General features: G+C 63.4%; 57 protein-coding genes and 2 pseudogenes (1 of these 59 only partly in view). 26 read left to right on the top strand and 33 right to left on the bottom strand.

Translation table 11 applies throughout. From position 1 onward, the window contains the following. Positions 1-248: 248 nt before the first annotated feature. Entirely contained in the window at positions 249-917 is a 669-nt protein-coding gene (locus CXY73_RS23490) for a helix-turn-helix domain-containing protein (protein WP_104133932.1), read from the bottom strand. 101 nt (positions 918-1,018) lie between these two features. Here CXY73_RS23490 and CXY73_RS06005 point away from each other — a divergent pair, with 101 nt between their 5' ends. From CXY73_RS06005 to CXY73_RS22625, 7 genes and pseudogenes are all read left to right on the top strand, one after another. After that, positions 1,019-2,248, top strand: a complete 1,230-nt coding sequence (locus CXY73_RS06005; RefSeq protein ID WP_104177144.1) for an NAD(P)/FAD-dependent oxidoreductase — start codon at positions 1,019-1,021, stop codon at positions 2,246-2,248. 101 nt (positions 2,249-2,349) lie between these two features. Next, positions 2,350-2,940: pseudogene (gene ribA / locus CXY73_RS06010) on the top strand (GTP cyclohydrolase II); the annotation flags it as partial. Positions 2,941-3,388: 448 nt separating this feature from the next. After that, complete coding sequence (locus CXY73_RS06015; protein WP_369831216.1) at positions 3,389-4,657, top strand: MalY/PatB family protein; 1,269 nt, start codon at positions 3,389-3,391, stop codon at positions 4,655-4,657. Next, positions 4,657-6,099: an O-acetylhomoserine aminocarboxypropyltransferase/cysteine synthase family protein gene (locus tag CXY73_RS06020; protein ID WP_233198168.1), complete on the top strand. Its 1,443-nt coding sequence runs from the start codon at positions 4,657-4,659 to the stop codon at positions 6,097-6,099. Before CXY73_RS06015 ends, CXY73_RS06020 begins: the two co-directional genes overlap by 1 nt. A gap of 20 nt (positions 6,100-6,119) precedes the next feature. Then, on the top strand, positions 6,120-6,710 hold the full coding sequence (locus CXY73_RS06025) for a hypothetical protein (protein ID WP_104133928.1): 591 nt from the start codon (positions 6,120-6,122) through the stop codon (positions 6,708-6,710). Beyond that, entirely contained in the window at positions 6,711-8,675 is a 1,965-nt protein-coding gene (locus CXY73_RS22620; RefSeq protein ID WP_104177146.1) for an ATP-binding cassette domain-containing protein, read from the top strand. It abuts the gene before it with no gap. After that, entirely contained in the window at positions 8,672-9,562 is an 891-nt protein-coding gene (locus CXY73_RS22625; RefSeq protein WP_233198169.1) for an ECF transporter S component, read from the top strand. The genes CXY73_RS22620 and CXY73_RS22625 overlap by 4 nt, the downstream gene beginning before the upstream one ends. Before the next feature lie 359 nt (positions 9,563-9,921). Here CXY73_RS22625 and CXY73_RS06040 read toward each other — a convergent pair whose 3' ends face one another. Continuing rightward, positions 9,922-10,923 carry a hypothetical protein gene (locus CXY73_RS06040; protein ID WP_104177148.1) on the bottom strand — a complete coding sequence of 334 codons (1,002 nt, stop codon included), beginning with the start codon at positions 10,921-10,923 and terminating at the stop codon, positions 9,922-9,924. Continuing rightward, positions 10,920-11,276 carry a GntR family transcriptional regulator gene (locus tag CXY73_RS06045; protein WP_104134625.1) on the bottom strand — a complete coding sequence of 119 codons (357 nt, stop codon included), beginning with the start codon at positions 11,274-11,276 and terminating at the stop codon, positions 10,920-10,922. The genes CXY73_RS06040 and CXY73_RS06045 overlap by 4 nt, the downstream gene beginning before the upstream one ends. Positions 11,277-11,430: 154 nt before the next feature. Between CXY73_RS06045 and CXY73_RS22630 the strand changes: the two are divergent. The 3 genes and pseudogenes from CXY73_RS22630 (at position 11,431) to CXY73_RS06060 (ending at position 12,654) form a co-directional block, all read left to right on the top strand. Further along, positions 11,431-11,655: pseudogene (locus CXY73_RS22630) on the top strand (hypothetical protein). Positions 11,656-11,704: 49 nt separating this feature from the next. Beyond that, positions 11,705-12,205: a permease prefix domain 1-containing protein gene (locus CXY73_RS06055; protein ID WP_104177149.1), complete on the top strand. Its 501-nt coding sequence runs from the start codon at positions 11,705-11,707 to the stop codon at positions 12,203-12,205. Beyond that, a complete protein-coding gene (locus tag CXY73_RS06060) occupies positions 12,202-12,654 on the top strand; it encodes a hypothetical protein (protein WP_104177150.1) in 453 nt (150 codons plus the stop codon). The genes CXY73_RS06055 and CXY73_RS06060 overlap by 4 nt, the downstream gene beginning before the upstream one ends. 136 nt (positions 12,655-12,790) lie before the next feature. Here CXY73_RS06060 and metH read toward each other — a convergent pair whose 3' ends face one another. Continuing rightward, positions 12,791-16,408: a methionine synthase gene (gene metH / locus CXY73_RS06065; RefSeq protein WP_104134628.1), complete on the bottom strand. Its 3,618-nt coding sequence runs from the start codon at positions 16,406-16,408 to the stop codon at positions 12,791-12,793. A gap of 330 nt (positions 16,409-16,738) precedes the next feature. Here metH and CXY73_RS06070 point away from each other — a divergent pair, with 330 nt between their 5' ends. The 4 genes from CXY73_RS06070 to CXY73_RS06085 are packed head-to-tail and all read left to right on the top strand — an operon-like array spanning position 16,739 to position 19,029. Then, positions 16,739-17,233, top strand: a complete 495-nt coding sequence (locus CXY73_RS06070) for a hypothetical protein (protein WP_146071652.1) — start codon at positions 16,739-16,741, stop codon at positions 17,231-17,233. After that, complete coding sequence (locus tag CXY73_RS06075) at positions 17,233-18,252, top strand: DUF6545 domain-containing protein (protein ID WP_104177151.1); 1,020 nt, start codon at positions 17,233-17,235, stop codon at positions 18,250-18,252. The genes CXY73_RS06070 and CXY73_RS06075 overlap by 1 nt, the downstream gene beginning before the upstream one ends. Continuing rightward, positions 18,249-18,704 carry a hypothetical protein gene (locus CXY73_RS06080; protein ID WP_104177152.1) on the top strand — a complete coding sequence of 152 codons (456 nt, stop codon included), beginning with the start codon at positions 18,249-18,251 and terminating at the stop codon, positions 18,702-18,704. The genes CXY73_RS06075 and CXY73_RS06080 overlap by 4 nt, the downstream gene beginning before the upstream one ends. A gap of 31 nt (positions 18,705-18,735) precedes the next feature. Beyond that, positions 18,736-19,029 (top strand): putative quinol monooxygenase, encoded by a 294-nt coding sequence (locus tag CXY73_RS06085; RefSeq protein WP_233198170.1) that lies wholly within the window; start codon positions 18,736-18,738, stop codon positions 19,027-19,029. 23 nt (positions 19,030-19,052) lie between these two features. Here CXY73_RS06085 and CXY73_RS06090 read toward each other — a convergent pair whose 3' ends face one another. After that, positions 19,053-19,379, bottom strand: a complete 327-nt coding sequence (locus tag CXY73_RS06090; RefSeq protein WP_104177154.1) for an antibiotic biosynthesis monooxygenase — start codon at positions 19,377-19,379, stop codon at positions 19,053-19,055. 122 nt (positions 19,380-19,501) lie between these two features. Between CXY73_RS06090 and CXY73_RS06095 the strand changes: the two genes are divergently transcribed. Next, positions 19,502-20,161, top strand: a complete 660-nt coding sequence (locus CXY73_RS06095) for a histidine phosphatase family protein (protein WP_104134634.1) — start codon at positions 19,502-19,504, stop codon at positions 20,159-20,161. A gap of 165 nt (positions 20,162-20,326) precedes the next feature. Here CXY73_RS06095 and CXY73_RS06100 read toward each other — a convergent pair whose 3' ends face one another. From CXY73_RS06100 to CXY73_RS21875, 3 genes are all read right to left on the bottom strand, one after another. Further along, the gene (locus tag CXY73_RS06100; protein ID WP_104134635.1) at positions 20,327-21,325 is read right to left on the bottom strand and encodes an LLM class flavin-dependent oxidoreductase; all 999 of its coding nucleotides are present in this window, start codon (positions 21,323-21,325) and stop codon (positions 20,327-20,329) included. Positions 21,326-21,403: 78 nt separating this feature from the next. Next, positions 21,404-21,874, bottom strand: a complete 471-nt coding sequence (locus CXY73_RS06105; protein ID WP_104134636.1) for an isoprenylcysteine carboxylmethyltransferase family protein — start codon at positions 21,872-21,874, stop codon at positions 21,404-21,406. Between the two features lie 106 nt (positions 21,875-21,980). Then, the gene (locus CXY73_RS21875; RefSeq protein ID WP_158254044.1) at positions 21,981-22,142 is read right to left on the bottom strand and encodes a hypothetical protein; all 162 of its coding nucleotides are present in this window, start codon (positions 22,140-22,142) and stop codon (positions 21,981-21,983) included. A gap of 106 nt (positions 22,143-22,248) precedes the next feature. Here CXY73_RS21875 and CXY73_RS06110 point away from each other — a divergent pair, with 106 nt between their 5' ends. Next, complete coding sequence (locus tag CXY73_RS06110; protein WP_104177155.1) at positions 22,249-23,109, top strand: 3-methyladenine DNA glycosylase; 861 nt, start codon at positions 22,249-22,251, stop codon at positions 23,107-23,109. A 185-nt stretch (positions 23,110-23,294) separates the two neighbouring features. Here the strand turns inward: CXY73_RS06110 and CXY73_RS06115 are convergent, their stop codons facing one another. After that, on the bottom strand, positions 23,295-23,696 hold the full coding sequence (locus tag CXY73_RS06115; RefSeq protein ID WP_104177156.1) for an ankyrin repeat domain-containing protein: 402 nt from the start codon (positions 23,694-23,696) through the stop codon (positions 23,295-23,297). A gap of 57 nt (positions 23,697-23,753) precedes the next feature. Here CXY73_RS06115 and CXY73_RS06120 point away from each other — a divergent pair, with 57 nt between their 5' ends. Both CXY73_RS06120 and CXY73_RS06125 read left to right on the top strand, forming a co-directional pair. After that, a complete protein-coding gene (locus tag CXY73_RS06120) occupies positions 23,754-23,966 on the top strand; it encodes a hypothetical protein (RefSeq protein ID WP_233198171.1) in 213 nt (70 codons plus the stop codon). Positions 23,967-24,157: 191 nt separating this feature from the next. Then, a complete protein-coding gene (locus CXY73_RS06125; RefSeq protein WP_104177158.1) occupies positions 24,158-24,934 on the top strand; it encodes an alpha/beta fold hydrolase in 777 nt (258 codons plus the stop codon). Here CXY73_RS06125 and CXY73_RS06130 read toward each other — a convergent pair. Both CXY73_RS06130 and CXY73_RS06135 read right to left on the bottom strand, forming a co-directional pair. Continuing rightward, positions 24,931-25,362, bottom strand: a complete 432-nt coding sequence (locus CXY73_RS06130) for a VOC family protein (RefSeq protein WP_104177159.1) — start codon at positions 25,360-25,362, stop codon at positions 24,931-24,933. The genes CXY73_RS06125 and CXY73_RS06130 overlap by 4 nt on opposite strands. Positions 25,363-26,020: 658 nt before the next feature. Further along, positions 26,021-26,347 (bottom strand): hypothetical protein, encoded by a 327-nt coding sequence (locus tag CXY73_RS06135; protein ID WP_104177160.1) that lies wholly within the window; start codon positions 26,345-26,347, stop codon positions 26,021-26,023. Between the two features lie 216 nt (positions 26,348-26,563). On the opposite strand from CXY73_RS06135, the gene CXY73_RS06140 reads away from it, so the two are divergent. Further along, positions 26,564-28,417: a DEAD/DEAH box helicase gene (locus CXY73_RS06140; RefSeq protein ID WP_104177161.1), complete on the top strand. Its 1,854-nt coding sequence runs from the start codon at positions 26,564-26,566 to the stop codon at positions 28,415-28,417. A gap of 40 nt (positions 28,418-28,457) precedes the next feature. Here CXY73_RS06140 and CXY73_RS06145 read toward each other — a convergent pair whose 3' ends face one another. Beyond that, entirely contained in the window at positions 28,458-28,784 is a 327-nt protein-coding gene (locus CXY73_RS06145; protein WP_104177162.1) for a hypothetical protein, read from the bottom strand. 284 nt (positions 28,785-29,068) lie between these two features. Between CXY73_RS06145 and CXY73_RS06150 the strand changes: the two genes are divergently transcribed. Beyond that, on the top strand, positions 29,069-29,611 hold the full coding sequence (locus tag CXY73_RS06150; protein WP_104177163.1) for a GNAT family N-acetyltransferase: 543 nt from the start codon (positions 29,069-29,071) through the stop codon (positions 29,609-29,611). Between the two features lie 460 nt (positions 29,612-30,071). On the opposite strand, the gene CXY73_RS06160 is transcribed toward CXY73_RS06150, so the two are convergent. Both CXY73_RS06160 and CXY73_RS06165 read right to left on the bottom strand, forming a co-directional pair. Beyond that, positions 30,072-30,725 carry a YigZ family protein gene (locus CXY73_RS06160; protein ID WP_104177165.1) on the bottom strand — a complete coding sequence of 218 codons (654 nt, stop codon included), beginning with the start codon at positions 30,723-30,725 and terminating at the stop codon, positions 30,072-30,074. Between the two features lie 80 nt (positions 30,726-30,805). Continuing rightward, positions 30,806-31,822 (bottom strand): DMT family transporter, encoded by a 1,017-nt coding sequence (locus CXY73_RS06165; protein WP_233198172.1) that lies wholly within the window; start codon positions 31,820-31,822, stop codon positions 30,806-30,808. Between the two features lie 54 nt (positions 31,823-31,876). Between CXY73_RS06165 and CXY73_RS06170 the strand changes: the two genes are divergently transcribed. Then, complete coding sequence (locus CXY73_RS06170; protein ID WP_104177167.1) at positions 31,877-32,455, top strand: CGNR zinc finger domain-containing protein; 579 nt, start codon at positions 31,877-31,879, stop codon at positions 32,453-32,455. Here the strand turns inward: CXY73_RS06170 and CXY73_RS06175 are convergent. Genes CXY73_RS06175 through CXY73_RS06185 form a run of 3 tightly spaced genes read right to left on the bottom strand, consistent with a single transcriptional unit; the run spans position 32,427 to position 34,269 of the window. After that, positions 32,427-33,401, bottom strand: a complete 975-nt coding sequence (locus CXY73_RS06175; RefSeq protein ID WP_104177168.1) for an NAD(P)-dependent alcohol dehydrogenase — start codon at positions 33,399-33,401, stop codon at positions 32,427-32,429. The two genes, CXY73_RS06170 and CXY73_RS06175, sit on opposite strands and share 29 nt — an antisense overlap. Before the next feature lie 11 nt (positions 33,402-33,412). Further along, positions 33,413-33,910, bottom strand: coding sequence for an SRPBCC domain-containing protein (locus tag CXY73_RS06180; protein ID WP_104134649.1), 498 nt, complete (start codon positions 33,908-33,910; stop codon positions 33,413-33,415). Beyond that, positions 33,907-34,269: a helix-turn-helix domain-containing protein gene (locus tag CXY73_RS06185; RefSeq protein ID WP_104177169.1), complete on the bottom strand. Its 363-nt coding sequence runs from the start codon at positions 34,267-34,269 to the stop codon at positions 33,907-33,909. The genes CXY73_RS06180 and CXY73_RS06185 overlap by 4 nt, the downstream gene beginning before the upstream one ends. A gap of 707 nt (positions 34,270-34,976) precedes the next feature. On the opposite strand from CXY73_RS06185, the gene CXY73_RS06195 reads away from it, so the two are divergent. The 3 genes from CXY73_RS06195 to CXY73_RS22275 all read left to right on the top strand — a co-directional run bounded on the left by CXY73_RS06195 (position 34,977) and on the right by CXY73_RS22275 (position 37,830). Next, positions 34,977-36,944: an HNH endonuclease signature motif containing protein gene (locus CXY73_RS06195; RefSeq protein ID WP_104177170.1), complete on the top strand. Its 1,968-nt coding sequence runs from the start codon at positions 34,977-34,979 to the stop codon at positions 36,942-36,944. A 389-nt stretch (positions 36,945-37,333) separates the two neighbouring features. After that, the gene (locus CXY73_RS23185; RefSeq protein ID WP_255411365.1) at positions 37,334-37,462 is read left to right on the top strand and encodes a hypothetical protein; all 129 of its coding nucleotides are present in this window, start codon (positions 37,334-37,336) and stop codon (positions 37,460-37,462) included. A gap of 5 nt (positions 37,463-37,467) precedes the next feature. Continuing rightward, positions 37,468-37,830, top strand: coding sequence for an FBP domain-containing protein (locus tag CXY73_RS22275; protein WP_233198173.1), 363 nt, complete (start codon positions 37,468-37,470; stop codon positions 37,828-37,830). A gap of 26 nt (positions 37,831-37,856) precedes the next feature. Here the strand turns inward: CXY73_RS22275 and CXY73_RS06205 are convergent, their stop codons facing one another. After that, positions 37,857-39,095: an MFS transporter gene (locus CXY73_RS06205; RefSeq protein ID WP_104177178.1), complete on the bottom strand. Its 1,239-nt coding sequence runs from the start codon at positions 39,093-39,095 to the stop codon at positions 37,857-37,859. A 491-nt stretch (positions 39,096-39,586) separates the two neighbouring features. Next, the gene (locus CXY73_RS06210) at positions 39,587-40,030 is read right to left on the bottom strand and encodes a VOC family protein (protein WP_104177179.1); all 444 of its coding nucleotides are present in this window, start codon (positions 40,028-40,030) and stop codon (positions 39,587-39,589) included. Positions 40,031-40,317: 287 nt separating this feature from the next. On the opposite strand from CXY73_RS06210, the gene CXY73_RS06215 reads away from it, so the two are divergent. After that, positions 40,318-42,189: an FAD-binding monooxygenase gene (locus CXY73_RS06215; protein WP_104177171.1), complete on the top strand. Its 1,872-nt coding sequence runs from the start codon at positions 40,318-40,320 to the stop codon at positions 42,187-42,189. A 70-nt stretch (positions 42,190-42,259) separates the two neighbouring features. On the opposite strand, the gene arfB is transcribed toward CXY73_RS06215, so the two are convergent. From arfB to CXY73_RS06240, 5 genes are all read right to left on the bottom strand, one after another. Then, positions 42,260-42,682: an alternative ribosome rescue aminoacyl-tRNA hydrolase ArfB gene (gene arfB / locus CXY73_RS06220; RefSeq protein WP_104177172.1), complete on the bottom strand. Its 423-nt coding sequence runs from the start codon at positions 42,680-42,682 to the stop codon at positions 42,260-42,262. Positions 42,683-42,705: 23 nt separating this feature from the next. Next, the gene (locus tag CXY73_RS06225) at positions 42,706-43,473 is read right to left on the bottom strand and encodes an SCO1664 family protein (RefSeq protein ID WP_104134656.1); all 768 of its coding nucleotides are present in this window, start codon (positions 43,471-43,473) and stop codon (positions 42,706-42,708) included. Then, positions 43,473-44,012, bottom strand: coding sequence for a DUF3090 domain-containing protein (locus CXY73_RS06230; RefSeq protein WP_104134657.1), 540 nt, complete (start codon positions 44,010-44,012; stop codon positions 43,473-43,475). The genes CXY73_RS06225 and CXY73_RS06230 overlap by 1 nt, the downstream gene beginning before the upstream one ends. A gap of 9 nt (positions 44,013-44,021) precedes the next feature. Further along, the gene (locus CXY73_RS06235; protein WP_104134658.1) at positions 44,022-44,729 is read right to left on the bottom strand and encodes a histidine phosphatase family protein; all 708 of its coding nucleotides are present in this window, start codon (positions 44,727-44,729) and stop codon (positions 44,022-44,024) included. Between the two features lie 148 nt (positions 44,730-44,877). Further along, positions 44,878-45,432 (bottom strand): hypothetical protein, encoded by a 555-nt coding sequence (locus CXY73_RS06240; RefSeq protein ID WP_104177173.1) that lies wholly within the window; start codon positions 45,430-45,432, stop codon positions 44,878-44,880. A gap of 322 nt (positions 45,433-45,754) precedes the next feature. Here CXY73_RS06240 and CXY73_RS06245 point away from each other — a divergent pair, with 322 nt between their 5' ends. Next, a complete protein-coding gene (locus tag CXY73_RS06245) occupies positions 45,755-46,843 on the top strand; it encodes an ATP-binding protein (protein WP_104177174.1) in 1,089 nt (362 codons plus the stop codon). Positions 46,844-46,987: 144 nt separating this feature from the next. Here the strand turns inward: CXY73_RS06245 and CXY73_RS21880 are convergent, their stop codons facing one another. From CXY73_RS21880 to CXY73_RS06290, 9 genes are all read right to left on the bottom strand, one after another. Continuing rightward, a complete protein-coding gene (locus tag CXY73_RS21880) occupies positions 46,988-47,326 on the bottom strand; it encodes a hypothetical protein (RefSeq protein ID WP_158254045.1) in 339 nt (112 codons plus the stop codon). Positions 47,327-47,433: 107 nt separating this feature from the next. Next, positions 47,434-47,817, bottom strand: a complete 384-nt coding sequence (gene rbsD / locus CXY73_RS06255; protein WP_104134660.1) for a D-ribose pyranase — start codon at positions 47,815-47,817, stop codon at positions 47,434-47,436. Next, positions 47,814-48,782, bottom strand: a complete 969-nt coding sequence (locus CXY73_RS06260) for a ribokinase (RefSeq protein ID WP_369831217.1) — start codon at positions 48,780-48,782, stop codon at positions 47,814-47,816. Before CXY73_RS06260 ends, rbsD begins: the two co-directional genes overlap by 4 nt. Continuing rightward, the gene (locus tag CXY73_RS06265) at positions 48,779-49,723 is read right to left on the bottom strand and encodes a substrate-binding domain-containing protein (protein WP_104134661.1); all 945 of its coding nucleotides are present in this window, start codon (positions 49,721-49,723) and stop codon (positions 48,779-48,781) included. Before CXY73_RS06265 ends, CXY73_RS06260 begins: the two co-directional genes overlap by 4 nt. 59 nt (positions 49,724-49,782) lie before the next feature. Beyond that, on the bottom strand, positions 49,783-50,754 hold the full coding sequence (locus tag CXY73_RS06270; protein WP_104177175.1) for an ABC transporter permease: 972 nt from the start codon (positions 50,752-50,754) through the stop codon (positions 49,783-49,785). Between the two features lie 11 nt (positions 50,755-50,765). Then, positions 50,766-52,280, bottom strand: a complete 1,515-nt coding sequence (locus CXY73_RS06275) for a sugar ABC transporter ATP-binding protein (RefSeq protein WP_104134663.1) — start codon at positions 52,278-52,280, stop codon at positions 50,766-50,768. A 1-nt stretch (position 52,281) separates the two neighbouring features. After that, positions 52,282-53,310 (bottom strand): LacI family DNA-binding transcriptional regulator, encoded by a 1,029-nt coding sequence (locus CXY73_RS06280; protein WP_104134673.1) that lies wholly within the window; start codon positions 53,308-53,310, stop codon positions 52,282-52,284. 361 nt (positions 53,311-53,671) lie between these two features. After that, a complete protein-coding gene (locus CXY73_RS06285) occupies positions 53,672-54,337 on the bottom strand; it encodes an SDR family oxidoreductase (protein WP_104134664.1) in 666 nt (221 codons plus the stop codon). 80 nt (positions 54,338-54,417) lie between these two features. Then, positions 54,418-55,935, bottom strand: the 3' portion of a protein-coding gene (locus CXY73_RS06290) for a long-chain-fatty-acid--CoA ligase (protein ID WP_104177176.1). 171 nt of this gene lie beyond the right edge of the window; the window shows 1,518 of its 1,689 coding nt (coding positions 172-1,689); its start codon lies beyond the right edge, outside the window — the gene reads right to left on this strand; it ends in the stop codon at positions 54,418-54,420.

The raw sequence follows: 55,935 nt of genomic DNA on the forward strand, positions 1-55,935 counted from the left end.
CAGGCAGGGCGACTGACCCCGTTGAAAGGACAGCACGCAAAAGAAAATGTTTACCAAAGCAAAATCACGTCCAGACTTCACCTCCGAATACAAGAACGGGGCCGTGACATTAGTCGTCTTTACAACTAGGAGGTCACGACCGCTCTTCGAGGGCGAGGTGGTGACAAGACAACTCGGAGTCGTTGGGTGCTGACACTCACGACCCACGGTGAGACCGGATAGACCGAGGGAAGGACAAAGCGTTCCGCCTACTCGGCATTCCGGGCGATACGTACGCAACAGTATCCGTCTCTCGGCGCAAATTGGACCTTGCGTGCGCGCTCACCAGCACCTTCCGCGACCCCAACCAGTAGGGCTAGGTTGGCCGCGCAGATGGTCTCGGTGTGACTCTTTGTAAGCTGGTGGAACGGGCAGTTGTGAAGAAGCAGTCCGCCGTCACCATCGTCCTGAGGTTCATATCCGGTTGACTGCAGCACCACGTCCAATGAGCCGGCACTCATGCCCAACGTTCGACCGTGTTCCACACACACCCGAGTGAGCGACTCCTGGGCGGGCTTCCCTGTGCGATTGGATTGCTCAATGGCAGAGACCAACAGCTCTGCGGCCAGAGCGTAGTGTCGGCCCGGAACGGACACGACGATTTCGTTGGTCGCACGCCGGTACAGCTTGGCCGGCCGTCCAGCGCCAGGACCAGTTCGGCCCGTGCGGCGCTGAAATTCGGTGTCCAACAGCCCGCATCGAGCAAGTCTCTCCAAGTGAAACGCCACCGTCCCGCGCGGAATACCGAGCGCCTCGGCCGCCTCATCACGGCCCATCGGCGTGGCACTTTGAGAGACGAGATCGAACAAAGTTCGGCGTAACGGGTCGCTGAGCGACGCGATAGCGGAGATGTCATCCGGCCGTGATTGTTCGTTCATAGTGATAATCGTAACTCTAAAACAAAGTATCTTGACAAAAGAAACGAATGGCTCCTAAAGTTGGGCTACGAAGCTCGCCAGGACACTAGTAAAGAGGAACCATGCCGGATTCTGAGAGTTATGTCATCGTCGGAGCGGGGCTCGCTGGTGCGTCCGCTGCCAGGGCGCTGCGAGAAGAGGGCTTCACCGGGCCGATCCAACTGATCGGCGCCGAGGCGCACCGGCCCTATATCCGACCGCCCCTTTCGAAGGATTACCTCAGCGGATCCAGCGACCGCGACTCTGTATACGTTGATCCCAAGGATTGGTACGCGGAGCATAAGGTTGAGTTGTTCCTCAGCACTTCTGTCGCCAGCGTTGATGCTGCTCACCAGCTCATTCATACTGACGCCGGTGAGGCCTTTGCATACGGAAAGTTGCTACTCACCACTGGCTCGTCTCCTCGCCGCCTGTCGATTCCTGGGGCAGACCTCGAAGGAGTGCACTACCTGCGTACCCTGGAAGACTCCGACATCCTGCGTCCTCTACTTGCAGGCGGAAGTTTGCGTCTCGTCCTAATCGGCTCGGGCTGGATTGGCATGGAGGTGGCTGCGACGGCACGCACCCTAGGAAATGACGTGACGATTCTCGAACGCGACCCAATCCCGCTGGCGAATGCGCTCGGCGACGAGCTCGGCCAGATGTTCGCCGATCTCCACGAACAAAACGGCGTCATCCTGCGGCGCTCGGTGTCCGTTGAAAGCGTTCTCGGACAGGACGGGCGCGCTAGCGCTGTGCAACTCGAAAGCGGAGAGGTCATTCCCGCGGACCTCGTCTTGGTCGGCATTGGTGCCACGCCCAATGTTGCGCTGGCCGATTCAGCGGGGCTCACGATCGATAATGGCATCTCAGTTGATGCGTCGCTTCGCACGAGCGACCCAGCAATCTACGCGGCGGGTGACGTTGCCAATGCCTACCATCCTCTGGCGAAGTTGCGACTGCGCAGCGAACACTGGGCCAATGCTTTGAATGGCGGGAAGGCTGCGGCGCGGTCGATGCTCGGCCAAAAGGTGTCCTTCGACGACGTCCCGTACTTCTACACCGACCAGTTCGACGTCGGAATGGAGTACTCCGGATTCGGCCCCCTGACCCGGGGAGCTGAGGTGGTGTATCGAGGCGACCGGGCTGGTCGCGAATTCATCGCCTTCTGGGTGGCGGATGGGAAAGTTGTTGCTGGCATGAACGTGAATGTCTGGGATGTCAACGAAGCCGTGCAAGGCATCATTCGACGTGGCAACCAAGTCGATCGCGCCAAGCTTGCGGATGCCGATGTACCCCTGGAATCGCTGTAATCATGGCTGAAACATGTTTCAGTACCAGCCCCTCCGGGGCACCCATCGCCGCACTCTCGAAGGGAGGAGACAGTACTAGCACTGTCCGTACGATCGCGATATCCGGCGTCACATTTGAAGTTGAAACGACCGTTCCGACCAAGCACGGCACTTTCCAGTTCCGCGCCTACCGCGACCTTGTCACGGGAAGCGAACATCTCGCCGTCGTGTCTGGCACACCAACCGACGGCTGCCTCGTTCGCGTGCACTCAGAATGTCTGACCGGTGAGGTATTCGAATCTCAGAAATGTGAATGCGGCCCACAACTTGACTCCGCCCTCAACACAATCAATCAATACGGCGGCGTCGTGATCTACATGCGCGGCCACGAGGGCCGCGGCATCGGACTTATCAACAAACTCAGGGCCTACCGACTGCAAGAAGCCGGCTTAGACACGCTCGATGCGAACCTCGCGCTCGGCCTCCCCGCGGACGGCCGTGACTACTCTGCCGCGGCTGCTATCCTTCACAACCTCCGACTTCACGCCGTGCGTCTCCTCACCAACAATCCCGACAAGGTCGACCAGCTCACCGGGCACGGGATCACCGTCCTCGAGCGCGTACCACTTACAGCGGGTGCACATCCGGCCAACTCCGCGTATCTGCGCACCAAACGTGATCGCATGGGACACCTCTTTCAACACGCCCTCTGATCTTGAGATCCGAAACCCCGCCGAGCCCATCCTGACCTGACCTGACCTGACCTGACCTGACCATACAATCTTCGTTCACCCACCCCCGGATGCTAAGGAATTTTCAAGTAATTCCATTTGGATTCTCAAATGGTTGTGACCGACCCCACTGTCCGAGATATCCGCGCCAGCTCAGTTCGACCTCCGAGAGGTCCCCTTTGTGAGTTGCTTTAGTCAGTATTCACTGACCGTCGTACCGTCGCTCCTCACGTTCACGAAGCAACACTCAAGCTCGGGAACAACATCACTCAATGGGACGTGACCATAATTGGATCCAACATGAGCATTAGCGTCCTCGTCTATACCGGCACATCGAAGTTGGACTTGCGGGCGCTTCTCGTGAGCGTCGTGCTGCCGTAGCAGGAGTTCGGAGGTCTACAAAGCGTTCCTCAGGAGGGTGATAACACCCTTGACCGCTGCGACCGGCTACCGCCGGCATCCGCTCATGTGTCGAATGTTTACGTACCTGTTCGCTTATTCGGGGCGGCAGGAACATGCTGTGGTCATGTCAGTCATCGAGGTAGCACCGCTGGAGCATATCCGGCGCGAGCGCAGTAGCATCAAGTGGACTCGGTTTCCTGCCGACGTACTTCCCTTGTTTGTTGCCGAGATGGATTACCCCCTGGCACCGGAGATTGTCGCGACTCTGGTGGAGCGCGTGCAGGCCTCCGACACCGGCTACCTCGACGGCCCGGGACCGCTTGCTCCGGCCTTCGCCGCGTTCGCCCTGAATCGCTGGGGTTGGAACGTCGACGCGAGCCATGTACACCTTGCCACCGATGTCAGCGTCGGCATCGTCGAGGCCCTGCGCTTGGTCGTGCCGGTTGGCGGCCACGTCTCGATCACCCCGCCGGTCTACCCGCCGTTCTATGAACTTGTGGAGGAGGCCCTCGGCAATGTCGTCGAGACCCCCCTGATCGAGCACGGTGGCACCTGGTTGTTCGACTTCGCGGCGCTGGAGCACAGTTTTGCTTCCGGCATCGATGCCTTCCTCCTGTGCAACCCACACAACCCGCACGGCATCGTCTGGGCGCGGGCCGCACTCGAGAAGCTCGCCCAGCTCGCGGCCCGCTATGACGTCTTCGTGATTTCCGACGAGATCCACGCCCCGCTCACCTACCCCGGCGCCACCTTCACCCCGTTCGCCCCGCTGGCCGTGACCGCCGGTGCGCGCGCCGTGACCGTGACCTCGGCGAGCAAAGGCTGGAACATCGCCGGGCTCAAGTGCGCCATCATGGTCGCGGCCGATGACGCGACCAACGAGCTGCTCAACCGCCTGCCAGAGGAAGTCGCCTGTCGCACCAGCATTCTCGGGCTGCACGCCAATATCAGCGCGTTCGGTTGTACCGACTGGCTCGACAATGCCATCGACCAAATTGTCAGCAACGATGCTCTCCTGAATTCCCTGCTCTGCGAACATCTGCCCGCCGTGATCTATCACCGGCCGCGCGCCAGCTATCTTGCCTGGATGGATCTTCGCCACGTGGGTCTCGGGGACAATCCGTACCAGCGCATTCTCGTCGATGCCCGCGTCGCTCTCAACAGCGGTGAGTCCTTCGGGCTCGGCGGCGAGGGCTTCGCCCGCCTCAACCTGGCCTGCTCCCCCGATACCCTGCGCGAGGCCGTTGCCCGCATCGCGGCGCTCGTCGCCCGGGTGTCGGCCGAGGCGGCTGCCTGATGACCACCCCTGGTCAAACGGATGCCCCGCTCCCGACCCACACCGACGCAACAGGAAGTTCCATGGCCACGCCAGCACCAGCACCCGCTAGATTCAAATCTTCGCCGCTGAACTCTGACGCTGCCGCAGTCGTCGCGCCGATCACCGACTGGGACGGCTTCAGCTTCGACACCCGCCAGGTGCACGTCGGCGAATACGCCGACGAAAACCGCGGCGCGCGCATTCCGCCGCTCACCCTGAGCGCCGGCTACGTCTTCGACTCCTTCGACGACGGGGCTGCACGCTTCAATGGCGGGTCGCGGGAGCCCATCTATTCGCGACAGGGCAACCCCACCAACGCGGTCGCCGAACAGCGACTGGCCTCGCTGGAGGGCGGCTCCGCCTGCGTCGCCGTGTCGAGTGGGCAGGCCGCGATCAGCGCCGCCCTGTTCGCCCTGGCCGAATCGGGTGAGCACATCGTCTCGACCGCGAGCATCTACGGCGGCACTCGAATTCTGCTCGGCCGAAGCTTTCGCCGCATGGGCATTGAAGTCGACTACGTCTGGGACACCGACTCCGACGAAGCCTGGGACGCCGTGATTCGGCCGGAAACCAAGGCGATCTTTACTGAAACCATTCCTAACCCGCGCAACGACGTCGTCGACATTGCCCGCGTTGCCGCCGTCGCCCGCCGCCACGGTATTCCGCTCGTCGTCGACAACACCGTCGCCACGCCGTACCTCATTCGCCCGTTCGAGCACGGCGCCGATATCGTCGTGCACTCGACCACCAAGTTTCTCAGCGGCCACGGCGCCGGGGTGTCGGGCGCGATCGTTGACGGCGGCACCTTCGACTGGGCGGCGAGTTCCCGCCGCTACCCGCTGCTGACCGACTCGCTGCGTCCAGGCTTGCCCTCGCTGCTCGAACAGTTCGGCCCGGCCGCCTACGCCCAGTACGTGCGCGAGGCCGTCGTCAACGACGTCGGTCCGTCGCTCTCACCGTTCAACGGATTTCTGCTGCACCAGGGCATCGAGACCCTGTCGCTGCGTATGGAACGTCACGTTGACAACTCCATCGCCATCGCGCACTGGCTCGAAGAACAGCCCGAGGTCGAGGTCGTCGACTACGCCGGCCTGCCGAGCAGCCCGCTGCACCAGATCGCACAGAAGTACTACAACGGCCGTACCGGCTCGGTGTTCGCCGTCACCGTCAAGGGCGGCACGGAGGGTGCCCGCGCTTTCACCAACGGCCTGCGCGTGTTCAGCCGCATGACCGGAATCGGCGACACCCGCTCGATGGTGCTGCACCCGCTCACCACCACCCACGCCTCGTTTGCCCCCGATCTCAACGCCCGCCTCGGCATCACCGCCGGAATGCTGCGCCTGTCGGTCGGCATCGAAGCGCTCGATGACCTTCTGCTCGACCTCCGCGGGGGGCTCGACCGAGTCGCCGGCATCCTCTAAACGCTAGGTACTCTGAATTCATGAACCTCACTGCGCCAATTTTCACTGCGCCCATTTTCTCCCGCACCCCGGCAGCACGCACCTCGGCCATACTGGGCGCGCTCGTTCTGCTCGCCGCGTTGAGCGGATGCGCCACCACCGATTCCGGGACCGGCTCGCCGGCATCCGCTGGCGCCACCGCCACCGCTGGAGCGGATGCTGCGGCCGTCGATTGCACCGGCGTCAACGTCGTCGTCGACTTCGGCACCCTCGTCGCCGACTCGGTCACCGAGTGCGTCGACGCGACCCAGGCGATTGCCGCGAGCGAGACCCTTGCGATTTCCGGTGTCACAACCGAGGGAAGCGTGGAATACGGCGACCAGATCGTCTGCCGCGTCAACGAGCGCCCGGCCGCCGACGAAACCGTTGTGGTCGATGGCCAGAAATCGTTCACCGAAACCTGCGCTTCGATGCCACCCGCGTACGCGTACTGGGCGCTCTGGGTGAAAGCCACCCCCGACGCCGACTGGGAGTACGCGCAGGAGGGCCTCGGCACGCTCGAGGTCGAGCCCGGCCAGTCAGTGGGCCTCGTCTACACGACCGGCACCGAAACACCCACGCCCGGCAGCTAAGTGTTTCGCCTGCGCCTGGCTCCGCTGCGCGCGGCAGTCGTACTCGCTGTGGGCTTCGTGCTGCTGCGGGTCGTCTACCGCGTGGTGTTTGGCGGATCCGGCACCGGTCCGCTGCTGTTGCTGGATCTTCCAAGACTCCGGCTCGACGGGCCGTTCAGCCACATCACCCTGTTCGGCCCGGTCACCCTACTCGGGCTCGGAAACGCGGCGCAAAGCGCACTGCCGGTCGCCGCCGTCATCGTGTTCTTCGGCCTGCTCAACGCGGTCATCAACGTGCAGGCCCTGTTCGCACGCGGTGCCGGTCGCGGGCCGCTGCGCGCCATCTCCCGTTCGCTCGTGATCGCCTGGGCGACCTTTCCGGCACTGCTGGAGTCGGTGCGCCGGGTGCGGGTCGCCCGCTCCCTGCGCGGAGAACGGTCGATCGCGTCGCTGCTCGTGCCCATTTTCGAGCAGACGATCGAGCGTGCGCTCGCGCTGGCCGCGTCGATGGAAACCCGCGGTTTCGCGGCCACCCGCGTCGTGACCGGCGTGTGCGAGGCACCGGTGGTGCTCCGGGATGCCGGTTTGAACTTTGGCGCTGCGCCTGACAAGACGCGCTGGCATCTGGACGAGCTCAACGTCACCCTCAAGCCAGCTACCCTCACCGTGATCGTCGGCGCGACCGGGTCGGGTAAAAGCAGCCTGCTGCACAGCATGAGCGGTCTGTTCCAGCACTTTTACGACGGTACCCAGCAGGGACGCATCGACATTGTCGGCGCCGACCGGGCCTCGACTCCGCCGCGCGCCACCGCCGGATTCGTCGGGCTCGTCGCGCAGAACGTGCGCCTCAGCTTCGCTGCCGAAACAGTACACGACGAGATCGGCTTCGCCCTGGCCGTGCGCAATGTCGCCGCGCCGATCGTGCACGCTCGCGTTCTCGAGGTGGCCGCCCGCCTGAAAATCGAGTGCCTGGTCGACCGTCCGATCGAGCAGCTCTCGGCCGGTGAGGCCAGCCTCGTCGCGATCGCCGCCGCCCTTGTAAACCATCCCCTTCTGTTGCTCGTCGACGAGCCGCTCGCCGACCTCGACACGGCCGCCCGGGATCGGGTCTGCACCGTGCTCGGCCAGCTGGCCCACGAGGCCGGCGTCTGCGTCGTCATCGCCGAACACAACACGCGTGAGTTCGTAACGGTAGCGGATGCCTGGCTCCAGATTCGAAGCAGCCGACTGCACCAGCTTTCCGCCGCCGAGCTCCCGGGCACCGACTTAGCGAACAGTTTTCGTGTCCCGGCACCGGTCTCAACCGCCCTGCGCCCTGCGGTGCCGCTCGCGAGCATCCGTCGGTTGAGTGTTCTGCATCGAACCAATCTGGTCGTGGACGACGTGTCGTTCGAGGTGCAGCCCGGCGAGCTGATCGCGCTGCGCGGCAGCAACGGCGCCGGCAAGAGCAGCCTGCTGCGGACGATCGCGCTGCCGACGACGGCCGATACTGTCATCGTCTCCGGGAGCGACGTCCATTCGCTCAAGCGGCGCACCCGACGGCAGGCAGTGGCGCTCGTGCCCGAGAACTTCGACGACCTCTTATTTGCCATCACCGTCGGGGAGGAGTGTCGCCGGGCCGATCGCGGCTTGACGGGGGTCAGCACCGCGCAAACCTTCGCGCATTTGCTGGGTTTCGACGTCACAGCGGATGCCGCACCCCTGCTGCAGAGTCACCCGCGCGACCTGTCCGCCGGCGAACGCCTTTGCCTCGTGATGGCTATCCAGCTTGGCGCCCGACCGGCTCTGCTGCTCGTCGACGAACCGACCCGTGGTCTCGACCTTCAGGCGCGCACCCTCGTGGGTGCGGCGCTGCTGACGGCCGCCAGCCACAGTGCCGCGGTCATCTTCGCCACCCACGACGACGACTTCGCGCTCGGCCTCGCCACGCGAACGCTTTGCATGGAGGCCGGCCGGCTGTCTGCCCCGATCACGGTGCGCCTGTGACCGAGCAGAGCAGGCCCCGCGATGACGTCATTGGCACCCCAGATACAAAAGACTCGAGCGTGCTCGCTCTTAGCGATCGTCTGCGCGAACGTGCGGATCGTGCGCAACCGCGCCGCGGCATCCGCTGGACGTCGTGGATTCTCGGTGGCGGCAGCGTGCTCGCCGCGGCCGCCTTCGCGTGGCCGTTCTTCGTCGGGGCGGTGCCGGCCGACGCGCAGGTCGCCGTTCCAATCATCGCCTTCGCGCTCATTCCGGCCCTTATCGTGGCCCTCGCGCTCACCCTGGACCGCGAAATGTACATGGCCAAGACCGTCGCCCTGCTCGGCGTACTCTCTGCCGTCGGCGCCGCCGTGCGCATTGCTGGTGCCGGAGTCGGCGGGGTCGAGGCCGTCTTCGTGCTGCTCATCCTGGCCGGGCGTGTCTTCGGTGCACGCTTTGGTTTTTTGCTCGGCTTGCTCACCATTGCAGTGTCGTCGGTGCTCTGGGGTGGCTTCGGCCCGTGGACCCCGTTCCAGATGTTCGCTTGCGGGTGGGTCGGTGCCGGTGCCGGGCTGCTTCCCCGCTGGCACGCTTCCGGCTCTCAGCGGTGCCGCATCCGCTCGGAAATCGCCCTCCTGGCCGCCTACGGCGTGGTTGCGTCTTATCTGTTTGGGCTCCTGATGAACCTCTGGTTTTGGCCATTCGCGGTGGGCAGTGGCACCGACATCTCCTATGAAGCCGCCGCCGACCCCGGCCAGAACCTGGCCTCGTTCGCGCTCTACTCACTTATCACCTCAACCCTCACCTGGGACACCGTGCGTGCCGTTACGACAGTCGTCGGCGTCGCTTTGGTCGGCCCGGCCGTGCTCGCGGCTCTGCGGCGAACGAAGATTTCTCCACGTCGTTGACCGGGCGGCCGCTGTCCCTTCCGGGAGGAGAAACGAACGAACGTCCGCAAGATGGATACCCTTGCCGAACCCTCTAAACGTGTAACGGTCCGATACCGAGGTCTCGAATACGCAACCGTTGTGGATACTCGTCGCGATGAACCTCGACGATGCCACACCGACCGGCCCGGCCTTCCTCGGCTCGCTGGCGCTTGCGCCGGTGTACGCCGTGATCCAGTGCAGTGAGGTTTACCTGCACCACGCGACCCCGCCGCTGTGCAAGAGAAGTACCGGCGAACCGGCGACAGAGCCGAACCTATTCACGTGCCTGAACTCGAGCCTCGCACGTCTGACGGATGCTTCAAGGCCGTGCAATCTCATCATGGCTTGCTTCCCCTCTCCATCTTCGGCGCTCCAGCATTTCCGTCTCGAAGTGTTGCCAGCAGGGCTGCCGGCGTTTCGGGATCGTCGAGACTGATCGCGAACTGCTTCTCGTTTCGCGTCGTCACAATCAGCCCGGGCCCCTTCCTCAGAATGACAGCGGATCGACCGGGCATAATTCGATACCCCCACCCGCCCCACTCGGTGGGTCGAAGTTCGGCGGCCTCGACAGCATCAATGGCATCTAAACGGATGCGTTTCAACGGAATCCGAAATATCGCCGAAACCACCCGCAGACCGCGCCAATCTGCGGTCACGCGCAGCCGAACGAACGACGCAACTAAGACAATGGCGACAGTCATCACGGCTATGCCAAAGATTTGGTCCGAAGCCCGCCCGGCAACGACCGCTGGTCCATAGATCACGGACCCGAGAACGATCAGTCCAATCGCCACCCAAAGGAACATGTTTCCCCTGATTGTTTGGGACCAGGCACCAATGGCACTGGGCGCGAATTCGATTCGCCTCTCGACGTCCGTCGCCTCCAGCCGGGACCTTGGTGCGATAAGGAACGGGATGATTCCGTAGCCAGCGGCGACGAATGACACGATAACCCATGCTCCGAGAACAACTTCATACGGGTCGCCGACCTGCATCGTCAGGCCAGCGGAGATCAACCACGTGGCGGCACCCATCCCGCCGAACACTCCCAGAAAGAAATAGGCACCTCGCCTGGCCCGCGCGCTGATCCCGGGCCAGAAACTTATCGCAACCCCGGCTACGGCTGGCACGCCCGTCATTCCCAGGTTAAGAGTGAGCAGTGCTCCCACAGCCATTACGTCGTCGGCCGGCCCCGCACCCGACCAATGTGAGGCGAGCTCAGCGGGAAGGCTATCTCGCCAGACCCACCACGAGATGATCACCACCAACACCGGTACGCACAACGATGCCCCGGCCAGCACCCTCCGAACCATCTCGGCACTCACGGTCTTGTCACTCATGCCATTCCACCCCTCTGGATCAATCGCAAAATGTCTGACTGGGTCAACCCCAGCTTTCGCGCCTCGTGCATCAACTGAGCCGCCAGCTCAGTCACGTGAATAAGCCCGGCGCCAGCATCCTTGCGCACGAACGCCCCGCGCCCCTGACGCATCTCAATCACCTCGTCGTTTCGGAGCTCCGCATATGCGCGCAACACCGTGTGCATGTTCACTCGCAAGGACTTCGCCAGATCACGTGCCGGAGGCAGCCGGTCCCCCGGCCTCAGGTCACCGCTCACTACCCCGGAACGCACCTGCACGGCAATCTGCTCCGCCAGCGATACCGACGAAGATGCATCCACCACGAACAACATGTTAGTAACGTTACTAGAACAATCGAGCTTATGAAATAACAACGCCCTGTGGTCGAGAGCCGATGCATCCAACTGCCGACGTCTCACGTAACATCGCACCACCGAAATACAGCGCCTTTGACAATAGTGTGTGGCACACAGCAACGTGAGCAGCATGAACGATGCCGATACTCTCGACACCCATTTGCAGGAGGTGCGCCGTGGAACCGTGGTGCTCGCCTGTCTACAGCTTCTCTAGACAGCTGGATACGGCTACAAGCTGCTGGAAAAACTAGGGTATCTGACCAGCGAATGGAATACCGAAGAGGCCCGGCCGCGGAAGTTCTACTGCACTTCGTCCGCTGGCATCCGTCTCGCCACGACCCTCACCGCCAAATAGCATTCGCTAACCACCGCGCTCGCGTCCCTTACCGAAACGGAGACCTGAGATGACCGCCACACTCACCCAGCGCTACATCACCGCGACGACTAAAAACCTCGGCGCAGCAGCGGAAGGTGACGTGCGGGCTGAACTCGAAGCGTCTAATGCGGACGCCCTCGACGCTCGAATCGAACAAGGCGTGCAGCGAGCGGATGCCGAACGCGCGGTGTTGACCGAGCTCGGCGACCCCGCGCTCCTCGCCGCTGGCTACGGCGACCGCCCGCTGCACCTGATCGGCCCCCGGCACTACCTCACTTGGGCGCGGCTACTCAGGATTCTTCTCACTACCCTTCCACTAATCACCTTCATCGGCGCCGCTCTTGTGGAATCATTCTCGAATGATTCCATCGGCGAGATCATCGCCACCGGGATCCCCGCTGGGCTTTCCGTCGGCGTGCCTGTCGCCTTCTGGGTAACCCTCGTCTTCGCCGTCCTCGAGCGCATTGGTATCACCACCGCAGCTCACTGGAACGTGGATCACCTCCGGAGCAGCGAAGTAGTCACGTGAACCATGGAGACTTCATTGCCTCACTCACTGTCCTCACCCTCGTGGCAGTGGCGGTGCTCTGGGATAGCCTCGAAGGCTCGGCACGCTTGGACGCCGAACCGATAGCGATCCTCAACCCGGCTCTGTGGCCCTGGTCGATCAGCGGACTGTACGTCTTGATAGCAGCGCGGGCGGCGCTATCGATCAAGATCTTTATTGCCGGGCACTGGACCACAGCCATGGCGATCGTGAATACCACCCTGGCCATCCTGTTCATGAGCCTGATGACCACCCTCCTCGGGAGGGGCGAACTGATCAACCCGGAATTGATTCTGGCTGCCACCGAGTACAGTGCAAGCACTGACATGCCGCGAAGCCTGGCACTGATCGCTGGTTTTACGATTGTCGGATTCGCAAGCTGGAGTATCGCTATCGGTTGGCGCAGGACAGCTCGAACATCCAACCGCTAAACGGTAGCTTGACCCCAGAATGCATGACCGGGTGCTTAGAGTTGCCAACAACCAAGGCGCTACTCTTCAAGAATGCCCTCGTAGTCAAGCAATCTAGGGCAACAGCTACCGCGCCGTTCAACCCACCGCCGCTCACCTAAACCGAGAAGTACTTCGCCTCGGGGTGGTGAAACACGAACGCGTCGGTCGACTGTTCGGGGTGCAGTTGGAGTTCCTCCGACAGAACCACCCCCATCCGCTCCGGCTTGAGAAGTTCGACCACCTTGCGTCGGTCCTCCATCTCGGGGCAGGCCGGATAGCCGAGCGAGAAGCGGGCTCCGCGATACTCCAGCTTGAACATGCCGGCGATGTCGCTCGGGTCTTCGCCGCCCACACCGAATTCCGAGCGGATGCGCGAGTGCCAGTACTCAGCAAGCGCCTCGGTCAGTTGCATGGTCAGCCCGTTGAGTTCCATGTAGTCGCGGTACTGGTTCTCAGCGAACATTTTGGCCGTGACCTCGTCGACGTGGGCCCCGGCGGTGACAAGCTGGAGGGCGACGACATCCGTTTGCCCGGTCGCGCGTCCGCGCACGAAGTCGGCCAGGCACAGGTGCTTGTCGCGGCGCTGCCGAGGAAAGCTGAACCGCAACCGGTCGGTGCCGAGCTCGCCGCCGGAACCGCCGTCGGGAGCGAGCAGACCGGCCCGGCCGACCAAACCAGTGGGGTCGTCGCCGTGGTGCAGCACGACCATGTCGTCGCCCTCGGCAACGACGGGGAAGTAGCCGTAGGCCACCGAGGCATCGAGCATTCCCTCGCCCAGGATACGGTCAAGCCAGTAACGCAAACGGGGACGCCCGACGGTGTCGACGAGTTCCTGGTAGCTGGCGCCGTCTTCGGCGCGGCTCGGCTTGAGCCCCCACTGCCCCATGAATGTAGCGCGTTCGTCCAGAAACGCGGAGAAGTCGGCGAGGGCAACGCCCTTGACGATGCGGGTGCCCCAGAACGGCGGCACCGGAATCGGGTTGTCGGCAGCGACCTGGGAACGCCCGGGCATCTCCTCCGGCTCGGTGAGGGTGAGCAGGCTTTTCTTGTGAATGCGCTTCTTGAGCGCCGGCAGACCCACCGAAAGAGGGTCGGCGCCGCGGGCGATGGCCACGAGCGGTTCCATCAGGGCTAGGCCCTCGAAAGCGTCACGGGCGTAACGCACCTGCCCGGCGAAGACGCTATCGAGGTCGTCCTCGACGTACGAGCGGGTGAGGGCGGCCCCGCCGAGCAGAACGGGCCATTTACCGGCGAGTCCGCGCGACTCGAGTTCGAGCAGGTTCTCTTTCATAACCACGGTCGACTTCACAAGCAGTCCGCTCATGCCGATGACATCGGCGTTGTTCTCCTCGGCAACACGAATGAACTCGTTGATCGGTTGCTTGATACCGATATTGATCACGTCGTAACCGTTGTTGGTCAGGATGATATCGACGAGGTTCTTACCGATGTCATGCACGTCGCCGCGCACGGTGCCGAGCACGATCGTGCCCTTGCCGGCCGCTTCGGATTTCTCCATGTGCGGCTCAAGCAGGGCGACGGCGGCCTTCATCACCTCGGCGGATTGCAGCACGAACGGCAGTTGCATCTCGCCACTGCCGAAGCGGGCACCGACGACCTGCATGCCAACGAGCAGGTGCACGTTGACGATATCGAGGGCACTCAATCCCCCGGCTCGAGCAAGGTCGAGGTCAGCCTCGAGACCCTTGGCCTCACCGTCGATGATGCGTCGTTCCAGGCGTTCGCCCACCGGAAGGGCGGCGAGTTCGGCGGCGCGCTCGTCTTTCAGGGCGGCGGAGTCGACGCCGGCGAACAGGTCGAGCAGGGCCACCAACGGATCGTAGGTGAGGGTTCCCTCGGCGTCGTATTCGCGGCGGTCCCAGACCAGGTCAAGGGCAACCTTGCGGCGGTCGGCGGGCACCGAGGCGAGCGGCACGATCTTGGCCGAGTTGACGATGGCCGAGTCAAGGCCGGCCTCCGTGGCTTCGTGCAGAAAGACCGAGTTCAGCACCGAACGGGCGGCGGGGTTGAGCCCGAACGACACGTTCGAGACGCCGAGTGTGGTGTGGATGCCGGGATACTTGGCCTTGATCTGCCGAATAGCGTCGATGGTCTCGATGCCGTCGCGGCGGGTTTCTTCCTGGCCGGTCGCGATGGGAAAGGTCAACGCGTCGACGATGATGTCTTCGACCCGCATACCCCACACGTTCACGAGGGTGTCGACCAGGCGGGTGGCGATGCGCACCTTGTGTTCGGCGGTGCGGGCCTGGCCCTCTTCGTCGATGGTGAGGGCGATCACGGCGGCGCCGTGCTCCTTGACGAGCGGCATGATTCGGCCAAACCGTGACGTGGGTCCCTCTCCGTCTTCGAAGTTGACCGAGTTCACGACCGGCCGGCCGCCAATCAGTTCCATGCCGGCTTGCAACACGGCGGGCTCGGTGGAGTCGACGACGAGCGGCAGGGTCGAAGCGCTGGCCAGTCGGGAGACCACCTGCTTCATATCGGCGACGCCGTCACGGCCTACATAGTCGATGCAGACGTCAAGCAGGTGGGCGCCGTCACGCACCTGGCTGCGCGCGATATCGACGCAGTCGCCCCAGTTTTCAGCGAGCATGGCATCGCGAAAAGCCCGGGAGCCGTTGGCGTTGGTGCGTTCCCCGATGGCGAGAAAGGCGCTGTCTTGGTCGAAACTGACGTGCTGGTACAGACTTGCGACACCCGGGTCTTGTTCGAGGGTGCGGGGTTTCACCGTGACACCACGCAACCGTTCGACCACCGCGGTCATGTGTGCGGGGGTCGTGCCGCAGCATCCGCCGACCAGGCCCAGCCCGAACTCTTTCACGAACTGTTCGTGCGCCATGGCCAGCTGGTCGGGCGTCAGCGGATAGCTCGCGCCGGTCTTCGTCAGTTGGGGCAGGCCCGCGTTGGGCATACAGATGACGGGCACGCGCGAAAACTTCGAGAGGTGACGCAGGTGCTCGCTCATCTCGGTCGGCCCGGTCGCACAGTTCAAGCCGATAGCGTCGATGCCGAGTGGCTCGAGCGCGGTCAGCGCGGCGCCGATCTCGCTGCCCATCAGCATGGTTCCGGTGGTCTCCACCGTCACCTCGACGAAAATCGGCAAGCGGATGCCGGTCTCGCTAATGGCCTGCTTGCATCCGTTCACCGCGCTCTTGGTCTGCAGCAGGTCCTGCGAGGTCTCGATGAGGAAGGCGTCAGCGCCACCACTGATCAGGCCAAGCGCCTGCTCGGCGAAGGTAGCCTTGAGGTTGGCATAGGTGGTGTGGCCAAGGCTGGGCAGCTTGGTGCCGGGGCCCATCGAGCCGAGGACCCAGCGCACCCGGCCGTCCCGCGCTTCGAAAGCTTCAACGCTGGCGCGGGCGATCTCGGCGCCGAGCCGAGCGAGCTCTTCGATGCGATCTTCGATTCCGTAGTCCGAGAGGTTCGACCAGTTCGCACCGAAGGTGTTGGTCTCGATGGCGTCGATGCCGGTTTCGAGGTAGACGTCGTGAATGGCCGCGATGATGTCGGGCCGGCTCACGTTGAGGATCTCGTTGCAGCCCTCGAGCTGCTGGTAGTCGTCGAGGGTGGGGTTGTGCTCCTGCAGCATGGTGCCCATGGCGCCGTCGGCGATGACGACGCTGGAAGTGACGGCATCCAGCAGCGCTTGGGATCGAGCCGGGCGCGCCGCAGCGATGGAGGTTTCAGCGACAGTAGTTCGCACAGTGCTCATGCGCACAGCTTAACTGCGCGCACCGACACTCCGAGGCGGGGGCGTAACGATTCTTAGCGTGCGGGCCCGGGCCCGATGAATCTGCTTGATTCGAGAACACAACATCTACGTGGAGCCAGGGCCCGCTCGATGAATGGTGGTCGTACCGTGTGCACGACACCGGTACTGGAGCCCCCGCGTTGCCACCCATTATCGAGCAATGCCCTGGCCGATCCTCCCCCGAGGACCCACGTTAGACATGTCTATCGTAACTCTATCTGGGCCCGGTACATACTCGCGCTGGTCAATCCCACTGAGGGGTAGGCTAAACGAGCTAGTAGGGGGTATTGCATGAGCTACGAATCACGGCAGAAACGGGCACACACGATAGTGTCTGACCTCGGTCTTCCCCGCCCACTGACGGCTGAATTGCTGCACCGGCACATGGAATCGATGCGCGGTAAGAAGATCGTGGTGCAAAGCGCAACCCCCAGCATGCTTGAGGCGGGGCTCTGCGGGCTGTGGATTGCCGTGGCCGGGGAGGATTTTGAGCGCATTTATCATGCACCGACCACCTCCCTGGTGCACCGTCAGCAGTTCATCAATCACGAGTTCGGCCACATGATTCTCAATCAGAAACAAGAGCTGCTCTCGGTGGAGCGAGTCGCGCTGCTCGCTCCGCTGATTCCAATGGATGCCATCACATACGCGCTCTCGCGCAGCCAGTTCACCGATGAGCAGGAAGCACTGGCCGAGGCCATCGGCGATCGACTGGCCCTCATCATTCTCGAGGATGCGCCAGAGGCTGCCCACGGCACCCGCACCGGATTCGGTCGGGTTCTCTAGTGCAAACGACAATCCTCATCACCGCGTCCGCCACCCTCTGGCTAGCGGCGATCCTCTGTCTGCCGTCGGCTATCAAGGGAAGCCGGCGGTCGCTTTTGTGGTTCCTGACGGCTTTCGCCCCTACCATGAGTCTTCAGCCAAAGCCGGTTTACGACGCGGTCGATTCGCTTCTGGGCGGCGCTAATACCACCTATTTCCTGTTCCATGCCTTGGCGATCGTCACCGTTGGCCTGGCCGACGTGATGGTTCAGGAGGCGGTATCTGCCTCCGGAATCACACCGAAACGAAAGATGACAACCGCCCTTGTCGCGGGTCTGGTCATCGCACTTCAGGCCGTCCTGTTCTTCACTAGTGACTGGCACGCGATGAACAATATCTCCCAGTCGTTTATCGCCGAGTGGAGTTACACCGCCTACGCATCGACGACCTGGGTCACCATCGCACTCTTCTCCGTCTCGGTGTCTTATGCGTGCCTGAATGATCTACGTACCCAGCCCCGGACGGTCACCCAGGTTGCCCTCGCAATCATGACCCTCGGATGCCTCTGCATTTTTATTTATGCCGTGAACAGTCTCGTCGGCGCAGTGCAGACCGTTCTCGACCCGAGCTATGTCATGCCGAACTGGCGGGAATTTGTACAGAGAGTGGTCTTACTCTGCTCACCCATCAGTCTCGGGGTCGGTCTGGGACTCACCGCCACCGTCGACGGGATAACCTCCAGCGGACGGAACTTTCGCGACCGTGGGCTCTTGTTGCGCATCACACCGTTGTGGCAACGCCTCCTGGCCGACACTCCCGAACTCAGCATCGAACGAGCGCTGTCACCGCTTCAGCTACTCGTCGTGCGTGGGCCCGGCGCGCACCTTTATCGACGGCACGTCGAGATTCGGGACAGCTTGCTGCTTCACCCCGAGCAGGCCGTCAGTCCGGCCGAACGGACCCTGATCGACTTGGCCGAGGTGCGCACGCAGGCTCCGTCGCCAACCAATCACACTCCCGTCGTTGGAACGCCGCAATGACTGCCACCCCCAACTCCGGTGCAGTGAGTCCGCAGCTGGAATTGGCGCGCAAACTCAATTTGCTGCTCGACGTCGTTGTCGCCGAGGGAAATACTCCGCACACCTATCGCCAAATCGAAGCGGGGTTGAAGGAACGCGGCCTGACCCTCTCCCGGGCACGCTGGGCATACATGATCACCGGCGAAGGTCCGCTCGTCACCGATCCGGCACTACTGACCGGCATTGCCGAGTTCTTCCGCATCCCTCCGGAGTACATGCTCGGCTCCGATGGCGACCTGCCCGAACGGGTAGACGCTCAACTCGCCTTCGTGAAGAGCCTGCGCGTTGCACGCGTGGTGAGCTTCGCTGCCCGGATGCTCGGCGATGTCTCCCCCGAGACCCTGCAGTCGATCACCGAGCTGCTCGAAAGCGACACTCCCGATCCACCTGCCGATTCAAGAGATCACGAATAGTGGTCCCACCCTCAACCGCAAGGAGCTTTTCGTGCCTATCACCGCTTTTCTCGACATCCACGTGAAAACCGAGTCACTCGCTGACGCTCCAGACGTACTGCACGAGACGCTCATCGCTACCAGAGCCTTCAACGGATGTCTCGGCGTGGATGTCCTCGTCGATACCGAAGACCCCACCCACTTCGTACTCGTGGAGAAGTGGGCGTCACTGAAGCACGACGCCGCCTATCGTACCTTTCGAGCCGGGCCGGGAAAATCACCTCTCGGAGCAATCCTGACCGGTCCACCCCTGCTGACCAAGTTCGAGATCGCCCTGGATATCTAACGCAGCAGCCCGATCGGAGATCGTCAGCGCCTGGTGCCACCGGCGATGGCGTAGGACCACAGCTCACTACTCACACCGACCGGGCGCGCAGCCGGCTCTCCCTCTTTCGGTGTCTCGCTGCGGTGTCCGTGGGCGAAGGACGGGGACGCGAGCCACGCCTGAAAGGATTCTTCGTCGGCCCAGCGGGTAATGACGAGCCACGTCAGCCGGTCATCGGTCGGCTTGAGAAGTTCGAAGCCCTCAAAACCGGGGCGGTCGTCGACGGCACCGGCGCGGGCGGCGAAGCGCTGGGCGAGCTCGTCGCCGCCATCGCTCGGCACGGTGATGGCGTTGATTTTGATGATCGTCATGGGACTGCTTTCTGTTCGAACGCTTGTGGGTGTGTGTCCCATGCTGCCACTCTCCGCAGCCGGCTGCGGCCGCGCATCACACGGCTCTGCCGCTCAGAGGTGTTGCTTATGCTGGAAGGACTATGCGACTTCTTTTGATCCGCCATGGCCAGACTCCCGGCAACGTTCTCGGGCGGCTCGACACCGCGCATCCCGGCCCGGGGCTGACCGATCTCGGTATGCGCCAGGCCGCCGCCATTCCCGATGCACTGCGCTCCGACCCGATCGACGCCATTTTTGTCTCGACGCTGTTGCGCACTCAGCTGACGGCGCATCCGCTCGCCGCCGATCGCGGCCTCGAGCTGCAGGTCGCCGAGGGTGTGCACGAGATCGAAGCCGGGTCGCTGGAGGGGCTGCGCGATCGGGCATCCGTTCGTACCTATCTGGAGACCGCGTTGGCTTGGGCTTCCGGCAATCTTGATAAGCGGATTCCGGGTGCTCACGACGGCCATGATTTTCTGCGCCGGTACGACGCTGACATTGCAACGGCAGCGGGGCGCTCAGAAGTGGCAGCGATATTCAGCCATGGCGCGGCGATTCGGGTCTGGACGGCAGCGCGCGCTCAGAACGTGCCGCCCTCTTTTGCCAGTGAGAACGAGCTGGACAACACCGGCGTGGTAGAGCTCACCGGCTCGCCCGAGCGGGGCTGGACCCTGCTGTCGTGGGCAGGCCTCCCGGTCGGCGGCATGGCGCTGGCCGACCTCAGCGCGGCCGACCCACTGGGCGAACCGCTCGTTGACTGACCTCGCGCAGGTCGCCAGCGCTAAAGGTGAGCAGTCTCCGGGAATCTATTGCTGCTTGGCCCGGGGCCCGCGGGGGCGTACGAGGGCGTAGCTGTCGCGCAGGAATTGCCGGGCGAGTTCGGCGGGCGCGTGGTCGCCGAGCTCGTCCGGGGTCATCACACCAATCTAGGCCGCGACGAGATTCATCGCATCTGCAGTGAGTACGACCGAGCGCAGGCGTTCCTCGATCAGCGGCGACTGGTGGGCCAGAATCAGCTCGTCGGCCCCGGTCCCCTCGGCGAACTCCTCGAGATAGGCGCGCACCTCGTCCGCCGTTCCGACGGCAGAATACCGCATCATGTTGGCGATGTTTCGGCCCTCGGGGGTCGTCAGAAAGACGTCGATCTGGTCGTCGCTGTACTCGGGCGCAGCCGGACCGCGGGAGAGCATGCCGCGCACCCGAATGCGGCGGGTCGTCTCAAACTGCTGGGTAGCATCCGCTTTCTCATCGGCCGCGATCACGTTGGCGGCGATGATGAGGTGCGGGGCGGCGAGCTGCTCCGAGGGCGTGAAGTCGCGGCGATAGAGCGCGATAGCCTCGTGCAGCGCATCGGGCGCGAAGTGCGAGGCGAAGGCGTATGGCAGGCCGAGTGCAGCGGCGAGGCCGGCGCCAAACAGCGACGAGCCGAGAATGTAGAGCGGAACGTTGGTGCCGGCACCGGGGACGGCCTGCACGCCGGGCACGATCGACTGGCCGCGCAGGTAGGCCTGCAGTTCCATGACGTCCTGCGGAAACTGGTCGGAGGCGCGCGGGTCGCGGCGCATCGCCCGAGCGGTGTTCTGGTCGCTGCCGGGCGCCCGGCCAAGGCCGAGGTCGATGCGGTCGGGGTACAGCTCGGCGAGGGTGCCGTACTGTTCCGCGATCACCAGTGGTGAGTGGTTGGGTAGCATAACGCCGCCAGATCCAAGCCTAATCGTGCTGGTCTGCCCGGCGACGTGGCCGATCAGAATGCTCGTGGCCGACGATCCGATGCTAGCCATATTGTGGTGCTCGGCATACCAGACGCGCTCATACCCATGTTTTTCGGCGGCTTGGGCGAGAGCGACGCTCGCTGCAAAGCTCTCCCGAGCGGTCTGCCCGGGGGCAATCGGAGCGAGGTCAAGTATGGAAAGCGGAATAGTCATACTGGGGGCAACGCTTTCACGCGCAAATCGTTACCCGGTGCCCGAAATGGGCTCGGACGAGGCGAATCGATGCTCGAGTCAGCCGCGCTCGGCCAGCCGGCCGATACCCGGCACGAATCGCCCGACCCGCGCGCCGTAGGAGCGGTAGTCGGGATGCTCGGCCACGAGCATCCGCTCTTCCCAACGCGCTTTCACCGAGAGCAGACCGACCAGCGCGATCCACGCCACAATATGCCAAGCGGATGCCCCGACCAGCACGAGTGCGATGCCGCCAGTCAGGAGTCCCGCGTAGATCGGGCTGCGAATGAGCCCGTACACACCGCCGGTGATGAGCGGGGCATTCTCGCGCGGAATCGGACTCGCCGAAAGCGCCGGGCCCAGGCCGATGACACCGAGTACCGCGAGCGCGGCGCCGATCAGGCCTAACGCGATCGCCGCCACAATGATACCAAGGCTAGCCGACCAGAGAGAGCCGTGTGGCAAGAAGGCTAATGCCCCCAGCAGCAGGAATTGTGTGCCGACCAGACCGAGTGCGAGTGCACGTTTCATGGTCTGAGAGTACGCCCAGGCTGGTAGCGGGCCCAGGCAGGCTGATGCCAGATCAGCGGCCCGATGATCATCAGCGGCGATCGCACGTCGATTTAGTACGCGCTGTTCAGATCGAGGCGTGTGAGATAAACATGCCGATCGCGACCGGGCTTATGCCGATCGGCACCAGAATCTTGGGCGCGAATCGTGGCATAAAAATGTTCGTCGACAGCTGCGCGGCCAGCACGAGCATGGCGATCATCGACAGGAAAGACAGACCGGTCTGCATCGGCGATGACGACGTTGATGTAAGGGGGTCCGGGGTCAGTCGTCGTGCTGCCCGCCGTTGGCGTAGGCCGCCAGCATCATCACGGTTGACGGCGTAGTGTCGACGGGTGCAACGTACTGAACAGACCCAAACCCTCGAGCCCACCGATTGGCGGGGCCTCGAGCAGTCCCACGAGGAACGCTCTGACGCTTTCACTCGTGGCCGCCGGGAACGCGCGGCAACCGGCCAGACGCATCCGGTTGACGATTTTCTGTTCACCTACTACCCTTTTCGCCCAGGCCTGCTGCGCCGCTGGCATCCCGGCGCAGACGTGCTGCTCCAGGGCGCGGCCGATCTTCCTCGCGCAACGTGGAAGTGGTACCGCAGCACGGGCAGCGACAGTCAAGTGGATGTCGCCGCCTTCTCCGCAAAAAATGAGCGCGTCATCCACTTCATCGGTTCACTCCTCGCCGCGACCCGGGAACGGCCGGCCCACTTTGGCTGTTTCGGTCTGCACGAGTGGGCGATGGTCTACCGCCAGGGTGAGCACCGGCACGTCGCTCCGCTGCGACTCGGGCAGAGTGATACCGACGCCGTCGTCGACGACAACCGCATCACCTGCAGCCACTTCGACGCGTTTCGGTTTTTCACCCCGGCAGCACTGCCGCTCAACCAGCTGCAACCGTCGCGGGAGAATCAGCCGGTGATGGAGCAGCCCGGTTGCCTGCACGCCGGCATGGACATCTACAAATGGGTGATCAAGCTCGGCCCTCTGGTTCCCGGCGAGATTCTGCTCGACTCCTTCGAGCTGGCGCGCGACATTCGCCAGCTCGACATGGAGGCCTCACCATACGACCTCGCCGACTGGGGCTATGAGCCGGTCGAGGTCGAGACCGCCGCAGGCAAGGCCGAGTATGTGCGCCGGCAGCGCGGCTTCACCGCGCGCAGCAACCTGCTGCGCGGCCGCGTGGTGAAGTTGCTCGGCTGACGCAGCGCTTGCTCCTCAGATCAGATCAGATCAGATCAGATCAGACTATTGCGCCTGATTAGGCATCGGCGGACGACAGCGCAGCAGCGTCAACTCACCGGTTATGGTGAACTCACCGACGTTGTGCGGCGTGAGGAGCGATGTTGGAACTATGCAGAGTTTTCCGAGTAACTCCACCTACCCGGTCAGTCGCGCAGAAACGACTCGATGATCTCGCGCAGGCGCGGCAGCCCGAACTGGTCGGCGATGGCAACGCCACTGTGCGTGCCGAGGCGAGGGTCGGCATCCGCTTCAAGGAGCAATCGCAGAATAGCCTCATTGTTGCGAAAGACCGCGCACGAGATGGCGGTCTGGCCCATCGCATTAATAGCGGATGCGTCCGCCCCGCGGCGAAGCAGGTCAGCGACGGTCTCGAGGTGCTGCTGATAGGTCGCAACGATCAACAGCGTGTCTTTGCGCGGGTTGAGCGTATTGATGGGCACCCCGGCGTCGAGCATTTCACCCAGCGGGCCGGTCAAGCCGTCGCGGGCGAGGTCAAAAACACCCTCGATGACCTGCGGGCTCGGCCCGGATGTGTTCTCGTTCACTGACTGCTCCTGCTCGTTAAACCGTGTGTCCAGCGTAACTGGCGGCTGCGCGTGATCGTGAAAAAGGCACGATTCGGCGACCAACACCGACCACGCTGGCGACCTTTCCTGGTCGATGCCACACTCACCCAGACCCAGCCGCCGATTCCGTTGTCGTTGTACTCGCCGACCGGTTCGCCCGATTTGTGCCAGGACCCGGAGAACGCGGGCGTGAGCGATAAGGCCATCCTCACAAAAATACCGGCGGAACTCTTCCAGCACGAGGACTAAAGGGATTCGCAGAAAGGTCCACAACTAAAACAATATATTCCTCAGTAAACGTTTCGTTTATGCAGCCATATTGTTTATTTGATTATGCGGCGCGCGGGTACGAGTCGGGATCGAGGGGATGCCCGACAGAATTCATTAGTCCGAGCAAATCTGGGGAACCGGTGTCGCGGTATCCGTGGTGGAATAGGGGAATGTTGCACCGAACCGCCCCCGAGCACCTTTTCGTTCTATCGCCGGACGGCGTGCAGCTGGCCACCTACGAGCTCGGCGACCCCGAGCTCCCGACAGTATTCGTGGTACACGGCTTCGCCTCCAGCGCGATCGCCAACTGGCACGCCACCGGGTGGACCCGCGACCTGGTCCGGGCCGGCTTTCACGTGATTGGCATCGACCAGCGCGGCCACAGAGCAAGCGATAAACCGCACTCCCCTGACGCCTACACGATGGAACTGCTCGTCGCCGACGTTGAAGCAGTACTCGACGCGTACCTGCTTACCGAGGTGCGTTACGTCGGCTACTCACTCGGTGCCCGGGTCGGCTGGCAGGCCTCCCGCGATCTTGGCGGCCGCATCACTCACGCCGTTCTCGGCGGCATCCCCGACGGTGACCCGCTCAAACGCTTTCAGATAGCGGATGCCCGCGCCCACCTCGAACACGGCGCCGACGTCACCGACCGCCTCACCGGCACCTACCTCAAGATGGCGAAGTCACTGCCGGGCAACGATCTTGCGGCGCTCGTCGCCCTGGTTGAAGGCATGCGCGGCGGCCCGCAGCCCGGCCGCGAGAATGCCCCGGAGCAGCCACTGCTGTTCGCGACCGGCAGCGAGGACAGCATTCTGGACGCTTCGCGGGCACTGGCTGAGGCCGCGCCGCACGGCAGTTTCTTCGAGATCCCCGGGCGCAACCACTTCAATGCACCCACCTCGCGGCCCTTCCGCGAGACGGCGATTGCCTTCTTGACGGCTTAGGCGAGCGAGACTGTTCCGTCGTCGTCAACGTGCCAGCCCGGGTTGTGCGCGATCTCCCAGATGACACCGTTCGGGTCGGCGACCTGGCCGTGAAAGATGCCGCCAAACGCGCCGTCCTGGGCCGGTTTCAGCACCGTACCGCCGGCGGCCGCCATTGCCGCAACCGTCGTGGTGACTTCGTCCCGGCTCGCAACGTTGTGCGAGAGGGTAACGCCGGTCGCGCCGGTCGTCGTGTGTTCACGCTGCAGGTCCGCGTCGAATTTCTCGGCCTCGAACAACCCGAGCATCAAGCCGGGTCCGACCTGGAAGAACACGATCTCACCGGGAACGTCCATGAGCGGCGTCCAGCCGAGGCCGTCGCGATAAAACCTGCGCACCGCCTCGAGGTCGCTCGTGGCCAGGGTGATGAAGTGCACTCGTTGTTCCATCAGGCGATTCTCCCAGAAGAGACTGTGGATTAAAAAGACACCCGAACTGACCCCGGGGAGTAACCGTCGCCGAGCGTTTCCCGACCGGTCCGATGCCGGCTTTATCGACCGCCGCCACGTCGAAGGTTTACGCGGTACCGTTCCCGAGTCCGCCACCACCACCGATTGCGTCCGGCCGACCACGAGTTTGGTCGTCGCCAACTTTCCGCCCGTGTAGGCACACACCCGATAGCCGAGAATAGCTGCTCTGCCGTTGGTGGGCGCCGTCCAGCGCACCGGAGCGGATGCCTTTTCCGCGATCGGTCGTCCGACCGTCACGGCCCCCGGTACCGTGCGAACGGGCGCATACACGGCGACCTAGTCGGCGTCTCCCACGCCGCCGAACAAGACGCCAGTTGTCATGGTCATTGCGATCAACGGTGCTACCCCTGGCTGTTTATTGATGTTAGGAGTCGACCCCGCGCGGTCACGAATGGTGAGTCTGAGTTTGCTGCCATCGGCGGACGCCGCATAGGCAAGGGGATGTTGATGAACGAGTCATTGTTCAGGTCTGATCCAAGAACGATCTGTCTCGCCACATCAACATTTCCGCAAGCGAAGCTGAGGGCAGGAGTACGCTCGCCGACACTCGTACCGCGCTCCAGAATCAGATTGGCTTTCAGGCTGTCCCCGGAGGGAAAGCCCACCCGCGGCGGCTGCGCCGATGGTTCGGCCCCGAAAACGCCACCCGGTAGTAACCAGCGGCATGCAGTGGATCACCGTTTTCGTCCGACGGGCCGATCAAGGGCCGATGACCTGGCGTCACGGCGAAGAATCCGGCTGACAGGGCGATAGTGACGCTGCGCTTTTGGGCGTCGAGCGATGCCGTGCCGCCCACTGTGAAGTCTTCGCCGTACAGGCCAGACCGCACGGTGCTGATATTGAGTTCGGCGACGTCGGCCGGCAAGAGAAAACGGACGCTCGTGCTGGATATCGACAAACTCATCCGGTGGTCAAGATTGATTGAGTCGTTGTTGATCGATACCGAGTGAGTATGGTGCCGGTAGTGCCCCGTTCGCTCGGCCCAGACCGTTCAGGCGAGCTCGAGCATGCCGTTGCTGAGTGCGGCAGAAAGGCGGATGCTGCGGCCGGCGACATCCGCTTTAAAGGTCATCAACGAGCCTCTACACCGGGGGCCCCGTCTTCGACTACCGTTGGTATTATGACCGCACCAGACACCACAGCGCAGAACGAGGCAGAAACTGCCACTGCAACCAAGACATTTGCCGATCTCGGACTCAATGACGCCATGCTCAAGGCGCTTAAAGTCGTCGGCTACGAAACCCCCTCGGCCATTCAGGCCGCCACTATTCCCCCACTGCTGGAGGGTCGCGACGTTGTCGGACTCGCTCAGACCGGCACCGGCAAGACGGCTGCGTTCGCACTGCCGATTCTGAACCGGCTCGACCTGTCCCAGAAGAACCCGCAGGCACTCGTGCTCGCGCCCACGCGTGAGCTTGCACTGCAGGTCTGTGAGGCGTTTGAGAAATACGCTGCTCACATGCGCGGTGTGCACGTGCTGCCGGTCTATGGCGGACAGGGTTACGGCCAGCAGTTGTCGGCCCTGCGTCGCGGCGTGCACATCGTCGTCGGTACTCCCGGTCGTATCATGGACCACCTCGCCAAGGGCACCCTCGACCTCTCGGAGTTGAAATTTTTAGTACTCGATGAGGCCGACGAGATGCTCAACATGGGCTTCGTCGATGACATCGAGACCATTCTCGCCGACACCCCGGACGACAAGCAGGTCGCCCTGTTCTCGGCCACCATGCCAGCGCAGATTCGCCGCATCTCCAAGAAGTACCTGCACGATCCCGAAGAGATCACGGTCAAGAGCAAGACCACAACGAGCGCGAACACCACCCAGCGCTACCTGATGGTGTCCTACCCGCAGAAGCTGGACGCGCTCACCCGCATTCTCGAGGTCGAGAACTTCGAGGGCATGATCATCTTCGCCCGCACCAAGAACGAGACCGAGTTACTGGCCGAGAAACTGCGTGCGCGCGGCTATTCCGCCATGGCGATCAACGGCGACGTGCAGCAGGTGCAGCGCGAACGCACGATCAACCAGCTCAAAAGCGGCAAGCTCGACATCCTCGTTGCAACGGATGTCGCCGCTCGCGGCCTCGACGTGGAACGCATCAGCCACGTCGTCAACTACGACATTCCGATCGATACCGAGTCCTATGTGCACCGCATCGGCCGTACCGGCCGCGCCGGCCGCTCGGGCGCAGCGATCAGCTTCGTCACGCCGCGCGAGCGTCGACTGCTCTCCGCGATCGAGAAGGCCACCCGCCAGCCGCTGACCCAAATGCAGCTGCCGAGCGTTGAGGACGTCAACGTGACGCGCCTCACCCGCTTCGACGATGCCATCACGGCAGCACTCGACGAGACCGACCGGATCAGCAAGTTCCGCGAAATCATCGCGCACTACGTGTCCCACCACGACGTGCCCGAGGTCGATGTGGCCGCGGCCCTCGCCGTCGTCGGACAGGGCGAGACTCCCCTGCTGCTCTCGGCCGAGGATGTTCGCGCCCAGCAGCGCCTCGAACGCGACGAGCGGGTCGAACGCTCCGAGCAGCGCGGCGATCGGCCAGAGCGCGGCGGTCGGGACCGGTTCAATCGAGACGACCGCGGCAGCCGCGATGACCGCGGTAGCTACGGCGCCCGCGACGACCGGCCCGTGCGCAGTGAACGCCCGGTGCGCTCCAGCGGCAAGCCGATGGCGCAGTACCGCATCGAGGTCGGCAAGCGTCACAAGGTGGAGCCCCGTCAGATCGTCGGCGCGCTCGCTAACGAGGGTGGCCTGAGCCGCGACGACTTCGGCCACATCAAGATTTTGCCGGAATTCTCGCTGGTCGAGCTCCCCGCCGACCTGGCGGGCGACGTGTTCTCCAAGCTGGAGAATACCCGCATCAGCGGCAAGCTGATTGAGCTGCGTGCCGACAAGAGTGGGGCTTCGCGCTCTGCCGAGCAGGGCGACCGCCCGCCGCGCGCTCCGCGCCGCGAATACTAGATCCGCTCACAGCACCCTCGTCGTTTGCGACGGGGGTGCTTTAGCGTGCCTGTGCCTGTGCCTGTGCCTCGTCGATGTCGATGTCGATGTCGATGTCGAGTTTGTTCGCGAGTACGAAGTACCACCAGAGTGACTCGGCCAGCTTGTGCTTGACCCCGGCGGTCGCGTCTCCGTCGATCGGCCAGATTCCGTCGTGGGCGAGCAACAGCCGCCCGATGTACCCGACGTCATTGGTATAGCCCATCGCCATTTCGTTGAGCGACCAGGTCTTGCCGTTGAATCGCTGTTCGAGTATTTCGTGGAGCGCTTGCACGCTCAGGGCCTCGGCGCTCGCGGCCGATAGGCCCGATTCAGTTATTTTCGTCATGGAGCGACTTTCTCGTGGGCTGTCCAACGTCACGCGAAGCGGCAAGGGGAGCAGCGACATCCATCAGCATCGGCCCAACATCATGCGCCCAACCTTCCGCTCGATCGAGCGCTGCGCAGCAGGGTCAGCGAGAACGGGTGCGGCGGCGTTCGCCCTAGGTCATGGCTGCGAGCGCCGCGGCCGCGCGCGCCATAATGCTGCGTCGCTGGTGGTGCAGTGCGAACCCCGCAGTTCGTCGTCACCGTCGGCGACCAGCGGAGACACGCGCCCGATACGATCGACGGATGCCCTACTCCGTCTCGATCTCGAACGACACGACGCTCCGACTGCTGACCATGCACGACGTCGCGCCTGTCCTCGATGCCTATCGGCGCAACCGCAAGCACCTGGCACCGTGGGATCCAAAACGCGAAGACACCTTCTTTACGTTGGAGGCCCAAACCAGCATTTTGGGAGGTCGTTTGGCACAGCTCGCCGTCGGAACCGGCTACCCGCTCGTGATGGTCAAAAAAGACACCGTGGTTGGCCAAGTGACGTTGTCTGGGATCGTGCGCGGCCCCTTTCAGAGCGCGAGCGTGGGGTACTGGGTCGATCAGGACCATGCCGGTCAGGGCCTGGCCACGGCTGCCATGCACGAGCTGGTCTCGCATAGTCGAGACGACCTTGACCTGCATCGCCTCGAGGCCGGAACCCTCCTGCACAACGCTCGCTCGCAGGCCGTGCTGCGCAAGGTCGGTTTCGAACCGATCGGGGTCGCCGAAAAGTATCTCAAGATCGCGGGACAGTGGCAGGACCACCTGCTGTTTCAGAACATTCTGAGCGGGTAGCCCGACGCGAGTTGACGGTCGGAACCGGCAGTGCCATTCGCATCCGCGAAGATTTCCATCTGGTATCCCAAGCAAAATTTGCCTATTCGCTCGCAGTCCCCGCGGTTGCGGCAGGCATTGCGCGATAAGCAGCGCAAATCGCAGAACGAAGCGTCTCAGAGCCAACGCGGAGCGGGGCGAGGCTATATAACAGACAACGTGACGCCGACTCCAATCGGGGAGCAACGATGTGTCGTCCAGCTCGACATCGTCGAGCTCAGCGAGCGCACGAGGGTGCGAGCGAGCGAAGAAGGCTGTGCTGAGGCGCGGCTGCACAAGGTCAGCCTGCAGGGTGGGCTCGGTGGTCAGATCGTGGCGGAGAGCCATGAAGCTCCTTTCGTTAGGGCGAGGGGTTTTTGAACCAGCAACGTCCACAATGCCTGGCTCGACGATATCGCGCTCTGCAACCAGGGACGTGGGTTCAAGCCGGGGCGTCGATCCATTCGTGGCCGACCGATTCGAGTTCGGCGCCTCCGGCCGTCACCCCCGCCACGACCGCAGCGAGTCGATCGGCGTTATCATCGGCCAGTCGGAGTACCGCTTCACGCCCGTAGTCCGTGCCGAGCACGTGCACGCCCCGCTGGCGCAGCTCGGCCTCGATGCGACCGGCATCCGTATGAGACAGCGCGAGCGTGAAGAGTTCGCGGCGTTCACGCCCGACGACGAGCCTGCGGGACTGCGCCGCGTCGATCGTGGTCAGCACGGCCTCAGAGTAGGCGCGCACGAGGCCGCCGGCACCAAGCAGCGTGCCCCCGAAATAGCGCGTGACAACGGCCACACAGTCGACGAAACCACGTCCGGTCAATGCCTCAAGCATGGGCCGGCCCGCCGTTCCCGACGGCTCACCGTCATCATTCGACCGACGCACCTGGTCGGTAGCACCGCCCGGACCGAGCACGAACGCCGAGCAATGGTGGCGTGCCTTCCAATGCTCCGAGCGGGCTTCTTCGATGGCAGCGTGCGCAGCATCCTCGGTTTCGGTGCGCACCAGACGACAGAGAAACCGGGACCGTTTGACCTCGATCTCAGTGTCAACGCGGCTGCCGACGCCGCCGCGCAGGGTGAGATCAGACATGAGTCCAGTCTCCCGCATCCACTGCCCGCGTACGGTTCCGAGCGCTACCTCGTCGCGGTCAGCGGCTAACGGCTAACGGCTCAGTGAGCGGATGCCGCTGCCCTCGTTTCCCCGCGACCGACGGTCGCGGGCTCGTCGTGGAGCGGCTCGTTCTTTGGCAAGGCCTCGACCCGCTCGGACCGCACCGCCGCAATACCACCGAGGATCAGCAGCCCGCCGATTAACTGCAGCGGGCTGAGCTGCTCGCCGAGCAGCAGCCAGGCAAACAGTGAGGCGAAGACCACCTCGAGCAGTCCGACGAAGGACGCGAGCCGGGAGCCGAGCACGCCGGCCGCCGTGATTCCGGTGCCGTACGCGACGGCAGTGCTGACGATCACGAGTAGAACCAGAGGCACCCACCACGGTGCCATCGCGCCGAACAGCGGCAGGTCACCAAAGGTCGCCGTGATCGGGAGTAGGCCGGTGGCCCCGAGCAGACCGAGAATGATGCCGCCAACGATCAGACCGAAGGCCGCGAGCGCGACGGCTGGCAGGTCGCGGTCCGGGCGCGCGGCAATGAAGAAGTAGGCGGCGCAACCGATCGCGGCGAGAAACGCGAACGTGAGGCCGATCGGGTCGACAGCCTGGATCGCTCCGGGCCCGATCACCAGTACAAGGCCACCGACTGCGAGGGCCGAGCCGAGGAACACGGCCGGGCTGGGCATCCGCTTGGAAACGGCCCAGGCGACGCCGACCAGAATGAGCGGGGCGAGAAATTCGATGAGCAGTGCGGTCGAGACCGGGATGGTCTGAATGGCGGCGAAGTAGGCGAGTTGGGTGCACGCCACGCCGACGACGCCCATGCCGAGCACCCTCCAGCGCCCGAGCCACAGTGCGCCCCAGCGCCCTCGCATTGCCATGACGGCCAGGGGCAGCAGCACGATTCCGGCGGTGAAGGCGCGAACTGTGACGGCAGCAGCCGGCGACCAACCGGCCTCAAGCAGGAGCTTAACGAGAGCACCGGAGGTGCCGAACGAGACGGCTGAGAGCACCGCGACGGCGAGACCACCGGGGATCGATGACCGCTTCATGGGAAACCCTTCGATCGAGCCTGTCATAGGTTAAACTTACCTTCGCCACTGACGATAAGACCGAACTCACAAGGAGTCAACTTGCATTTTGCCCCTGACACGGAGGAGGCGCTGGAGTTCGTGGTATCGCTTGGCGATACCGACCCCGGTGCATCCCGGAGCGGCCTGGACGAGCTCGAAACGCTCGCCGACCTGGCAGCACTGCTCGCCCCAATTTCGTTCACCGGACGCATCGACGGGGATGACGCCGAACTGCGCGATGTTCGGCAGACCCGTGCCCTGCTACGTCGGGTGTGGACCTTGGGCCGCGACGACGCGGTGATCGAGGTCAACCGAATGCTACGCGAGGCTCGCGCCCTCCCCCAACTCGCGCGTCACGACGTGTCGGACTGGCACCTGCACGCGACCGTGCCAGAAGCGCCGCTCGGCGAGCGCATGCGCGTCGAGGCGGCGTTGGCGTTGATCGACGTGATCCGGAGTAACGAAATGAGCCGCCTGCGACTCTGCGAAGCGGATTCCTGCACCGGCCTGGTCCTCGACCTGTCCCGCAATGGGTCCAAGCGTTTCTGTAGTGTGCGCTGTGGCAACCGCATGAACATGATCGCCTTCCGCGAGCGAAAAGCCGGTGAGACTATTCCGCCTCGGCCGGCACACGAATGACGACGTTGCCGATCTTCTGACCGGACGTGACGTAGGCATACGCCTCTCGAATTTGCTCGAGTGGGTAGCTGCGGTCGATCAGCGGCCGAAAATCACCCGTCTCGACCAGCCCCTTCAGGAACAAAACGTCTTCTCGAGTGTCTTTGGGAATGGGAAACAGCACGCGTTTCCTGCGCAGCAGCGGCGTCGTCAGCGCCAGAAGCGGATTCTGCCAGCCGACGCCGAGTTCCGAAGAAACGTAGATTCCGCCCGGCACCAACAACCGGCGGCAGCGCCCGAAGGAGCTCTTGCCGACCGCGTCGACCACGACGTCAAACACGTCATCGAGGGCCGTGAAATCTTCCCGGGTGTAGTCCACGACCCGCTCGGCGCCGAGCGATTTCAGCGTTGACAGGTGTCCGGTGGCGCAGACCGCCGTGACCCGAACACCGTAGTGCACGAACAACTGCACAGCGGCGGAGCCGATGCCGCCGGTACCCCCATTGACCAGCACCTTCTGGCCCGGCGTGACGTTCACCGCGCGAATCATATTGAGCGCATAGTGAGCACCCTCAACGATCGGTGCTGCCTCCTCGAACGACAGCCCAGCCGGAATCTCGGCCACGAGCCCGGTTTCGGCAATCGTGACGTATTCAGCGTGCCCGCCGAATTTCACGCCGTCGTAGCCGAACACGCGTTGGCCGACCGTGAACGAGCTGACACCGGCACCGACCTGCTCGACCCAGCCGGCGAATTCGCAGCCCAGGATGGTTGCCCGCGGCACTCGCAGCCCGCTGAACAAACGCACCACGCGAGGCTTACCGCTGAGAAATCCGCAGTCCGTACGGTTGACCGTGCTAGTAACTACTCGCACGAGCAGTTCGCCGGCCTGCGCGACCGGCACCGGCGCATCCTCTATTTCTACGACGCCCGGCGGCCCATAGTGGCGGTACACGACAGCTCTCATGCGGCACGGCGCTACGCCCGCACCTTCTCGGCGAGCAGGCTGTCGATCTGCCCCATCGCCTCGCGCATACCCTCCTCCATGCCCATTTCCATCATCTTCTGGAGCTGATCGGCGCTCTCGAAGGTACTGAAGATCGTCATGCGCGTTCGCGCGTCAAATTGCTCCAGGGTGACCACCGCGTGGGTTGCCCCCAGGTCGCCCGTGGGCTCACCGTTGTCATCGGCGAAACCATCGTCGAACTCCAGCCGTTCCGGCGAGTGGATGGCAGTGGTCACCCACCAGCCACGCGCCCTCTCACCGTCTGGTCCGGTCATGTAGTAGCGCGACTTCCCGCCGGGAACGAAGTCGTGGCGATCGAAGGTGGCCGGCCAGATAGGCGGCCCCCACCAACGCTCAAGCTGGCGCGGATCTTCCCAAAGTTGCCACACCCGTTCGACGCTCGCGTCGAACTCGGCCACAAAGGTGAGGGTCAGTGCCTCAGGATCTGTGTGTGAACTAACGACGGTCATGAATCTTCTCCTTCTTTTTTTGGCGAGACATCTCGGGACAAGATGTCTCTCATGCGCTGGGCGCGATACCGCCACAGTTCTTCATAGTGCTGCAGCAGCAGGGTTGCCTTGCGCATCGTTTCGGGGTTACCGTGCACCAGCTGCTCCCGTCCGCGGCGTTCTTTCACGACGAGATGCGCCCGCTCCAAGACGGCCACGTGCTTCTGCACCGCCGCGAAGCTCATGGCATAGCTCGCGGCGAGCGTCGACACCGACTGCTCGCGCTGCACGACCCGCATCACGATGTCGCGACGCGTGGCATCGGCGAGCGCATGAAAAATGCGATCCGTCTCGTCACTCACTGTTTCATATACAACCATTTGGTTGTACTGTAGGCCGACACCAACGAGCGCACAAGGCGATCGTCAAGTTCGATTCAATTCACATCACAAATGTCGAGCGGTTACTACTAGTCGATAGTCGCGATCACGTCCGTTGCTCCGCGCTGCTCGCCTGGCTTGAGATCCTTTGAAGCGAAAGCCAAAGCGGCCGCAATGCGGTGCTCGTCATTTCGCGATGCCTGGTCACGACACTTCCACAGTACAAAAATCTGCCAACCGAGAGCAGCAATCGCCGCGAGCGTAAACCACACGTAGTTCCACGACGGTAACGGTAAAGCGCCTGCCCCATTGGCTGTCTGAGGATGATGTCGTAGGTCGCAGTGGCTACCGCCGCCAGCCAAACGGCCGTCCGGGCTGCCCCGAGCCCGTGCCGGCGCAGGACAGGCAGGTTTGGCAACCGGCGCAGCATGAGCAGTCGGCAGCGCCGACTTTCGTGCTTACCCGGGCGGGAGTGCCGCACGCTGCAATCGCATTTGGGCACTCAAGATGCAGTGATTTTCCAGACCCGGCCCGCCCGCGTAGTGGCGGCCACGGTCTCTCGAGCTCCGGCCGACCGTTGTGAAATGGTGAGCGTCTTCTGCCCTCGAAACATTTCTTTGGGTATTCTTTGGCGGATTTCGCCGACTTAGTGCTTGTAAGCATGATTTTTCTTCGGGAATGTCAGTGGTCGGGTGTTGGGTTGAATCATGAGCAACATGGCAGTGGAACTCACCCGGGCGGCGGCCACAGTGGCCGCGCTCGGTGGCTCCTGTGCTGAGTTCGCTGGTCTGTCTGAGGCAGAGGTGCTGGCGGCGCGTGGTTCGATCGCTGACCTGCTGCGACTGAGTAACACTGCGGCGGCGTTGCTGGCGGGCACGATTGCGCAGCGGTCCCGGCCGGAGCTGGGCCAGTCGGGTTTGGCGGCGCGGCATGGGTTTGGCAACCCGACGCTGATGGTGCAGGAGGCCACCGGGCTCAGCCGAGTTGAGGCCGGCCGGCTGGTAGCCGTCGGAGTACTGATGGGCGACACCGAAACTGCTGAACGCCGCGCGGCAGACGTTGCTCGGGACGTGGAGCGAACTGCCCGAGCTGCTGAAGAGGCTGCAGCGGAGGCTGCTCGCGAGGCGGAGCGGGCGGCGGTCTGGGCGGTGCTTCACCCGGATCTGCCACCGCTGCCCGTCTTCGTTTCCCGCCCCGTGCTGCCGATCGAACCGATCATCGCGCCAGTACCGGTGGTGGCGCCGTGGCAGGCGCCAATCGTGCACGCCGTCACTGCCGGCACGTTCTCGCCCGGCGTCGGCGACGCCCTGTTGCGGGGGCTGGGCACCTTAGATCAGGCGATCACTGCCGAGAAGCTTGCCGCCGCGCTGCGCGTGTTGCTGGTCGAGGCTTCAGGGATGAACACCGAGCAGGCCTACAAACGGGCCAGGCGCATGCGGGACGACCTGGACGCGGCGGGCATTCTGGCGCGGGAGAAGCAGGCTCGCGATGACACGACCTGGTCGCTGTGGCGGCGCGCCGACGGCATGGTGACGTTGCACGCGCTCTTTCCGCCGGAGCAGGGGGAAAGGTGGATGGCAACCTACGACGCGCTGACCAGTCCGCGTCGCGGCGGGGTACGGTTCGTCGACCCAGAACGAGCCGCCTGGGCGCAGAGTGTGAAGGACGACCCGCGCACCCTCGACCAGATCGCCGCGGATTCCTTCACTCAGCTGCTCAAGCTCGGCGCCGACGCCGACCCGAACACTCTGTTCGGCGGTCGCCGCCCAGTGGTGCAGGTCATCGTCACCGAACACGATCGCCCCACCACCCTCCCCGCCCCCTTTTCCTTCCCCACCCCCAGTGATGACCCCAGCACGCCAGCCCCCGAAACGGCGACCGATGAAGGCCTGCAGGCTGCCGAGACCGTCGAGAGTGGCGAACCGGATGGCCTTACTGGGACCAACAGGAAAGCGCCGAGCAACGGCCAGACGGGCCGCGAATTGAGCCGAATGACGGGCGAACCGACCAACAGACTGACCGGCGACCTGGCGGGCGGGCGGATGGTCGAGCGGATGGGCGGGCCGACAACAGCGGTGACCACGGACGCCACACCCAACTCGTCATTTAAATATATCGAAGGCAACCCCGCACCGGTGTCGGCGGAAACGATCGACCGGCACCTCTGCGACAGCGGCTACCTCGGCATCCTGTTCGACCAAACCGGACAACCCCTCAACGTCGGGCGCGACCAACGCCTCTTCAATCGTGAGCAACGCCGCGCCCTCGCCGTGCGCGACGGAGGATGCCGCTGGCCCGGCTGCGACAAGCCACCCGCCTGGACCGAAACGCACCACATCGAAAATTGGATTGACCAGGGACTTTCCGACATTGACCATGCCATTCTTCTTTGCAGTCTGCATCACATGCTGCTCCATAACCGGCATTGGAAGATCTGGTTTAGCGACTCTTTATATTGGCTGCAACCACCAATCGAAATCGACCCCGAACGGACACTGATCGCCCTACCCAGCAAGAACCCGCTCGTGAACAAATCTTTCCACCCTGACCCGCCGACATCCACTCGGATCGTGCCGGGCACCGTTGACAGTCACGAGCCGCGAAATGGCGATCTCGACCGCCTTGATGGAAACGACCCGACACCGGGCCACCCGTACCGCGACTACCACAACTAGCCGCTCGCCCGAACGGCGTGCCTGTGGCGGGCACCGCAGTCGGCTACGCGTAAGGAGATGGGCACGACCCGATATTGGGTCAGTGCGCCACCGCTGCAAGAGTGGCTCCGGCATCGCTGATGAGCAGGTACAGAGAGTGGAGAACTCGCGATAGGGGCACGAATCCGAACTTGCCGTAGAAGCTTTCTGCGGCTTCATTCAACGCGTGCACGAGCAGCGCGCGCGCCGAGCGACTAACTACGTGGGCGCAACCGCACTGTGGGGAGAATTGGCGGCGGGATCGGGGCGGGCTCGCCCGCGGGAAAGGTACCAAATCGCGGGTCAACGAGGTCACCGTCGGCCGCACCGATCTCGGCCTGCCACTGGGTTCGGTAGCTGACGATTTCTTCGTGGCTGCGGCCGACGAAGTTTTACCACATCAGAATCTGTTCACCGAGTGGTTCGCCACCGATGAGCAGCAGACGCACGGGATCGGCTCCAGCGACCAGGGTGAGCGACGACCGACCGCCGGGGTGTAAGCGAGGTGGTCCTTCGCCACACGCGTGCCGACCAGAAAGAGCACCCCCACGTCGACCAGAACGCCATGCTCAAACGCTGGGTCGATCTCGAGGGTGAGCCGCACATCCGCTTCGAGGAGAATTTCGACGCCGTGCAGCTGCCCAACGATGTGGCGTTCTTCAGTTCCAAACGGGCCGGGCAGGCTGGGCGAAACGGCGACACGATCGGTATTCTCGCCTGCGCCAACTTCGAGTGCTCGGCGAACGTGCGCAACCTCCCTTCGGTCGCCTACATTGGCTTCGACGTGGAGGCCGCGCGCCAGCAGCGCATCGAAGCGCTGGGCCAGCATGTGCGCAAGTTCCTCCAAGACGTGCGCGACGGGAGCTAAAAGCCAGCGGATGGTGCAGCATCCGCTTATATGGTGCGGGCGTCAGCGGGGTCTTTCTGGCGGCGGCTGGCCAGAAGGAGCGGCAGACCGATGAGCTCGACCACGGCGCCGATCACGAGCGAGGTGCCGTAGCCCTGCAGGTCGGCCGCGCGACCGAGGGCCGGCTGGATGAACACTCCACCAAGGCTGCCGAACAGCGAGTCGAACGACAGCACGGTCGCGCGCTGCTTTGACGGGATCATGTCGTTGAGATACGCCTGCCGCACCGGCCCGACGACGGCGAACACGAAGCCCCAGACCACGAGCAGAACGATGGCCAGCCAGAACAAGCTGTTCAGGCCGAGGGCCACCAGCGTGCCGATACTGATGATTACCGCTACCAACACCACGCTGGTGCGTTTGGCGAACAGTGAGCGGATGCGCGGCGCCAGCAGTCCGCCCGCCACCTGCGCCAGGGACAGCACGGCCGCGGCCAACCCGGCAATGGAATACGCGGTCGGGTCGCCGTACAACTCGAGTAGGTAGGGCTGCAGCGCGTAGAAGGCATAGATTCCGACACCGCCGACGAACGGCGCCGAGAGGATCATATAGCGCACCGAACGCCTTTTCAGGCCGTGCTCGATCGACTGACTGAGCACGTTGCGGATCGCTTTCAGTGGGCCGGCGGAGCGATCCGGAGTAAAACCGAGGTCTTTCATAACAATGAACGCGAACACGAACATCAGCATGAGCACCCCGGCACGCACCAGGAACGGCATACCCAGGTCTGTCACCTGGGCGATCACCCCGCCGAGCACGGAGCCGGAGAACATGGCGATTCCGGTCACCACGAGGCCCCGGCCAAACACGGCCTCGAGGCTGCCGGTGTACCCGGTCGCGGCGAGGGCATCAACCAGCCAGGCTTCGACGGCGCCGGAGAAAAAGGTGAAGCCGAGTCCGAGCAGCACCGACACGAGCGCCCACCAGACGAACGGCGCCTGCCAGAGCCACAGCATCCAGTACAGCCCGGTCGTGACCGACAGGGTGATGGTGCCGAGCAGATAGGACGCCTTGCGCCCGACCGTGTCGGCGACCACCCCGGTCGGAATCTCGAAGATCACCATGCCCACGGTGAAGAACGCGTTGGCGGCAAAGGCCTCGAAGTTCGACAGTCCAGCGTCGAGCAGAAACAGCGTGTTGATGCCCCAGATGAACGAGGCCGCGAGCGTATTCCCGAGCATCAGGGTGAGGTAGACGCGCTGCACACGCCGGGCCGCCGGGTTCACAACCCGCACCCAACGCTGCATGTATTCACAGAGCAATCATCAACCCACACAGCGCGGATGGCTAGCCAGCTCACGACCTGCAACCGATCGGCCTCGCGTATTTGACCACAGGAATGCTCGACCCGCTGAGAGCGGGTGGATAGCCCGCTATCCGAGGCAGCCGCCGGACAGAGTCCGGGGCGATCGGGCTCGGCGGGAAAGCATCAGAAAGGCAATGGTCTCCATTTCCGAGTCTGAACATCTCCTGGAAATGCTGGATGGAGACATCCGATTCGGTGCAGCGGGTAGCAAACCGGTGTCTCACGGCGTGCGATCCATCGCGCAGTGTGGTGTGGGCGCAGTCGGCCGCCGTGGGCGTGGAGGTGCTTATGCGAGTGTTTCTGTGGTCATTCAGATGCCCGGGTTTCAGGTTTAGCGCCGCGAACCCAGGTCGCGAATGATGAGGAGCGTCCACCGCTCACCGACGGTAGCGGCGGGCGTCTTCCCCAGACTCAGGCGTTCGTGGGATGCTCGGCCAGGTACGCTGCCGGCCCCTTTTCGGAAGCCACCGGATCCATCCATAGGGCGCTGAACTCGTTGCCGTCGGGGTCCTGAAAGTCGCGCGCGTACATAAAACCGTAGTCCTGGGCCACGCGAGGCTCGGAAGCGCCCGCGGCGAGCGCTTTGTCGAGCATGGCGTCGACGGCTTCGCGGGAGTCCCGGCTGAACGCGGTCTGCGTCATCATCGAGGTACTGGGGTCGGCGATCGGCTTGTCGGTGAAGGTGGCGAAGAAGTCTCTGGTGAGCACCATGAGGTAGAGGTTATCGTCGATCACGATGCAGGCGGCGTTCTCATCGGTGAACGCCGGGTTGATCGTCCAACCGAGCCCCTCGAAGAATGCTTTCGAGCGTTCGAGGTCGCTCGTGGCGAGATTGACGAAGATGCTGGTAACCATGGTGACTCCTTTATCGGTCGAGGGTGGCCCGAAAAAATACGGGCTCATTCCTATGCTTTCAACAACCAGCGCTGTGTCAAGAGTGGAGTTGGTCACCGGGTAAGCCAGCCTTGAACAGATGCTGTCAGGGCGCCTTGTGAATCAACCGATGTCATATATGATTCATAAAGCGATAATAGAACAGTGCGTTCTATTATCGAACGGTGACACAATCGCCACGCGAGACCACACCGAGGAACCACTCCGAGGAACCACTCCGAGGAACCACACAGAGAAGTGAGGAAGCCGTGCAGTTTCACCACCACGGATACGTGTCCACCGATCCCCGCGTTCAGAACGCCGCCGGGGTCGGCATCGATCGACCCGACGAACTGCCCGACAGCGTCGACGTTCTCATCGTCGGAACGGGCCCGGCCGGCATGATCACGGCCGCCCAACTCTCCCAGTTTCCAGGCATCACGACCCGCATCGTCGAACGCCGCGGCGAGCGCCTGGCGATCGGCCAGGCCGACGGAATCCAGGCCCGCAGCGTCGAAACCTTTCAGGCCTTCGGTTTCGCCGAGCGCATCATCGCCGAGGCCTACCGCATCACCGAGATGGCCTTCTGGAAACCCGACCCCACTAACCCGGCAAACATCATCCGCACGGCCCGTGCTATCGATGACCCCACCGGCATCAGCGAGTTTCCGCACCTCATCGTCAACCAGGCGCGCGTCCTGGACTATTTCGCCGAGGTGATGGCCAATGCGCCCACCCGCATGACACCCGACTTCGGATTCGAGTTTCTCCGCCTGGTAAACACCAATGAAGGTGATTATCCCGTCACCGTGACACTCGTGCACACGACCGGCGAGAAGCAAGGCCAGGAATGCATCGTGCACGCCAAGTACGTCGTCGGCGCCGACGGTGCCCGCAGCGCCGTGCGTGATTCGATCGGCTGCACCCTTGCCGGTGACCAGGCCTTTCACGCCTGGGGCGTCATGGACGTGCTCGCCGTCACCGATTTTCCCGACATTCGCACCAAGTGCGCCATCCAGTCCGGAACCGGCGGCAGCATCCTGCACATTCCGAGGGAGGGCGGCTACCTGTTTCGCATGTACGTCGACCTCGGCGAAGTCGCTCCGGACGACAATGGCGCCGTGCGCCAGACCTCGATGGAGCAGATCATCGCGAAGGCGAACGCCATTCTGCACCCCTACACGCTCGACGTGAAAAACGTCGCCTGGCACAGCGTGTACGAGGTTGCCCACCGGCTCACCGACCGCTTCGACGATGTGCTGTCGGCGGAGATCGGCATCCGCTCGCCGCGTGTTTTCATTCTGGGTGACGCCTGCCACACGCACAGCGCCAAGGCCGGCCAGGGCATGAACGTCTCGATGCAGGACGGCTTCAACCTGGGCTGGAAGCTCGCCTACGTGCTCGACGGGCGTAGCCCCGACAGCCTGCTCGGCACTTACTCGGCAGAACGCCAGATCATCGCCAAGAACCTGATCGACTTCGACAAGGAGTGGTCTTCGCTCATTGCTGCAAAGCCGGAAGACCTCAAGGTGCCGCTCGAGGAGTTCTACACGCAGACGGCAGAGTTTCCGGCCGGCTTCATGACCCAGTATCCGCCGTCGATGCTGATCGGCGAGGCGACCCACCAGTCGCTCGCGACCGGGTTTCCGATCGGTAAGCGCTTCAAGTCCGCCTCGGTGGTGCGCGTCGGTGACGCCAACCAGGTCGAACTTGGCCACCACCACCGCGCCGACGGCCGCTGGCGCATCTACGCGTTTGCCGACGCCGCCTCCGTTGAACTAGCTACATGGGCAGAGTGGATGCGCACGGCTGGCGACTCGCCGCTGCTCGCCCACACCCCCGCCGGCACGGACATCGACAGCGTCTTCGACATCAAGGTGGTCTACCAGCAGGCCCACGCCGAGGTCGACATCAGCCGGGTTTCCGAGGTTTTCTTACCCAAAACCGGCCCGTTCGGGTTGATCGACTACGAAAAGCTCTATGCCACCGATCCAGAACACGACATCTACTCCCTGCGCGGAATCAGCCGCGACGGTGCCATCGTCGTCGTGCGCCCCGACCAGTACGTCGCGAACGTGCTGCCGCTGACGGCGACCGACGAGCTCGCGGTGTATTTTCGGCAGATGCTGCTCGTGCGGTAGCCGCTTCGAGCGGATGCCGCTGCGTCAAGCGGCAGCTTTCTCTGCGAGCGGATGCCACCGCGTCGCCGGCCTACTCCGCCGACGGCCGCTGGCGGTTCTGCTTCGTGGCTGAGCGCTGCTGTTTGACGGCGAGGTGCCGCCGGGCTGAGCCTTTGGTGGGTTTGGTCGCGCGGCGGGCGGGTGGTTTCGCAGCCAGCCCCGCGGTCACCAGGTCGGCGAGCTTCCGCAGGGCGATCTCGCGGTTGCGCAGCTGGGAACGCTGCTCGCTCGCGGCGATGGTGACCACCCCGGAAACGAGACGGTGCCCGAGGCGAGTTTGCAGCAGCATCCGCTCGTCATCGGAAAGAACGGTCGATTCGGCCACGTTCCAGGACAGCTCGACGCGACTGTCGGAGGTGTTGACGTGCTGGCCGCCCGGGCCTGACGACCGCGAGAAGCGCCAGCCCAGTTCGCTCTCGGGAATGGTGAGCGCCGGCGACACCTCAAGATCCATGCGTCAAGCGTCCCACAGATGACTCAGAACAGGGGCCAGGGTACGGCGGGCATGTCGCCGCTCGGGGCGGGGAACTCACCCTCGGACCGCAACCGGCCGCAGCGTTCGGCGAGCGCCGCGACTTCTTCGGGGCGGAGCAGGCCGGCGAGGGTGTTGCCGAGCTCAGCAGACAGGCCAGCGGTGACGCGGTCGATGCCCTCAAGCTCGTCGGCCGTGAGCGCATCACCGAGCCAACCCCACAGCACGGTGCGCAGCTTGTGTTCGACATGGAACGTGAGCCCGTGGTCAACGCCGTGCCGGTGACCGTCGGGCATCGCGAGAATATGGTCGCCCTTGCGATCGGCATTGTTCACGACGATGTCGAACACAGCCATGCGGCGAAGCGCCGCGCTGTCTTCATGAATGAGGGTGACCATGCGTTCGCGCTCGTCTCTCCCATCGAGTACGTGTCGCCACCCGGCATCCGGAACGGCATCAGCCGCGACGACGTCGACAGCGGCCTGCGCGGCGTCAGACTCTTGCCACAGTTGCACCATGCCTTCGCCCATCGGGCCGTCGCGCAGCCAGGTACGCGGCACGACGTTCCAGCCGAAGACCTGTGAGACCAGGTAGGCGGCTACCTCGCGACTGGCGAGGTTTCCGTCGGGAAAATCCCACAGCGAATGCTCCCCCGCTACCGGTTTGTAGACGACCACCGTGCCGTCGATGCTCCCCAGGAACGTTGCATTCGAGGCCGTCGTGATGCGGCCGGTGAGCTTCAACTCACCATTGACCAGGTCGGGAATCGGCATCAGGCTTCGGGCAGGGTGCAGGTGTGCCCGTCGGCGTCGACGGGGTAACCGCAGAGGGAGCACATCGGTCGCCCGGCGCCGACGACCTCACGCGTGCGTTTCGCGAATGCCCGCGCCGTGCCGACGGGGATGCGCACCAGCAGCATTTCAGCCACGTCTGCCGGATCGAGCAATTCCTCGTCATCGTCGGTGATCGGGTAGGCCTCGATCACGACCTGCACCGTTGAGGGGTCCCAGCCCAGGCTCATCGCCCCGATGCGAAATTCCTCGGCAACGGGTTGCTCAAGCGGGTCGTTGTCGACGAGCTCAATGGGGGTCGTCGTCGGAATACTGAAGGGGTTGCCCTCGAAGGTGATCAACTGGTCGAGGATCTCATCGATCTTCTCGCCGAGCAGCGCCGACTGCTGTTTCTCCAGCGCGATACTCACGATACGGGTGCCACTGCGCACCTGCAGGTAAAACGTGCGCGACCCGGGCAGGCCGACGGTGCCGACGACGACCCGGTCGGGCCAGTCAAACTCATGGACGATTGTAGGCATGTGAATATTTTACGCGTTCGAGGTGCGCGGCGGCTGATGACCGGCTCCACCGCCGACAGCAGCATCCGGTGAGTGGATGCTGTTGGCCAGCCACGATAGATCGCCGCCGTCGGTGTTGGTGGCGTAGACGCTCGGCCGGCCGGAGCCGTAGCGCACGATCGACACCGACCCGGGGCCGACGTTAATGCGTTGGAACAGGTCGAGGTGCATGCCGAGCGCGTCAGCCAAAATGGACTTGATGACGTCGCCGTGGCTGACCGCCACCCACACGGCACCGGGCCCGTGCTGAGCCTCGAAGGCGGCGTCGTGGCGTCGAATCGCGGCCACCGACCGCGCCTGCATCGCCGCCATCGATTCGCCGCCGGGAAAGATCACGGCCGAGGGTTGCGTCTGCACCACCGACCAGAGGTCTTCTTTGGCCAGATCGCTGATGGTCCGGCCCTGCCAGCGGCCGTAATCACACTCGGTGAGATCGTCGTCAATCGGCGTGATCGGGGAACCGCTCTGCTGGTCGAGGATGAGCTGCGCAGTCTGCTGGCAGCGTTCCAAGGGGCTTGAGACCACGCCGACCAGGGGCACCACCGCGAGGCGTTTTCCCGTCAGAGCTGCCTGGTCCTGCCCGATCTTGTCGAGCCGCACTCCGGCTGCCCGCCCGGCGAGTATCCCGGCGGTGTTTGCGGTGGTGCGGCCGTGCCGCACGAGAATGACTGTGGCCATAGGTCTAGCCTAGGCATTCGTTTGACGAGCACTGGACGCGCACTGTCGATCCCCAGGGCTCGCGGTACATGTTTGAGAAGTTCGCCCGGGTTTGAACACGTGCCAGCTTCAGAACCGCCTGCTGCAACACGGCGGCAGAACTCCGTGCTCAGCTGACCGCGCTGCGCAACGGAGGCGTGCGCACGCTGGCAAACTGCCGCAGGCGACCGTCGATCGGGTCGGTGAAGCGCACCTCGTTCGCCAGCAGTTGCAGGGGCCGGGTGAAATCGTCGCTCGCGATCTCCTGCACGATCGGGTAGATCGGGTCGTCACTGATCGGAATCCGCAGGCGCACCACCACGCTCTGCACGACGTGGCGCCCGCGGGGAATGGTCGAGAGAAAGGCAGGTTTGTCGATCACGACGATGCGATCGTCGCGATAAATCAAGTGAATTGGCCTTAGAACGAACGTCTCCCCTGCCAGATCGCGGTGGAACCAGACGAAGGTGTACGGCCGGTAGGGGTCACGACCGGCGACCGCGGTGCCGGTCTCGTAGACAAAGCGCCCCTGAGCCAGAAAACCCGCCACGTCCACGAACTCCGACAAGCGTTCGTCCAGCCAGGCACCCATCGTCTCCCAAAGCGGATACTGCGCCCGTTCCGGCGTGCAGACCCACGCGGCCTCGAGGCCGTGACGTTGCGGGAGTGGAGAGCGCGGCGGCATCCATTGATCGTACGTCGCGCCGCCCTTCGTGATTCTTTCGTTGACATCATCGGGAGAATCCAATAGCGTTCTGCGTGAATCCTGCGAAATTCCCCGTAGCGGATATATCGGAAGGGCGTCAGGCTCACTGCCTCGTCCTACTCTCGATCAGCTTCTTTGTCGGCACACTCTACGCGCAGGACGGACTGATCGATTCTCTCGCCTCCGCCGCACTCACAGCCGCGGCTCTGCACCAGGACTTGCACAAATGCCGACATCAGCTAGCATTCAGGCAACATGCACAAAGGAGAAAAACCTCCTAAAAACTTCTAAAGGAAGTGCGATGCGTAACCCGTTCAAACCCACTGCGGGCGCCCGACCGCCCCTCCTCGTTGGACGCACCGACGCTCTGGAGGGTTTCCGCGAGGGCCTGGAAGACGGCTCCGGTTCACCTGGCCTGCTCACCATCTTCACCGGCCCCCGGGGTATAGGCAAGACCGTCATGCTGTCCGCAGCCGAGGATCTGGCCAGGGAGCACGGTTGGATCGTCATTTCCGAAACCGCCACTCGTGGACTCATGGTGCGACTTGCTGAAGCAATGATCGCTCACCGTGACGAGCTCGGCGACGGCCCCCCAAACAGACGCATCACCGCGTTTATCGCCGCAGGGTTCGGCCTCACAACCGAGCTGCCCCCGGAGCATCAGGTGGCGTGGCGTGAACTGGCCACCGACCTCCTTCGTGTTCTCGACACTCACGCCACCGGCCTTCTCATCACCATCGATGAGATCCACGCTGTCGATCGTGGCGATCTGCTCGAACTCGCAGCGGTCATCCAACATCTGATCCGGGAAGATCTGCCGATCAGCTTGCTGATGGCGGGAATCCCCAAGGCCGTCAGCGATCTGTTGAACGAGGACGTATCCACGTTCCTGCGTCGAGCGGACCGCATTGACCTGGGTGACGTCCTGCTTTCGGACGTGCGCGCGGCACTGGCTCGCACCTTCATCGACACGGGAATTTCGCTCACCGACACACAGCTCACGCGGGCGGCGGCAGCGACCGAAGGCTACCCGTTTTTGATTCAGCTGGTCGGCCACCAAGTGTGGCGGCGCGCAGTCGACGGCGCTCTGACCGACGAAGCGGTTGACGCTGGCATCGTCGCAGCACGCAATCGACTCGGAACGACCGTCCTCCAAGCATCACTGGCCGATCTATCCGACGTCGACCGAGCGTTTCTTGCGAAAATGGCCGGAAACGATGGACCGGTCGCGCTTGCCCTCATCGCCGACCAACTCGGGCGAACCAAGAAATATGCCGGTGTATACCGCCGCCGGCTCATCGACGCGGGAGTCATCGTTGACGCGGGCTGGGGGCTGATCGATTTTGCGGTACCTCATCTCCGTGCTTACCTTCGCGCCAAGAACGAATAACGGTTGAGGGCTTCCCGTCGCAAACGGCGCACACAGCGAGTCGTGCTTCGGGTGCAGTTCTGCAGGAAGTTCGCGGATGCCCGCTTTGTCCAGCTCTTATGACGACGAAGAGGCTGGGAAATCGGCGTGTGCGGGGCATCCTCGTCATCGGTGAAAGCAGGCCGGTTCCACTCTGGCGGCCGCAGCAAGGTTGACTCGGGTCAGGCCGCGAATATGGCGTGCATCACGGACCCGCTGGGCAAGGTCGACTCGGGTATTGCAAAGCTGCTGACGCTTGGCGGCCTGGGAATCTGGTGGTTCGTCGACCTGAACATCGTTCTCGCCCAGGGCCGACACCGTGCAATCCGGGGCAGACGATACCTTCGGCACGTTCGCGGTCGTATCGCCGGCCGGGGCCGGCGATAACCTCGTCATCGTGCCCACCGGAGCCACCGCCGGGATCGTCACCGCCACCCACGACGGCTCGAGTAACTTTTCGATCATCGAAGAGACCGCCGAGCTCTTTAGCATGGGGATGCTCGTGAACGAGATCGGGGGCGTACTCGGGCACAGTGCTGCTCAGCTTCGTCGAGCGGAGCGGGCGGTCGGTTTTAGAAGGAGACCCCGCAGACCAGCGCCGCATTGGCGAACGGCGTTGCCTCCCCCGTGCGAATGAACAGCTTCGCCGACGCGGAGAATGCTTTCAACTCTGCGTGGCTGATGTATTCGATTTCGTTGAAACGCTCGGCCAGCCAAGCTCCAGCGGGGGCGGTCTTTGCTTCCTCCGCCGCGACGCAACCCTGAAACAGCATCTCATCGAGCAGTGCGTCCAGAACCTGTTCGAACCGCGGGATACCGTGCACCACAGCAAGGTCGATCACGGGAACCCCCTGCGGGATCGGCATGCCACAGTCCGCGAGCAGAACGATATCTGTATGACCGAGCCGGGCCAGTGCACCCGACAGCTCGGCGTTCAGGATGCCTCTCCTTTTCATGCGTTCACCGTCGGCAGTACGTCGGCCAGTGTGGGATATGAGGTCTGGGTTCCACGGCTCTGCACCGCAAACGCCCCGACTCGTACGGCCAGGCGAACGGCCTGAGGCAGGCTCACCCCGGCAGCCAGCTGGGCGCTGAGCGCTCCCACGAATGCATCGCCGGCCCCCGCACTGTCGACGGCGACGACCGTCGGCGATGCCACAATGTTGGTACCATCCCGATCAGCACAGATGGCTCCCTTGGCGCCGCGCGTCAGCACAACGGATGCGACGCCCGACCCCAGCAGTCGGCTCACCAGCTTGGCATCCTCGGTGGGGACAGCGCGATGCGGTTCTAATTGTGCGAGCACGAGGGCAGCCTCGTGCTCGTTGACGACCAGCGGGTCGGCGCGCCGGATCGTCGCAGCATCCAATTCGATCACGGGAGCCAGATTCAGCACCCCCCGTCCCGTTGCCAACCGCGCCGCCTGCGCGATTCCCTCGGCGGGAATCTCACCTTGGAGCACCACTACAGAAGCAGCAGCGATGATGCCCGCGTTGGACTGAACAGCCTGTGCACCCATCAGAGCGTTGGCGCCAGGAATGACCACAATCGTGTTTTCGCCGTCATCATCCACGCTGACCAGGGCCAGCCCAGTGGGTTCACCGACCGTTCGCACGGCCGACTGGTCGACACCCACATCGGTCAGGATCGCGGTCGCGACGTCGGCCTGCAAATCCCGACCGACTGCTCCAACCATGCGCACACTGGCTCCGAGCCGGGCCGCGGCCACGGCTTGGTTGGCCCCCTTACCGCCGGGTAAGTATTCCATCGACGTTCCGATGAGCGTCTCTCCCGGCTTCGGGTGGCGCTGCACGCGGATCAGCTGATCGACGTTGATGGATCCAACGACGACGACCGAACCGTGCGCGCTGGTGCTAGTGCTGGCGGGTGAGATGAGGGCACTCCTGGCGAGGTGACTCACTTGGCGAAGTCGCCGACATTCGTCTTGGTGACGGAGACGACCTCGACCGGAACGGTCTTCGCGATCGTCTCGCCCTTGATGGCCTTGATGGCGAATTCAATGGCGAGCTTGCCGAGTTCGGCCGGCTGCTGGGCGATGGTGGCGACGAGGGTACCGGCCTCGACGGCGTCGAGTCCGTCGGTGGTGCCGTCGAAGCCGACGACAAAGACCTCAGAGCCGGCCCGTGCGCCCAACGCCTGGATGGCGCCGAGGGCCATCTCATCGTTCTCCGCGAAGAGACCGGTGACACCCGGGTTGGCCTGCAGCAGGTTGGTCGTGACATCGAGCGCGGCGGCGCGGTCGAAGTTGGCCGTCTGCGTGGCGACCACGGTGATGTCGGGGTATGCCTGCATGCCCTCGTCGAAGCCGGCGCCGCGCTCCCGACTGGCTGACGTTCCGGCTACCCCCTGCAGGTGGATGACCGTGCCCGTTTCGCCCATGGCTTTGGCGAGTTCATCGGCCGCCTGACGGCCGCCGGCCACGTTGTCGCTGGCGACGAGTGATGCCAGGTCGACGTCGGTGACGGTGCGGTCAACTCCGATGACGGGAATTCCGGCACCAATCAAGGCCTCCACTGCCGAGGCGGCGGCATCCGAGTCCACCGGATTTACGATGACGGCCTTGGCACCGCTGGAGGCGGCCGTAGCGAGCTGGTTGGCCTGCGTGGCAGAGTCGTTCTGCGCGTCAACGATGCTCAGCTCCACTCCGGCTTCCTTGGCTGCCGCCTCTGCACCGTCGCGCAGTTCCACGAAGAACGGGTTGTTCAGGGTGGAAATGGCCATCACGATTTTGTCGCCGGAGGCCTCTGCGCCGCCGCCGCGGCCACAGGCAGTGGTTCCGACCAGGATCAAGGCGGCCGTAGCGGTCAATGCCGCGATTTTGAGGAACGGGGATGACTTCATTGTGTTTCCTTTGAGTGAGATGGAGTGGAAATGATGAAAAGTTGCCAGCAGCCGACGAGTCAGCTATTGCGGGTCTTGCGACGAAGCACGTCGATGCCCACTGCGAGGGCGATCACGAGGCCGATGACGACCTGTTGCCAGAATGAAGTGACATTGAGCAGGTTCAGGCCATTGCGGATAACGACCAGGACCAGAGCCCCCACGAGGGTGCCCGAGATTCGGCCGAGACCACCGGAGAGCGAGGCGCCACCGATTACGACGGCCGCAATGGCGTCGAGTTCATAACCGGCCGCCGCCTGGGGCTGCGCGGAATCGAGGCGCCCGGCGAGCAGCAGTCCGGCGAGGGCAGCGAAGAGTCCGGCCAGGGCAAAGACGGTGACAAGGATGCGCTTGACCGGCAGACCCGATAGCCGTGCGGCTTCTGCGTTTCCGCCGACGGCGTACATCGAACGACCGATCACGGTGCGGTTGAGCAGGAACGACGCGGCCAGGGCAGCGATCACGAGAATGACGATCGGCATCGGCACCGGTCCCAGGTTGCCGCCGAGAAAGGAAACCTCGGGCGCGGTCTTGATCGGCCGGCCATCGGAGATGACCAGGGTCAGTCCGCGGGCAACGCTGAGCATTGCGAGGGTGGCGATGAAGGACGGCAGCTTTCCATAGGCGTTCGCCAAACCGTTGATTGCTCCGGCCAGCGCTCCGACTACCAGACCGCCTACGAGAGCGAGCCAGCCGGGGAGGCCAGCACTGGCGAACATCCAACCGGAGGACATAGCCGACAGAGCCGCCACACTTCCGACGGACAGGTCGATGCCGCCAGCCACGATGACGAAGGTCATCCCGAAGGCCAGCACGGCAACAGTGGATACTTGGATACCGATGTTGAGCAGGTTCGGCCCCGTCAGAAAGTCTGGGGTTGCGATGAACAGGGCGAGGCAGAGAACAACAAGGCCGACCAGGGCGCCGTTGTTGGCGAGGAACTTCTTGTAGTCGACGCCGCGTCGCCGCGTCGGCAGGGTGGTGGTGGACATGAGGTGCTTCCCTATCTCTGTTCGTGCTTCTCGTCGACATCGCGGGCGGCGAGTGTCATAACTGCGTCTTGGGTAGCCTCTGCGGAACTGAGCTCGCCAGCCAGCCGGCCGTCGCGCATCACCAGGATGCGATCGCTCATGCCGAGAATCTCGGGCAGTTCGCTGGAGACCATGAGAATCGCTCCCCCGGCCGCGGTAATCGTGTTCATCAATTCGTAGATCTCGACCTTGGCTCCCACATCCACGCCGCGAGTGGGTTCGTCGAGCAGCAGGACCGTGGAGGCGGCGATGATCCAGCGGCCGAACACGGCCTTCTGCTGGTTCCCTCCGGAGAGTGCGCCGATGGGCTGGTCGATCGTGTGCATGCGGATGCGAAGTCTCTTCGCTACCTCGGTTGCCCGCCTGCGTTGACCGGCAAAATCAACCAGTCCCAGCTTCGCGGTAGACGCAAGGGTTGCGTAGCCAAGGTTGTTATTGACGGACGCGTCGAGCACCAACCCCTGTCCCTTGCGGTCCTCCGGTACGTGCCCGATGCCCGCGGCGATGGCGGCCTTGATATCGCCCTTCGGTAGGTTCTGGCCGCGCACGGCCACCGTGCCGGAAGTGTACCGATCTGCGCCCGCGATGGCCCGGATGAGTTCGGTACGTCCGGCGCCGACCAGACCCGCGATGCCGAGTACCTCGCCCGCCTTGACGGTGAAACTGATGTTGCTGAATAGTCCGGTCGAGGTGAGGTTCTCTACGGTGAGCACTTCCACGGCCTGACTCAGATTTTCGGACACTCTGGGGAACTGGTCCTCAATGCCGCGGCCGACCATTAGCTTGACGAGCTCGTCTTCGGATGTCGAAGCCGGAACCTCTCCGATAAATTCGCCGTCGCGCAGTACTGTGACGGTGTCTCCGACCTCGGCGATCTCGTCGAGGTGGTGGCTGATGAACAGCATGCCGACGCCTCGCTGGCGTAGGTCGGCCATGACAGCGAACAGGTTTTCGGTTTCGTGGCGCGTCAGCGCCGCGGTGGGCTCGTCGAGTATCAAAATGCGGGCGTTGATGCTCAGCGCCTTGGCGATCTCGACCAGCTGCTGCCGGGCGATGCCCAGGTCTCCGACCAGGGCATCGACGTCGATATCCAACCCGATCAGGGCCAGAGCGGCACGGGCCTGCTGGCGTAAGGCCCGGCGGTCTACGAGACCGTGCTTAGTCGGCATCCGCCCGAGCATGACGTTTTCGGCAATGCTCATGCTGGGAACAAGGTTCAGTTCCTGATGAATCGTGGCGATGCCCAGCGCCTCCGCCGCGCGAGTGTTCGGCAGGGTGACCGTATTTCCATCAACGACGATGTGGCCGGAGTCCGGCTGGTAAACGCCCGCCATCATCTTGATCAGCGTGGACTTGCCAGCGCCGTTCTCCCCGAGCAATACCTGAACCTGGCCGGGATACACACTGACCGTGACATCGTTGATGACCGTGACCGACCCAAAGACCTTTCCTACATTCTGCAAGGTCAGCAGTGGTTGTTGAGTCATGTCAGTTCTTCCTTCGGCTGGATGCGGGCAGGATGGGCACCGACGACGAGGCCCTGATGACGAGTTCGCTGGGGAGAACCACCGATTGGGGGGTTTGCCCGGCGATGACCTCAAGTAAAAGGTCGAAGGCGATCCGGCCCATGTCCTCCACGCTGTGAGAGATGACGCTGAGGGCCGGGTCGAGTAGGGCGAACCACTCGATGTCATCGAAGGCAACCAGGGCGATGTCCGTGCCGATGCGCAAACCGAGTTTGTGCAGGATGGCGATCGCGCCGACGGCCATCAGGCTGTCCGCGGCAAGCAACGCCGTGGGTGGGTCGTTCAGTTCGAGCAGAACGTGCACGCCCGCCGAGCCGCTCGCCGCCTGAAAGTCACCGAAGTAGACCAGGTCAAGGTCTTGACTGAGACCGGCGTCGGTCACAGCCGCAGCGAAGGCTGCGTACCGGTCGCGTCCGGTCGAGGTCGCCTGCGGACCGGAGATATACCCGATCCTGGTGTGCCCGAGGGAGGCGAGGTGTTCTACGGTCTGACGAATGCCTACTGCGCTGTCGGTGGTTACGGTCGGCACGTCGATGCCGTCGACTGTGCGGTCTACGAAGACGGTGGGAACTTCGCGCTCGATCAGGGAACGGATGCTGCCGCCACCGTCGCCAAGTGGCGCCACGATGATGCCGTCCACCCGCCGAGAGATCAGCGTCTCCAGGTACCGGTCCTGCTGTTCCTTCTGCTCGTTGGCATTGCCGAGCAGGGTGACATAGCCCTCGGAGAGGGCTGCTTGCTCAACAGTATGGGCGAGGTCGGCGAAGAACGGGTTGCGCACGTCTGGTACCAGCAGGCCGATGGAATCGCTCCGGGTCGAGCGCAGGGCCCTGGCCTGCGCGTTGGGCCGGTAGTCCAGCTCGATGGCTGCCGCTGCGACCTTGTCCCGAGCCTGGGGAGAGGTGGCGGGATTACCAGAGAGTACGCGGGACGCGGTGGCTGCAGAAACGCCAGCGAGCGCGGCCACATCCTTAATTGTGATGTCCACCATCTCTTTCACCTCATCGTGGTCGTGGAATCGATTCCATGGAATCGATTCCATACTAGATCGCGGAGTGAACGTGTGTCAACGTGACCCGCCAAACTGGACTTGATCCTCAAGCGTGCTTGGGACGGCACCTAGATCTTGGGTCTGCGGAATNTGGGACGGCACCTAGATCTTGGGTCTGCGGAATCTACGGATGGTTCCCTGAACCACGTCAAGAAAAATGGGGTCTCGGCTGGTTAGTGTTAGTGCTATTTCGCGTCGTCGTGGCACGCACGCGAGAAGCCCGCCCGTGTGTGAACACGGGCGGGCTTCTCAAACACGTGCTGTGAGGTGCTCGCGGTCGATTACGTCAAACTGACGCCGATTAGTCGGCGCTGATCTGCAGGCGAAACTGGTCGCGCTTCGCGTGCAAATTCCAGAGGTGCTCGGCCAGCTTTGCCGGGTCCTTTTCGGGGTGGCCAGCAATGATGCCACCGCCGATGATGAGCTGGGACACCTGGATACCCTCTTCACCAAGAACCTCATTCAACAGCTGCGCGTAGGCGGCCTGTCCGGCAAAGGCAATGGATGTACCCGTCAGACTGCGTACCGGAGTCACTGCGGTGCCGCCGTTGACGAACAGGATGGTGCCCCGGTTCTTTCCCAAGAAACGCATACCGGGTACGACCTGGTGCACCGCCGCGACGGGACCATAAACGGAGAATTCGATCGGTCCGACCAAATCAGCGGGTGTCGTTTCGAGCACGGGACGCATGAAGTCCTTCTGCGGCAGGGGGCTGTACTGCAGCACCTCGATCGCGCCGAGGGTTTCCGCTACCTGCTCGAGCGCTCGCGTGATCGACGGCTGGTCCCGCACGTCGGCGACAAAACCCTTCGCGGTGATTCCCTCTTGGCGCAGTTCTTCAGCCAGGGCATCCACTCGCCCCTGGTTACGCGAAATCAGCGCAACGGTAAATCCTTCCTTACCAAAACGATGCGCTACTGCTGCACCGAGTCCCTTGCCTGCACCGATAATTGCGATAGTAGTCATACCGGTTGCAAGACCCCTCTACGGGGAAATATTCCCTCGGGAAACATCATGAGCGACCCAGCAACATCGTTGGCCTGGTATCAGAGCAGCGGCAGAACCTGCTCACGAACCTGCTTGCGCAAGACCTTGCCGAGCATCGAGCGTGGCGTGTTTTCGATCTGCACGATTCGCCGCGGAATCTTGTACGCCGCGAGGTGTTCCCGGCAGTGCGCCCGCAAGGCATCCTCGTCGAGAGTGGCACCCGACTTGAGCTCGATCGCGGCTACGACCATCTCCCCGCCCCGTTCGAGCGGACGGCCGAACGCGGCGGCGTCACTGACACTCGAGTGCAGGCGCAGAACGGCCTCCACTTCGGAGGGCGAGACGTTGAAGCCACCGGTAATGATGAGCTCCTTAGCCCGGTCTACGATCGTGGTGAAGCCATCCTCATCCACGATCACGATATCACCGGTGCGCAGCCAGCCATTGGGCAGAAGCGTCTTCGCTGTCTCCTCCGGGTTGTTCCAATAGCCCTGAAATACCTGAGGTCCCTTCAGTAACAACTCTCCTGGCTGGCCTACGGGCACCTCGGTACTCGGGTCATCCAGATCGACTACTTTCATCAGGGTCGATGGAAAAGGCACACCGATCGTGCCCGTACGTCGGCTGGCATGAAACGGATTACCCAGGGCGACCGGAGACGACTCGGTCATGCCATATCCCTCCACAAGCAGTCCGCCCGATACTGACTCCCACAGTTCTACGACGTGATCGGGTAGATTCATGGCGCCCGAAATGCAGTACTTGCACGATCGCAGCGAGATCCCTCTTTCTTTCGCGGCGAGCGCCGTGCGCTCGTAGATCGGCGGCACCGCGCAGTACACCGTTGCGGGTGACTTCTTCATGGCGTCGAGAATCAGACCGGGCTCGAACTTCGGGAACAACACCAGCAAACCCTGCTTGCGGATGCCGTACGTCAGGTACAAAGTCATCCCGAACGCGTGAAACATCGGCAGGATCGCATAGAAGATTTCTTTGCGGTACTGCGCTCCGTGCATCCACGCCTCACCCTGCAAAGCATTGGAATACAGGTTGAAATGAGTGAGCATGGCCCCCTTCGGCGTGCCAGTGGTGCCCGAAGTGTACTGAATGGCGGCCAAGTCATCCACCGACGGGCGCGGATGCTCGAAGTCGATAGCACCATGACCGAGCAGGTCCTTCCACGACATCGTTCCCGGCGCCGGGCCCGTAAGCGCCGCGCGTGACTCGCGCAGGTTCTTCACCGGCAGGTGCAGGGCGAGGCGCTTGAGGGTGGGAAACTCCATGAGGAGATTGACCGAGACGACGTGGTCAATCTCGATGTCGGCCGGAAACTCACGCACGGCGGCCGTCGCCTTGTCCCACGCGATGACGACGCGGGCCTGGTGATCTTCGAACTGGTGACGTAATTCTCTGGAGGTGTAGAGCGGATTGTGCTCCACCACCACCGCACCGAGGCGGAGCACCGCGTAGAAAGAGACGACATGCTGGGGACAGTTCGGCAAGATCAGAGCCACCCGGTCGCCAGCTTGCACCCCGAGATGGCGCAACCCCGCGGCGGCCCTGTCGATCTGGTCGCC

This window comes from Cryobacterium sp. Y50 (assembly GCF_002929805.1).
Classification (GTDB): Bacteria; Actinomycetota; Actinomycetes; order Actinomycetales; family Microbacteriaceae; genus Cryobacterium.

Bases quoted from the DNA above. Each gene is read 5' to 3' on its own strand.
- CXY73_RS23490 (WP_104133932.1), bottom strand. From the start codon at position 917: ATGAACGAACAATCACGGCCGGATGACATCTCCGCTATCGCGTCGCTC.
- CXY73_RS06005 (WP_104177144.1), top strand. From the start codon at position 1,019: ATGCCGGATTCTGAGAGTTATGTCATCGTCGGAGCGGGGCTCGCTGGT.
- CXY73_RS06020 (WP_233198168.1), top strand. From the start codon at position 4,657: ATGACCACCCCTGGTCAAACGGATGCCCCGCTCCCGACCCACACCGAC.
- CXY73_RS06025 (WP_104133928.1), top strand. From the start codon at position 6,120: ATGAACCTCACTGCGCCAATTTTCACTGCGCCCATTTTCTCCCGCACC.
- CXY73_RS06040 (WP_104177148.1), bottom strand. From the start codon at position 10,923: ATGAGTGACAAGACCGTGAGTGCCGAGATGGTTCGGAGGGTGCTGGCC.
- CXY73_RS06045 (WP_104134625.1), bottom strand. From the start codon at position 11,276: ATGTTGTTCGTGGTGGATGCATCTTCGTCGGTATCGCTGGCGGAGCAG.
- CXY73_RS06055 (WP_104177149.1), top strand. From the start codon at position 11,705: ATGACCGCCACACTCACCCAGCGCTACATCACCGCGACGACTAAAAAC.
- metH (WP_104134628.1), bottom strand. From the start codon at position 16,408: ATGAGCACTGTGCGAACTACTGTCGCTGAAACCTCCATCGCTGCGGCG.
- CXY73_RS06070 (WP_146071652.1), top strand. From the start codon at position 16,739: ATGAGCTACGAATCACGGCAGAAACGGGCACACACGATAGTGTCTGAC.
- CXY73_RS06080 (WP_104177152.1), top strand. From the start codon at position 18,249: ATGACTGCCACCCCCAACTCCGGTGCAGTGAGTCCGCAGCTGGAATTG.
- CXY73_RS06090 (WP_104177154.1), bottom strand. From the start codon at position 19,379: ATGACGATCATCAAAATCAACGCCATCACCGTGCCGAGCGATGGCGGC.
- CXY73_RS06095 (WP_104134634.1), top strand. From the start codon at position 19,502: ATGCGACTTCTTTTGATCCGCCATGGCCAGACTCCCGGCAACGTTCTC.
- CXY73_RS06100 (WP_104134635.1), bottom strand. From the start codon at position 21,325: ATGACTATTCCGCTTTCCATACTTGACCTCGCTCCGATTGCCCCCGGG.
- CXY73_RS06105 (WP_104134636.1), bottom strand. From the start codon at position 21,874: ATGAAACGTGCACTCGCACTCGGTCTGGTCGGCACACAATTCCTGCTG.
- CXY73_RS21875 (WP_158254044.1), bottom strand. From the start codon at position 22,142: ATGCAGACCGGTCTGTCTTTCCTGTCGATGATCGCCATGCTCGTGCTG.
- CXY73_RS06125 (WP_104177158.1), top strand. From the start codon at position 24,158: ATGTTGCACCGAACCGCCCCCGAGCACCTTTTCGTTCTATCGCCGGAC.
- CXY73_RS06130 (WP_104177159.1), bottom strand. From the start codon at position 25,362: ATGGAACAACGAGTGCACTTCATCACCCTGGCCACGAGCGACCTCGAG.
- CXY73_RS06135 (WP_104177160.1), bottom strand. From the start codon at position 26,347: ATGAGTTTGTCGATATCCAGCACGAGCGTCCGTTTTCTCTTGCCGGCC.
- CXY73_RS06140 (WP_104177161.1), top strand. From the start codon at position 26,564: ATGACCGCACCAGACACCACAGCGCAGAACGAGGCAGAAACTGCCACT.
- CXY73_RS06145 (WP_104177162.1), bottom strand. From the start codon at position 28,784: ATGACGAAAATAACTGAATCGGGCCTATCGGCCGCGAGCGCCGAGGCC.
- CXY73_RS06150 (WP_104177163.1), top strand. From the start codon at position 29,069: ATGCCCTACTCCGTCTCGATCTCGAACGACACGACGCTCCGACTGCTG.
- CXY73_RS06160 (WP_104177165.1), bottom strand. From the start codon at position 30,725: ATGTCTGATCTCACCCTGCGCGGCGGCGTCGGCAGCCGCGTTGACACT.
- CXY73_RS06165 (WP_233198172.1), bottom strand. From the start codon at position 31,822: ATGACAGGCTCGATCGAAGGGTTTCCCATGAAGCGGTCATCGATCCCC.
- CXY73_RS06175 (WP_104177168.1), bottom strand. From the start codon at position 33,401: ATGAGAGCTGTCGTGTACCGCCACTATGGGCCGCCGGGCGTCGTAGAA.
- CXY73_RS06180 (WP_104134649.1), bottom strand. From the start codon at position 33,910: ATGACCGTCGTTAGTTCACACACAGATCCTGAGGCACTGACCCTCACC.
- CXY73_RS06185 (WP_104177169.1), bottom strand. From the start codon at position 34,269: ATGGTTGTATATGAAACAGTGAGTGACGAGACGGATCGCATTTTTCAT.
- CXY73_RS06195 (WP_104177170.1), top strand. From the start codon at position 34,977: ATGAGCAACATGGCAGTGGAACTCACCCGGGCGGCGGCCACAGTGGCC.
- CXY73_RS06210 (WP_104177179.1), bottom strand. From the start codon at position 40,030: ATGGTTACCAGCATCTTCGTCAATCTCGCCACGAGCGACCTCGAACGC.
- arfB (WP_104177172.1), bottom strand. From the start codon at position 42,682: ATGGATCTTGAGGTGTCGCCGGCGCTCACCATTCCCGAGAGCGAACTG.
- CXY73_RS06225 (WP_104134656.1), bottom strand. From the start codon at position 43,473: ATGCCGATTCCCGACCTGGTCAATGGTGAGTTGAAGCTCACCGGCCGC.
- CXY73_RS06230 (WP_104134657.1), bottom strand. From the start codon at position 44,012: ATGCCTACAATCGTCCATGAGTTTGACTGGCCCGACCGGGTCGTCGTC.
- CXY73_RS06235 (WP_104134658.1), bottom strand. From the start codon at position 44,729: ATGGCCACAGTCATTCTCGTGCGGCACGGCCGCACCACCGCAAACACC.
- CXY73_RS06240 (WP_104177173.1), bottom strand. From the start codon at position 45,432: ATGCCGCCGCGCTCTCCACTCCCGCAACGTCACGGCCTCGAGGCCGCG.
- CXY73_RS06245 (WP_104177174.1), top strand. From the start codon at position 45,755: ATGCGTAACCCGTTCAAACCCACTGCGGGCGCCCGACCGCCCCTCCTC.
- CXY73_RS21880 (WP_158254045.1), bottom strand. From the start codon at position 47,326: ATGATCGAAAAGTTACTCGAGCCGTCGTGGGTGGCGGTGACGATCCCG.
- rbsD (WP_104134660.1), bottom strand. From the start codon at position 47,817: ATGAAAAGGAGAGGCATCCTGAACGCCGAGCTGTCGGGTGCACTGGCC.
- CXY73_RS06265 (WP_104134661.1), bottom strand. From the start codon at position 49,723: ATGAAGTCATCCCCGTTCCTCAAAATCGCGGCATTGACCGCTACGGCC.
- CXY73_RS06270 (WP_104177175.1), bottom strand. From the start codon at position 50,754: ATGTCCACCACCACCCTGCCGACGCGGCGACGCGGCGTCGACTACAAG.
- CXY73_RS06275 (WP_104134663.1), bottom strand. From the start codon at position 52,280: ATGACTCAACAACCACTGCTGACCTTGCAGAATGTAGGAAAGGTCTTT.
- CXY73_RS06280 (WP_104134673.1), bottom strand. From the start codon at position 53,310: ATGGTGGACATCACAATTAAGGATGTGGCCGCGCTCGCTGGCGTTTCT.
- CXY73_RS06285 (WP_104134664.1), bottom strand. From the start codon at position 54,337: ATGACTACTATCGCAATTATCGGTGCAGGCAAGGGACTCGGTGCAGCA.